This is a genomic window from Paraburkholderia sp. NPDC080076 (assembly GCF_050281145.1).
Taxonomy (GTDB): Bacteria; Pseudomonadota; Gammaproteobacteria; order Burkholderiales; family Burkholderiaceae; genus Paraburkholderia.
The window spans coordinates 170,291-227,058 of the sequence record NZ_JBNNWQ010000011.1 but is presented as its reverse complement, the minus strand read 5'-3'; the positions used below and the strand labels follow the sequence as shown (position 1 = coordinate 227,058).

Annotated in this window: 51 protein-coding genes and 1 riboswitch (2 of these 52 running past the window's edge); of the genes, 19 read left to right on the top strand and 32 right to left on the bottom strand. The window is 61.1% G+C overall.

The genetic code is table 11. The features are described 5' to 3' along the window. The 3 genes in view from ACQKRQ_RS34210 to ACQKRQ_RS34200 are tightly spaced (at most 11 nt apart) and all read left to right on the top strand, a layout consistent with a single transcriptional unit that may run on beyond the window. Positions 1 to 416 carry the 3' portion of a hypothetical protein gene (locus ACQKRQ_RS34210; RefSeq protein WP_427481868.1) on the top strand. It extends 106 nt beyond the left edge of the window, so 416 of the gene's 522 nt are visible here — the last part of the coding sequence; its start codon lies off the left edge, out of view; its stop codon occupies positions 414 to 416. Between the two features lie 4 nt (positions 417 to 420). Continuing rightward, positions 421 to 849, top strand: a complete 429-nt coding sequence (locus tag ACQKRQ_RS34205) for a hypothetical protein (protein WP_427481866.1) — start codon at positions 421 to 423, stop codon at positions 847 to 849. 11 nt (positions 850 to 860) lie between these two features. After that, a complete protein-coding gene (locus tag ACQKRQ_RS34200) occupies positions 861 to 1,601 on the top strand; it encodes a hypothetical protein (protein WP_427481865.1) in 741 nt (246 codons plus the stop codon). A 286-nt stretch (positions 1,602 to 1,887) separates the two neighbouring features. Here the strand turns inward: ACQKRQ_RS34200 and ACQKRQ_RS34195 are convergent, their stop codons facing one another. After that, positions 1,888 to 2,628 (bottom strand): CbtA family protein, encoded by a 741-nt coding sequence (locus tag ACQKRQ_RS34195; RefSeq protein WP_427481864.1) that lies wholly within the window; start codon positions 2,626 to 2,628, stop codon positions 1,888 to 1,890. 11 nt (positions 2,629 to 2,639) lie between these two features. Further along, positions 2,640 to 2,861, bottom strand: coding sequence for a CbtB domain-containing protein (locus ACQKRQ_RS34190; protein WP_132383921.1), 222 nt, complete (start codon positions 2,859 to 2,861; stop codon positions 2,640 to 2,642). Between the two features lie 2 nt (positions 2,862 to 2,863). After that, positions 2,864 to 3,017: riboswitch (adenosylcobalamin (AdoCbl) riboswitch) on the bottom strand. Between the two features lie 88 nt (positions 3,018 to 3,105). Between ACQKRQ_RS34190 and ACQKRQ_RS34185 the strand changes: the two genes are divergently transcribed. Further along, positions 3,106 to 3,693, top strand: coding sequence for a histidine phosphatase family protein (locus ACQKRQ_RS34185; protein WP_427481863.1), 588 nt, complete (start codon positions 3,106 to 3,108; stop codon positions 3,691 to 3,693). An 18-nt stretch (positions 3,694 to 3,711) separates the two neighbouring features. On the opposite strand, the gene ACQKRQ_RS34180 is transcribed toward ACQKRQ_RS34185, so the two are convergent. The 5 genes from ACQKRQ_RS34180 to ACQKRQ_RS34160 form a co-directional block, all read right to left on the bottom strand. Continuing rightward, the gene (locus ACQKRQ_RS34180) at positions 3,712 to 4,152 is read right to left on the bottom strand and encodes a hypothetical protein (protein WP_427481862.1); all 441 of its coding nucleotides are present in this window, start codon (positions 4,150 to 4,152) and stop codon (positions 3,712 to 3,714) included. Between the two features lie 66 nt (positions 4,153 to 4,218). Further along, positions 4,219 to 5,223: an alpha/beta hydrolase gene (locus tag ACQKRQ_RS34175; RefSeq protein ID WP_427481861.1), complete on the bottom strand. Its 1,005-nt coding sequence runs from the start codon at positions 5,221 to 5,223 to the stop codon at positions 4,219 to 4,221. Between the two features lie 19 nt (positions 5,224 to 5,242). Further along, positions 5,243 to 6,601 carry an MFS transporter gene (locus ACQKRQ_RS34170; protein ID WP_427481859.1) on the bottom strand — a complete coding sequence of 453 codons (1,359 nt, stop codon included), beginning with the start codon at positions 6,599 to 6,601 and terminating at the stop codon, positions 5,243 to 5,245. Next, positions 6,598 to 7,674 carry an alpha/beta hydrolase gene (locus ACQKRQ_RS34165; RefSeq protein ID WP_427481858.1) on the bottom strand — a complete coding sequence of 359 codons (1,077 nt, stop codon included), beginning with the start codon at positions 7,672 to 7,674 and terminating at the stop codon, positions 6,598 to 6,600. Before ACQKRQ_RS34165 ends, ACQKRQ_RS34170 begins: the two co-directional genes overlap by 4 nt. A 75-nt stretch (positions 7,675 to 7,749) precedes the next feature. Continuing rightward, on the bottom strand, positions 7,750 to 8,802 hold the full coding sequence (locus ACQKRQ_RS34160; RefSeq protein WP_427481856.1) for a porin: 1,053 nt from the start codon (positions 8,800 to 8,802) through the stop codon (positions 7,750 to 7,752). Positions 8,803 to 8,966: 164 nt separating this feature from the next. Between ACQKRQ_RS34160 and ACQKRQ_RS34155 the strand changes: the two genes are divergently transcribed. From ACQKRQ_RS34155 to ACQKRQ_RS34120, 8 genes are all read left to right on the top strand, one after another. Next, positions 8,967 to 9,869, top strand: a complete 903-nt coding sequence (locus ACQKRQ_RS34155) for a LysR family transcriptional regulator (RefSeq protein WP_427481854.1) — start codon at positions 8,967 to 8,969, stop codon at positions 9,867 to 9,869. A gap of 84 nt (positions 9,870 to 9,953) precedes the next feature. Then, complete coding sequence (locus tag ACQKRQ_RS34150; RefSeq protein ID WP_427481853.1) at positions 9,954 to 11,471, top strand: ATPase domain-containing protein; 1,518 nt, start codon at positions 9,954 to 9,956, stop codon at positions 11,469 to 11,471. Between the two features lie 3 nt (positions 11,472 to 11,474). Beyond that, on the top strand, positions 11,475 to 13,133 hold the full coding sequence (locus ACQKRQ_RS34145; RefSeq protein ID WP_132383903.1) for an ATP-binding protein: 1,659 nt from the start codon (positions 11,475 to 11,477) through the stop codon (positions 13,131 to 13,133). A gap of 117 nt (positions 13,134 to 13,250) precedes the next feature. After that, entirely contained in the window at positions 13,251 to 13,853 is a 603-nt protein-coding gene (locus tag ACQKRQ_RS34140) for a MarR family winged helix-turn-helix transcriptional regulator (RefSeq protein ID WP_427481851.1), read from the top strand. Positions 13,854 to 13,859: 6 nt separating this feature from the next. Further along, on the top strand, positions 13,860 to 15,962 hold the full coding sequence (locus ACQKRQ_RS34135) for an FUSC family protein (RefSeq protein ID WP_427481849.1): 2,103 nt from the start codon (positions 13,860 to 13,862) through the stop codon (positions 15,960 to 15,962). 55 nt (positions 15,963 to 16,017) lie between these two features. Then, positions 16,018 to 16,227 (top strand): DUF1656 domain-containing protein, encoded by a 210-nt coding sequence (locus ACQKRQ_RS34130; RefSeq protein ID WP_115778589.1) that lies wholly within the window; start codon positions 16,018 to 16,020, stop codon positions 16,225 to 16,227. After that, positions 16,224 to 17,222 (top strand): efflux RND transporter periplasmic adaptor subunit, encoded by a 999-nt coding sequence (locus ACQKRQ_RS34125; RefSeq protein WP_427481847.1) that lies wholly within the window; start codon positions 16,224 to 16,226, stop codon positions 17,220 to 17,222. The genes ACQKRQ_RS34130 and ACQKRQ_RS34125 overlap by 4 nt, the downstream gene beginning before the upstream one ends. Beyond that, positions 17,219 to 18,745, top strand: coding sequence for an efflux transporter outer membrane subunit (locus ACQKRQ_RS34120; RefSeq protein ID WP_427481846.1), 1,527 nt, complete (start codon positions 17,219 to 17,221; stop codon positions 18,743 to 18,745). The genes ACQKRQ_RS34125 and ACQKRQ_RS34120 overlap by 4 nt, the downstream gene beginning before the upstream one ends. Before the next feature lie 77 nt (positions 18,746 to 18,822). On the opposite strand, the gene speD is transcribed toward ACQKRQ_RS34120, so the two are convergent. From speD to ACQKRQ_RS34100, 4 genes are all read right to left on the bottom strand, one after another. Then, complete coding sequence (speD, locus tag ACQKRQ_RS34115) at positions 18,823 to 19,197, bottom strand: adenosylmethionine decarboxylase (RefSeq protein WP_427481844.1); 375 nt, start codon at positions 19,195 to 19,197, stop codon at positions 18,823 to 18,825. A gap of 157 nt (positions 19,198 to 19,354) precedes the next feature. After that, positions 19,355 to 20,881, bottom strand: a complete 1,527-nt coding sequence (locus ACQKRQ_RS34110) for a DUF4178 domain-containing protein (RefSeq protein ID WP_427481842.1) — start codon at positions 20,879 to 20,881, stop codon at positions 19,355 to 19,357. Between the two features lie 9 nt (positions 20,882 to 20,890). Then, positions 20,891 to 21,895, bottom strand: coding sequence for an SPFH domain-containing protein (locus ACQKRQ_RS34105; RefSeq protein ID WP_427481841.1), 1,005 nt, complete (start codon positions 21,893 to 21,895; stop codon positions 20,891 to 20,893). 64 nt (positions 21,896 to 21,959) lie between these two features. Further along, positions 21,960 to 22,346, bottom strand: a complete 387-nt coding sequence (locus tag ACQKRQ_RS34100) for a DUF350 domain-containing protein (protein WP_427481840.1) — start codon at positions 22,344 to 22,346, stop codon at positions 21,960 to 21,962. 142 nt (positions 22,347 to 22,488) lie between these two features. On the opposite strand from ACQKRQ_RS34100, the gene ACQKRQ_RS34095 reads away from it, so the two are divergent. Continuing rightward, positions 22,489 to 24,003 (top strand): polyamine aminopropyltransferase, encoded by a 1,515-nt coding sequence (locus tag ACQKRQ_RS34095; protein WP_427481978.1) that lies wholly within the window; start codon positions 22,489 to 22,491, stop codon positions 24,001 to 24,003. Beyond that, positions 24,003 to 25,625, top strand: a complete 1,623-nt coding sequence (locus tag ACQKRQ_RS34090) for an FAD-dependent oxidoreductase (protein ID WP_427481838.1) — start codon at positions 24,003 to 24,005, stop codon at positions 25,623 to 25,625. Before ACQKRQ_RS34095 ends, ACQKRQ_RS34090 begins: the two co-directional genes overlap by 1 nt. A gap of 234 nt (positions 25,626 to 25,859) precedes the next feature. Here the strand turns inward: ACQKRQ_RS34090 and ACQKRQ_RS34085 are convergent, their stop codons facing one another. The 6 genes from ACQKRQ_RS34085 to xylA all read right to left on the bottom strand — a co-directional run bounded on the left by ACQKRQ_RS34085 (position 25,860) and on the right by xylA (position 34,251). Beyond that, complete coding sequence (locus tag ACQKRQ_RS34085) at positions 25,860 to 26,321, bottom strand: (2Fe-2S)-binding protein (protein WP_427481837.1); 462 nt, start codon at positions 26,319 to 26,321, stop codon at positions 25,860 to 25,862. Positions 26,322 to 26,369: 48 nt separating this feature from the next. Then, positions 26,370 to 28,640, bottom strand: a complete 2,271-nt coding sequence (locus tag ACQKRQ_RS34080) for a molybdopterin cofactor-binding domain-containing protein (RefSeq protein ID WP_427481835.1) — start codon at positions 28,638 to 28,640, stop codon at positions 26,370 to 26,372. 254 nt (positions 28,641 to 28,894) lie between these two features. Continuing rightward, positions 28,895 to 30,094 (bottom strand): sugar ABC transporter permease, encoded by a 1,200-nt coding sequence (locus ACQKRQ_RS34075; RefSeq protein WP_132383886.1) that lies wholly within the window; start codon positions 30,092 to 30,094, stop codon positions 28,895 to 28,897. After that, positions 30,091 to 31,650 (bottom strand): D-xylose ABC transporter ATP-binding protein, encoded by a 1,560-nt coding sequence (gene xylG / locus ACQKRQ_RS34070; protein ID WP_132383884.1) that lies wholly within the window; start codon positions 31,648 to 31,650, stop codon positions 30,091 to 30,093. The genes ACQKRQ_RS34075 and xylG overlap by 4 nt, the downstream gene beginning before the upstream one ends. Before the next feature lie 79 nt (positions 31,651 to 31,729). Further along, the gene (gene xylF, locus ACQKRQ_RS34065; protein WP_132383882.1) at positions 31,730 to 32,758 is read right to left on the bottom strand and encodes a D-xylose ABC transporter substrate-binding protein; all 1,029 of its coding nucleotides are present in this window, start codon (positions 32,756 to 32,758) and stop codon (positions 31,730 to 31,732) included. A gap of 170 nt (positions 32,759 to 32,928) precedes the next feature. Then, positions 32,929 to 34,251, bottom strand: coding sequence for a xylose isomerase (gene xylA, locus ACQKRQ_RS34060; protein ID WP_427481833.1), 1,323 nt, complete (start codon positions 34,249 to 34,251; stop codon positions 32,929 to 32,931). Positions 34,252 to 34,522: 271 nt separating this feature from the next. Between xylA and ACQKRQ_RS34055 the strand changes: the two genes are divergently transcribed. The 3 genes from ACQKRQ_RS34055 (at position 34,523) to ACQKRQ_RS34045 (ending at position 37,332) form a co-directional block, all read left to right on the top strand. Beyond that, on the top strand, positions 34,523 to 35,740 hold the full coding sequence (locus ACQKRQ_RS34055; protein ID WP_427481976.1) for a XylR family transcriptional regulator: 1,218 nt from the start codon (positions 34,523 to 34,525) through the stop codon (positions 35,738 to 35,740). A 33-nt stretch (positions 35,741 to 35,773) separates the two neighbouring features. Next, complete coding sequence (locus ACQKRQ_RS34050) at positions 35,774 to 36,859, top strand: aldose epimerase family protein (RefSeq protein ID WP_427481832.1); 1,086 nt, start codon at positions 35,774 to 35,776, stop codon at positions 36,857 to 36,859. Between the two features lie 170 nt (positions 36,860 to 37,029). Continuing rightward, positions 37,030 to 37,332 (top strand): DUF4148 domain-containing protein, encoded by a 303-nt coding sequence (locus tag ACQKRQ_RS34045; protein ID WP_132383876.1) that lies wholly within the window; start codon positions 37,030 to 37,032, stop codon positions 37,330 to 37,332. A gap of 560 nt (positions 37,333 to 37,892) precedes the next feature. Here ACQKRQ_RS34045 and ACQKRQ_RS34040 read toward each other — a convergent pair. Beyond that, positions 37,893 to 38,636, bottom strand: coding sequence for a DUF4239 domain-containing protein (locus ACQKRQ_RS34040; RefSeq protein WP_427481829.1), 744 nt, complete (start codon positions 38,634 to 38,636; stop codon positions 37,893 to 37,895). 743 nt (positions 38,637 to 39,379) lie between these two features. Here ACQKRQ_RS34040 and ACQKRQ_RS34035 point away from each other — a divergent pair. Beyond that, a complete protein-coding gene (locus ACQKRQ_RS34035) occupies positions 39,380 to 41,059 on the top strand; it encodes an ABC-F family ATP-binding cassette domain-containing protein (RefSeq protein ID WP_427481827.1) in 1,680 nt (559 codons plus the stop codon). A gap of 517 nt (positions 41,060 to 41,576) precedes the next feature. Here the strand turns inward: ACQKRQ_RS34035 and ACQKRQ_RS34030 are convergent. The 6 genes from ACQKRQ_RS34030 to ACQKRQ_RS34005 form a co-directional block, all read right to left on the bottom strand. Beyond that, positions 41,577 to 42,152, bottom strand: a complete 576-nt coding sequence (locus ACQKRQ_RS34030) for a hypothetical protein (RefSeq protein WP_427481826.1) — start codon at positions 42,150 to 42,152, stop codon at positions 41,577 to 41,579. Continuing rightward, the gene (locus ACQKRQ_RS34025) at positions 42,149 to 42,892 is read right to left on the bottom strand and encodes a tetratricopeptide repeat protein (RefSeq protein WP_427481825.1); all 744 of its coding nucleotides are present in this window, start codon (positions 42,890 to 42,892) and stop codon (positions 42,149 to 42,151) included. The genes ACQKRQ_RS34030 and ACQKRQ_RS34025 overlap by 4 nt, the downstream gene beginning before the upstream one ends. A 32-nt stretch (positions 42,893 to 42,924) precedes the next feature. Beyond that, positions 42,925 to 45,930: a tubulin-like doman-containing protein gene (locus tag ACQKRQ_RS34020; RefSeq protein ID WP_427481824.1), complete on the bottom strand. Its 3,006-nt coding sequence runs from the start codon at positions 45,928 to 45,930 to the stop codon at positions 42,925 to 42,927. Positions 45,931 to 45,994: 64 nt separating this feature from the next. Continuing rightward, entirely contained in the window at positions 45,995 to 46,981 is a 987-nt protein-coding gene (locus ACQKRQ_RS34015; protein WP_427481822.1) for a DUF4384 domain-containing protein, read from the bottom strand. A 43-nt stretch (positions 46,982 to 47,024) separates the two neighbouring features. Further along, positions 47,025 to 48,350, bottom strand: coding sequence for a caspase family protein (locus ACQKRQ_RS34010; RefSeq protein ID WP_427481820.1), 1,326 nt, complete (start codon positions 48,348 to 48,350; stop codon positions 47,025 to 47,027). A gap of 116 nt (positions 48,351 to 48,466) precedes the next feature. After that, entirely contained in the window at positions 48,467 to 49,207 is a 741-nt protein-coding gene (locus ACQKRQ_RS34005) for a hypothetical protein (RefSeq protein ID WP_427481818.1), read from the bottom strand. Between the two features lie 568 nt (positions 49,208 to 49,775). Here ACQKRQ_RS34005 and ACQKRQ_RS34000 point away from each other — a divergent pair. Beyond that, entirely contained in the window at positions 49,776 to 49,988 is a 213-nt protein-coding gene (locus tag ACQKRQ_RS34000) for a hypothetical protein (RefSeq protein ID WP_427481817.1), read from the top strand. A 337-nt stretch (positions 49,989 to 50,325) separates the two neighbouring features. Here ACQKRQ_RS34000 and ACQKRQ_RS33995 read toward each other — a convergent pair whose 3' ends face one another. The 8 genes from ACQKRQ_RS33995 to ACQKRQ_RS33960 all read right to left on the bottom strand — a co-directional run. Continuing rightward, the gene (locus ACQKRQ_RS33995; protein ID WP_427481815.1) at positions 50,326 to 51,900 is read right to left on the bottom strand and encodes a hypothetical protein; all 1,575 of its coding nucleotides are present in this window, start codon (positions 51,898 to 51,900) and stop codon (positions 50,326 to 50,328) included. Between the two features lie 4 nt (positions 51,901 to 51,904). After that, positions 51,905 to 52,333: a sugar 3,4-ketoisomerase gene (locus ACQKRQ_RS33990; protein WP_132384001.1), complete on the bottom strand. Its 429-nt coding sequence runs from the start codon at positions 52,331 to 52,333 to the stop codon at positions 51,905 to 51,907. A 13-nt stretch (positions 52,334 to 52,346) separates the two neighbouring features. Beyond that, positions 52,347 to 52,700, bottom strand: a complete 354-nt coding sequence (locus ACQKRQ_RS33985; protein WP_427481974.1) for a GtrA family protein — start codon at positions 52,698 to 52,700, stop codon at positions 52,347 to 52,349. Between the two features lie 2 nt (positions 52,701 to 52,702). Continuing rightward, on the bottom strand, positions 52,703 to 53,632 hold the full coding sequence (locus ACQKRQ_RS33980) for a glycosyltransferase family 2 protein (protein ID WP_427481813.1): 930 nt from the start codon (positions 53,630 to 53,632) through the stop codon (positions 52,703 to 52,705). 4 nt (positions 53,633 to 53,636) lie between these two features. Further along, the gene (locus tag ACQKRQ_RS33975; RefSeq protein ID WP_427481812.1) at positions 53,637 to 54,311 is read right to left on the bottom strand and encodes a GNAT family N-acetyltransferase; all 675 of its coding nucleotides are present in this window, start codon (positions 54,309 to 54,311) and stop codon (positions 53,637 to 53,639) included. Positions 54,312 to 54,583: 272 nt separating this feature from the next. Continuing rightward, positions 54,584 to 55,504 carry a hypothetical protein gene (locus ACQKRQ_RS33970; RefSeq protein ID WP_427481810.1) on the bottom strand — a complete coding sequence of 307 codons (921 nt, stop codon included), beginning with the start codon at positions 55,502 to 55,504 and terminating at the stop codon, positions 54,584 to 54,586. A gap of 2 nt (positions 55,505 to 55,506) precedes the next feature. Further along, positions 55,507 to 56,187 (bottom strand): acetyltransferase, encoded by a 681-nt coding sequence (locus ACQKRQ_RS33965; protein ID WP_132383859.1) that lies wholly within the window; start codon positions 56,185 to 56,187, stop codon positions 55,507 to 55,509. Positions 56,188 to 56,198: 11 nt separating this feature from the next. Further along, positions 56,199 to 56,768, bottom strand: partial view of an SAM-dependent methyltransferase gene (locus tag ACQKRQ_RS33960; RefSeq protein ID WP_408178557.1) — the 3' portion only. 183 nt of this gene lie beyond the right edge of the window; 570 of the gene's 753 nt are visible here — the last part of the coding sequence; its start codon lies beyond the right edge, outside the window; the stop codon is at positions 56,199 to 56,201.

Sequence of the window (56,768 nt, the reverse complement as noted above, 5' to 3'; positions counted from 1 at the left end):
CGCACTCCGCAAGCCGTTACAGCGGCGTCTTCGTGGTTGATCCGGGTGCGGTGCTTGTGGTGTCTGCCTCCGATCTGGCCGGCGGCACGATGAATGTTTTCAAGGTCGCGCTTGCGTCAGGAGACATGCCGCAGGGCTATGCGTGTCCCACGCTGTGCGATGAAGGGTCGTCTGTCATTCCACCCGGCGCGCTTTTTCCGACGATCACGCATCAGAAGGCCGTCATCACCAATGGTGTCCCCTGGGTCATGAGCGATTCCGACGACACGAAGCTTATCAGCGTGCCTGGTGCGTACCGCTTTGAGCTGTCCGGAGATGCACTGGTGGGCGAAACCTATGTCGAAGCGCGACTCGTGCGCGGCGGCAGTGTGCCTGCCCTCCTGATCTTTGGTAGCGCCGGGGCAACCGGGGAATAGCACGATGATCCTGTTCGACAGCCGCAGCGCCAGCGTGACGAGTCCCACCTTCATGGTGCGTCCCGGCAACGGTGTTGTGCTCAGTGCCTTCGGCCTGGTACAGATGCTGGATGGCACGCCGCAGATGGCGGTAGTCGAGAAGGTACGGTACGAGGACGGCATCATGCCGCAGGGCGGCGCGTGCGAAGATCTGGAGCCGCCGCCCGCGATGGTGCTGCAGGCCGAGGACGTGACGCAGTGCGGCGTGTGGGGGCTGACCGCATGCCAGAACCTCGCGCTGCTGACCGTGCCGGGTTCGTACCGGCTGAACCTGAACGACGCCTCGGCTATTGGCACCGTGTATATCGAGGCCGTTCAGATCGATGCGCAGGCGGCGGCGCTCGTGCCGGATGACCTGTTCCTGGGCGCGGTGAGCTGCGCCTGCGGTTCATGAAGGAGTCGAACATGGGGAACAACTGCTGCCCGATGTCCACCATTCCGGTCACGTTGCCGCCGTCCGGTCCGGCCGGGGGCGACCTCACCGGCACCTATCCCGATCCGTTGGTTGATCCGCTGAAAGTGGCGGACAGAATGAGCGGGAATTCGAACGCGCTGCTGGTTCTCGCGAATGCACTCTGCGCGAAGCTGGATGAGTGTATTGCTTCGGTGTTCAAACGATGTGATGGGTCGGCTCATGTTGCAGGCGATCTGATTCCGACGTGTCAGGAAATGCAGGATGCGATTGCCAGGGTGTCGTCTTCGCTGGTTGATTGCAACGGCAACCCGTTTATGCCGGGCGCGCATGTGCCGACCTGTGACCAGGTCGACAGCAGGATCACGCAGGCGGTCGGCTCAATTCCGGCCGACAAGTTCCTCCAGAACGTGCAGGACGATCCCACAACCCACACGATTACCTTCAAGGTGGCGGACGGCGGCGGCACCTTCACTGTCAATCTCTCGGACCTGTTGCCGATTGTCGTAGGCCAGGGACTGAGCGGAAACGGGACCGTTGCCACACCTGCCGATATCAGGCTTGCGCCGTCCAGCGGACTGACTGTCAGTTCAACCGGTACAGCGGTAAAGCTGTCAGGCGACGCCGCCAATGCGCTGGCGCTCGGCAGTGACAAGGGTCTATATGTCCCGAATCTGTCGGGCGGCCAGACATCGCAGGTAACACAAAACAAGGACTATGGTCAGGCCGATTGACACAAAACACCTGCGGCGTCCTGATTCTACGGACAACCGAAGACTGTGTGCCAACAACTAAGTTGTTGAATTCAAACAGAATGGATGTTTGTGGACCTTGTGCGTTGCGAGATGAAATTATCCACAGATGCTGTTCGCAAGCCTGTGGATAACCACCCCACAACCGCCCCAACTCCTTGACGCAGAACCCTTCTTGACCACTGCGCGCAAAGCACGGAGAGCGAAGTGCGAGAGCAAGACGCGGAGCGCAACCACCAAACCGGTTGCGCTCACCAATTCCAAAACATCAAACCGACTTCACCGCCGACCTTCCCCCCACCCGCATAAACGCACTCCGCTCAACCAGCGCCCCAAACAGCAGCCCGATCGTCGCCCACATAATCGCCTGCATGCCCAGCGCCGCGACGCGGAATTTCCACAGCAGCACCGCCGGGAAAGCCTCCGGCACTTCGTTGATCGTGGGCATCGACAACTGCACCGCGGCGATGATCGCGATTAACACCACCGCCCCCACAATCGAGCCATTCCACGCGCCAAGCTTCATGGCTGCACGGCGCCGCACCTTGAGCGAAAACACCATCGCGGCCAGCGATATCGCAATCATCAGGAAGAACAAACCCGTCCGCGTCCCAATCGTTTCAGGGTCGCCGACCGAAGGCGGGTTCGCCGGATACTTCAGATTCGGCACCACCGCCAGCGCAATGAACGCGCCAAGCGCAAGCCACGCGGACAACGCGCGCGGGCTCAATGCGCCCACTCGTCCATAGGCGTACGCGAACACCAGCGAGAACAGCCCGCCGAATGCCGCGCCGTAAGTCACCACGCCAGTCAACAGGCCGATACCCCGCTGCGTATCGCGGCTCACAATCTCGGGTTCAGCGGCCTCGCCTTTCGCGGCGTCGGCCTTTTCTTCGAATGAAATCGCCTGATTCACCTGCGGCTCGCCCACCACCCGGGCAAAGCCGAACGTGAGGAGTCCCGCGGCGATGCCTGCAAGCATCCCGCGTACCAACAATTTACCAACCATGGTCGACTCCGTTAGTGGCAGGGAAAGCCGAGCAGATGGCGGCCGTCGTGCACGAACTCATGCACGTACATGCCCGGCACCAGCGAGGTGGCGCCCTGTTCCGCACCCACGAAGTAAAGCGCGAGCAACAACAGCAAACCGCCGAACACAACCCAGGGCAACAACTCGCGCAGCGGAATCGGCGTGGGTTGCGCAACGGGCTGGTTGGCGGGATCGAAAATAGCTTCGTTCATGATGGACATCTCCTGGGGTAACGCGCCCCGATAGTCATTGCAGAGGATTGGTGCGAAGCTCAGGTCTGGCTTTCGGCTTGTGCTGCCGATTACAGTGGCGCGACCGCGCCGGGCTCTCACCGGCTTCCGCGCTTCGCAGTCCCGCTATTCTACGCGCTAAACTTCGGCACCCGGCAACGCAAAACGTACGGTTCATCCCGCTCGCGTTCGCCTTCGGGGCGCGGCTTCACAGGACATGAACAGAATGGACACTCGGCTGTTACTGATCAGCCACGCATCGACCGCCGCCCAGCGCGCAGGCCGTTTTCCCGCTGACGACCCGCTCGACGCCCGCGGCCTCGCCGAAGCCCACGCCGCGCGCACACGTCTGGCGACAGCGAACGACGCGGCCGCTTTCGTCAGCCCGGCCGTCTGCGCGCGCGAGACGGCAGCCGCCCTGGGCCTCGCGGCATCGGTCGACGCCGGTCTGGCGGATATGAACTACGGCGCATGGCAGGGGCGGCGGCTGGCCGACCTCGCTGCCGAAGCGCCGCAAGACCTCGCCGCATGGGCGCGCGATCCCGACGCCGCGCCGCACGGCGGCGAGTCGTTCAGTCAGCTCGCGAAACGGGTAGGAGAATGGCTCGACGCGCAAAACGGCGCGAAGGATCGTGCACCGAACCATGCGCGCGACGTGATCGCCGTCACCCATGCGCCGGTGCTCCGGGCAGCGATCGTGCATGCGCTAGGGGCATCGCCCGCCGTGTTTCCGCGCATTGAAATCGCGCCGCTTTCGATAATCGAGTTGCGGCGCTCGTCGCGCGGCTGGACATGGTGGCCGGCCTCACGCTAGCCACCTTCGTGCGGCGGTTTACTTACCCGACACCACCAGACGCAGCTTGTTCGAACCGGTCGGCGTCAGCGTGATGTCGGTCCGCTTGCCCTTCGCACCCAGATAAAAGTGCTGATGTCCCGGCGAATTCTGATCGTGGGTGGCGTCCGGCAGACACGATGCGATGTCCGCCGCGACAGCTTGCAGCGCGTCTGCATTCGAACCGGCGTCGTGATGCGACGTCCAGTTGCATTGATACGCACCGCGACTCGCCGAACATTGCGCGTCGTCGCCATAAGGTTGCGCGACGCCCTTGCCGTCGTCCGGCGTCAATGAAGCGAGCCCGCCAGGGGCGGCCGCGACGATCCGTTTCAGCGAAGTACACGGGCTAGGCGCATCGTCGGCATATGCGCTGCCGGTCAGCAAGACGCCCAGCGATGCAGCGGCAAGCGCGGTGACAAGTAATCGGGTTCTGTTCATGTCGGCGCGGTCCTTGAAGTCACTCACAGGTATTAGCGCGGTAGCACGCTTCGTGCCCATGCGCACTCACAGCCCAGTACCAAACAAAGCCGCCAGCCCCTGCGCCGAAGCAAAAATCCCTTTGGCATCGTGCCCGACACCATCGATCACATACGTCTGATGCTTCGCCAATCCTTCCGGATGCCGCAACGCCATATAGCGCGCATAAGCCAGCCCGCGCCCGAGCCGGTGTTCCCCTTGCGTCAGCGCGGCGCATGAACGGTCGAGCGCCGGATGCTGCGGATCGCAATCCGCGCCGCCGAGCAGCACGGTGACGTCACGCTGCGCGTAACGCGCTTCGAGCGCTGCGGCAGAAGCCGCGTCGCCCGCATAGCCCGGCAAATCCTCGAGCCCATATTTCCAGCGATTGAACGACGGACACATCGCCCGATCGAACTCCGCGAATTCGCCGGACGCAACCGGCCGCATCGCATCGAAGTACACATATGACGAAGGATTCGCGACCACGTAGCGCAGCGCGATGCCGCGCGCCGCGAGCGGCGCCTCGTCGCGCGCCACCACCGCATAGCGCTGCACGACTTGCGCGCCGCCCGAGTGTCCCGCGATCACCACTTCGGCAAGCGACGCGAACTGCTCGCGCGAAGCAAGCGTATGCAGAATGGCGTCGAGCACATCGAACGAACTGATCGGCGCGGGACCTTCGGCGTTCTCGCCGCCCATCCAGCTCGTCCAGTCCCAATGCAACGTGGACGACGGCACCTCGTGCGCCTCGACATCCGCCGTCGCGAGAAACTGCGGCACGATCAGCAGCGTATCGGCCGCACTGCCGCCCGCGAGCGCGCACGAACGCTGCGCGAGTTCGAAATACGTGTCGCCGTTGCGCAAGCGGCCATGAATCAGAATCACGGCGCGTTGGACTTCGCGCGTCGGCGCTAGCCAGTCGCCGTTCGAAAACACGGGCACGGTGCCGCTGCCGGCTTGCGTCGTGACGCTCAGATGCCGGCTTGCGACGACCGTGACCGGATGCTCATTCGGCGCGCGTTCGTCGTCTGTGATGAAAGGCTGGGTCATGCAATAGGCTCGTGGTTGATCAATGGGTGACGGGCCTCGCCGCCGCGCCGCCCGACATGCGTCCGGCGCGCGTGAAGTACACCATCGCGAGCGACACGAAGCCGGCAAAAATCAGGTAGAACGCGGGCGTAAGGCTGCTGCCGGTCACGCGCGTCAAGCCGGTGATGGTGAGCGGCGCCATGCCGCCGAACAGCGTCACCGCGATGTTGTACGAGAGCGCCACACCCGCCGAACGGCTGCGCACCGGGAACAATGTCGCGAGCATGCCGGGATGCGCGCCGGACATCGCGGCGAGGAACACCGTGGCGATCATCTGCGCGATGAACAGATGCCCCGGCGTCGGATTCGTCACGACGAAGTGATACAGCGGATACACGCAGACCATCCACGCGATCACGATCGGATAGAACAGCCTGTATGCGCCATAACGATCGGCGAGCTTGCCCGACAGCGGAAACAGAAACAGATTCAGCACGCCGGACACGAACGCGCCGAGCAACGCGGTGGAGAGCGGCAAATGCAATTGCCGTTCGACATACACCGACAGATACGAGTGCCACACATAATTGGTCGCGGCCCCGATGATGATTACGCCCATCGCGCAGATCGCCGCATCGCCGTTGTCGCGGAAGAACTGGCGGATCGTGACGCGCGGCGGTTTGTCCTTGTGATCGAGCAGCCGCTCGAACTCCGGCGATTCGGCCACGCGATGCCGGATGTAGAAGCCAAACGGCCCGGCCAAAGCGCCGAACAGAAACGGCAATCGCCAGCCCCACGCCACCAGTTGCTCATGCGTGAGTTGCGTGGTCAGCAGATAGCCGACCCCGGACGACAACAGCAACGCGAACGCCTGCGCCGACATATTGAAGCTGCCGTAAAACATCTTCTTGTGCGGCGGCGCATACTCGACCAGCATCGCCGATGCCGTCGCGAACTGTCCGCCCACGGAGAGCCCTTGCAACAGGCGCGCGAGCACCACCAACAGCGGCGCCGCGATGCCAATGCGCGCATAGCCCGGCGTGAGACCCATCAGCAGCGTGCTGGCCGCCATCGAAATGATCAGCAGCGAAAGCGCTTTGCGGCGCCCCGCGCGGTCCGCGTAGATGCCGAGCAGAATGCCGCCGATCGGCCGCACGATGAAACCGACGGCGAACGTGGCGAGCGTCAGCATGATCGACACGAATCCACTGCCGCCGGGAAAGAACACTTGCGCGATGATCTTCGCGAAGTAGCCGTAGATCAGAAAGTCGAACCACTCTAAGCCGTTACCGAGGACGGAGGCGAAGATCGCGCGCCGCACCATCGACGGACTCAAGCCGTTCGACGTATCGGCTCCAGACGTGGCACCGTCGCGCTGATTGAAGGTCGCTTCGTTCATTGCTCGCATCCCGGAGTGTCGAACATCGCCGCCAGCGCGCACACCGACGTCAGCATGCGCGCGCCGTTGTGCCCCACGCCCGGCACGATATGAAAGCGCTGCTTCAAGCCGTCCGGATGACGCGCCTGGAGATACCGGTAGTACGCCTCGGCACGCGCGACGCGTTGCGGCCCTTGCGCTTCGGCGGCGCAGGTTCTGTCGAGCGCGCTTTGCTGCGGATCGTCATCCGCGCCGCCGACGAGGTAGTCGATCCGGCGCGCCGCATAGGTCGCTTCGAGTTGCGCGGGTGTTCGGTCGTCGAGATAGGGCGGCCGGTTGTCCATGCCGTATTTCCATTGATTGAAGTCGGGACATTGCGCGGCATCGAACGGCGCGGCAATGCCTTGCGCGTTGGGCCGTTGCGCATCGAAATAGGCATACGTGGACGGACTCGCCGCCACGTAACGCACGTCGATGCCCTCGCCGGTCAGCGCGGCGATGTTGCGCGCCGCGACGGCGTAGCGTTGCACGACTTGCCCGCCGCCCGAATGCCCGGCGAACACCACGTGCCGCAGATTGGGAAACAGCTTGCGATCGGCAAGACGCGCGACGATCGCGTCGAGCACCTCGTAGGAACTGATCGGCAGCGGCGCGCGCGCCGCTTCGCCGCCCATCCAGGCGTCGCCGGTCCAGCGCAGCAGATCGGCCGGTTCGTCATGCACGCGCGTGTCTAGCGTGGCGAGGAATTGCGGCGCGATCAACAGCGTGGCGTCGGGGTCCGCGTGCGCGGCATCGCGAGCATTCTGCGCGGTGCGAAAGTACACGTCCGCGTTGCGCAGCTTGCCATGAATCACGATCACCGCGCGCGTCACTTGCGGCTGCGCGACGTTCCAATCCTTCGACAGATACAGCGGAAATTCCGCGTGCCCTTGCGGCGTGTCGAGCGTGAAGCGCGTATCCGAGATCGTCGCCACCGGCTTCAGATGCGGCTCGTAAGCATGGACCGCGAGCGCGGGTTGCGCGAGCGTCGCTAGCAGGGCAGCGGCGGTTGACGCACACAGCACCCCAATACGTCGTGAAAGATTGAAAGTCATGCAGCTTGCTCCTGATCGCCGTGTACTGTCTTGAACGCGGCGCATCGTCGAATCCGTCGTTGAAAAACCGAGTATTCAGAACCGGTGGCGAATGCCGAGCGTCACGCCGGTCTGGTTCGGACCGAACGCGGTGTCGCTCGTCAGGCCGACGGGCGTGTACTGGTCGTTGGCGTAGTGCGTGGACGCGGCATACGCGACGGTTGCGTACACATCGGTTCGCTTCGACAGAATATAGTCCGCCCCCAGCACGCCCATCAACGAGTTCGACACGTTGCCCGCCTTGTTGCTCTGGTAGTACGCGGCGGCCGTCAGGCGGAAAGCAGGCGCGATCAGATAGCGCACGCCGCCGAACCACAATGCCGACGAAATCGACGTGCCCTTGGTCGGGTTAAACAAATAGTGCTCATAGCCGCCCATGAGCGTGACGTCGCCGAGCTGCTCGCGCGCCGAGGCGCTCCAGTTGCGCGACTTGGTCCACATGCCGGTCGAGTTGATCGCGCCGTTGCGGTAGTCGTAGGCCACCGCGGCGGCAAAGCTGCCCATGTCGTAATCGAGCGCGCCGCCGTAGGCCGCGCTGCTCTGAAACGAATCCGCGGAGCCGCCGAAGCTGTAATCCGCCGTCGCCGTCAAACCGCCGAAGCGGCCCACATACTTGACCGAGTTGTTCACGCGCGCCTTGAACGAAAAGCCGTCGACGGAACCGGTGGTCGGCATCCACGTGTATTGCTGGCCGAACACCATCGGGTCGTATTTGATGAGCGTGTCGTACATCGCCGTGTACTGCAAGCCCGCCGACAGTGCGCCGTAGGCATTCGAAAGCCCCACTGCGGCCGTGCGGTTGAACAGCACGCCGGCGCTCGCGTTAGTGCCGTCGTTGCCGTTGAAGCCCGCTTCGAGAATGAAGAACGCTTTATTGCCGCCGCCGAGATCTTCGGCGCCGCGAAAGCCGAAGCGCGAATTACTCAAGCCGCCGGAATTCTCGCGAACCAGCGAGCCGCCGCTGGCGCCGGCATGGTTGAGAAATTCGAGGTTGGTGTCGATCACACCGTATAAGGTGACCGATGCTTGCGCATGCGCGCCGGCGCAACTCATGACGGCCAGGGTGGCCACCGCACATTGTTTTTTCATTGACGTCTCCACGTTTTGTTTTATTTCGCGTTCATTTCCTATGCGATGGACGAGATCGTAGGATCGGCCGTGGTAAATGTAAAATACCTGTTTTAAGCACAACCCATACTTATTCGATATGGCAGCGAGCCGACCTTCGAGCGCTGTCCGGGAGACGAAACACCATGGAGCTGCGGCATCTGCGTTACTTTCTGGCGGTCGCCGAAGAAGGCCAATTCACGCGCGCGGCAGAGCGGCTGGCCATGCAACAGCCGCCGCTCTCGCAGCAGATTCGAACGCTGGAAGAAGAGATCGGCTTCGAACTGTTCGTGCGCATGCCGCGTGGCGTCACCTTGACGCCGGCCGGCCAGGCCTTTGCGGAAGACGCGCAACGCTTGCTGCAGAATCTGCAGCAGTCGGTCGAAAAGGCGAGCCGGATTGCACGCGGCGAGCTCGGCACGATTTCGATCGGGCTGACGAGTTCCGCGGCCTTTCATCCGTTCACGACCGAGGCGATCCGCGCGTTTCGCGCGGTGTGCCCCGAGGTCGCCGTCGAGCTTGCCGAACTCAACGCGGCGGAGATCATCGAGCGTCTGGCCGTGGGCCAGATTCAGACGGCGTTTCTACGCAAGCCGGTCGACGCGCGCGAAGGCGTGGCGTTCGAGTTGCTGCTCGACGAGCCGATGGTCGTGGTGTTGCCGGTCGGTCATCCGTTGCTCAAGGGCAAGAAGCGGCCGCAAGTGTCGCTGAAAGCGCTGGCGCACGAAGACTTCATTCTGGTCCGCCGCCCAGGCGCACCCGGCATGTACGCCGATATCCTTGCCGCGTGCCGGCAGGCAGGCTTCGTCCCGCGCATTGCCCGTGAAGTGCCGCGCATGGTGTCGGGCATCAACCTCGTTGCGGCAGGTCTGGGTGTGACGCTGGTGCCCGCTTCCATGCAGCGTTACGAACAGGTGGGCACGGTGTATTGCACGCTCGCGAACCCCTCAAAACTCAGCGCGCCGCTGCACCTCGCCTATCCGACGGCGTTGCATAACAGCGCAGCCACGCGCTTCATTCAACTGGTGAAGGAGCGCGCTGCTGGATGATCGCGTCGATGGGCACAGATATTGCGTTCTCGCCGTACCGGCTGAACAACCACCAGCCACTCATCGACGCCAAAACGCTACGCCATGTCAAACAGACAAGCCGCCGCCAAGCCGGCCCGCCTTTCCTCGGGAATCGAAGGAATCGACGACATCCTGGGAGGCGGTCTCACGCCGCACCGCATGTACCTCGTGGAAGGTGCGCCCGGTACAGGTAAAACTACCCTGGCCTTGCAATTCTTACTCAAGGGTGTCGAAGAAGGACAGGGAGGCTTGTACATCACCTTGTCCGAAACCCGCTCCGAACTGATCTCGGTAGCTGAAAGCCACGGCTGGAACATCGGCGGCTTCAGCATTCTCGAGCTGGTGTCGGACGAGGGTCTCGACCCGCAGTACGAGCAGACCGTGCTGCACCCGGCCGAGGTCGAACTCGGCGAGACGGTGCGCAACGTCATCCAGCAGGTCGACGAACTCAAACCCGCGCGCATCGTGCTCGACAGCCTTTCCGAGTTGCGTCTGCTGTCGCAGAACCCGTTGCGTTACCGGCGGCAGATTCTCGCGCTCAAGCGCTATTTCGCCACCCGTGAATGCACGGTGCTGCTGCTCGACGACAATTCGGCCGATCCCGGCGACGTGCAGCTGCACAGCATCGCGCACGGCGTGGTCAGCCTCGACAATCTCGTGCACGACTACGGCGGCAACCGGCGGCGCGCGCGCATCGCCAAGATGCGCGGCATCAAATTCCGCGAGGGGTACCACGACTTCACGCTCGACACCGGCGGCATCCACGTGTATCCGCGCCTCGTCGCGGCGGAACATCATGCGACGTTCGACACCGAGCCGGTCAGCACCGGCACACCGGGCCTCGACGCGTTGCTCGGCGGCGGTCTGATCCCGGGCACCAATGCGCTGATGATCGGCCCTTCGGGCGTCGGCAAAACCACCACGGTGGTGTCGTGCCTGGTCGCGGCGCTCGAACGCGGCGAGCGCTGCGTCTACTACGTGTTCGACGAGACCCTCGTCACGCTGATGATCCGCTGCGCGACGCTCGGCATGCATCTGGCGCCGCACGTGGAGAGCGGCCTGCTGACGCTGCGCCAGATCGATCCGGCGGAAATCTCGCCCGGCGAATTCGCCAGCGACGTGCGCCAGTCGGTCGAGAAGAGAGACGTCAAGTACGTCGCGATCGACAGCCTGAACGCCTATCTCCAGGCCATGCCCGGCGAGCGCTATCTGCTGCTGCAAATGCATGAACTGCTCGGCTATCTGAACCAGCAAGGCATCATCACGATGCTCGTGCTGGGACAGCACGGCATTATCGGCGAGGTGCAGAACGATATCGACATCAGCTATCTGAGCGACGTGGTCGTGCTGTTCCGCTATTTCGAACACCACGGCGAAGTGCTCACCGCCGTGACGGCCGTGAAGAGCCGCGCCAATGCCCACGAGCGTTCGATCCGCCAGTTCCGGCTCGGCGGCAACGGCGTGGAAGTGGGCGAGGCGCTGCGCGACTTCGAGGGTGTGCTCTCCGGCCTGCCGGCTTATCGCGGCAGCACCGCGCTGCTCGGTGCGACGAATCGCGTCATCGACACGTCTGGGCAGTAGGTCATGGAGCAACGCGTCCTCATCCTGGCGCCGTTTGGCCGCGACGCCGATGTGATTGCCGAAGTGCTGCACAAAGATAAGCGCCTGTGCGTGGCCTGCCGCGATGCCGACACGCTCACCGCGGCGCTGGACGCCGGTGCGGGCGCCGCGTTGATCGCTGAAGAAGCGCTCGCGGGCAACCATGCGATCCGGCTTTTCACCTGGCTCGAACAACAGCCAGCATGGTCCGATTTCCCGTTCATTCTGCTCGCCGCCTCACGCCTCGGACATCGTTCCGAACGTGGCCTGGAAGTGCTCGAACGGCTCGGCAACGTGGTCGTGCTCGAGCGCCCGCTGAATTCGGAAACGTTGCGGCGCGCGGTAGCGTCGTCGTTGCGGGCACGCGCGCGGCAATACGAATCGCGCCGCCATCTGGCCGAGCGGATCGAAGCGCAAGAGGCGCTGGTGCAATTGAACGACTCGCTGGAAAGCCGCATCGCTGAACGCACTCACGAACTCGCCTCCGCCAACAACCGGCTGATGATGGAAATTCACGAGCGCGCCAAAGTGCAGGCCGTGCTGGTGCAATCACAGAAGATGGAAGCACTCGGGCAACTCACCGGCGGCATCGCGCACGACTTCAACAATCTGCTGAACGTCATCATGGTCAACGCGGAGCTGATTGCCCGCGTGAGCAGCGACGAGCGCCTTCGCGGCATGGCCGCCACCGTCAAACGCGCGACCGAACGCGGCGCGAAACTGACGGGACAGTTGCTCACTTTCTCGCGCAACAGCAACCTCGATCTGAAAGCCGTGGACGTGGTGGCGTTGCTGCAAGGCATGCGCGACATCATCACGGTGTCGCTCGGTTCAAGCATCCGCTATACCAACGAGTTCGATGGCGAAGAGATGTGGACTCAGGCCGACGCCAATCAGCTCGAACTGGCCGTTCTCAATCTCGCCATCAACGCGCGCGATGCCATGCCGGGCGGCGGCCAGCTCAGCATTTGCGTGAAGGTGCGCGAAGCGCCCGATCAGACACTCGATGAAGGCCGCTACGTAGTGGTCGAAGTCGCCGATACCGGCTCGGGTGTGCCGGCCGATGTGGTGTCGCGCGTCTTCGATCCGTTCTTCACCACCAAGCCGATCGGCAAGGGCACCGGGCTCGGCTTGAGTCAGGTCTACGGCATTGCGAGGCAAGCTGGCGGCACGGCGCGTCTGTTCAGCGAGGAAGGCGTGGGCACCACGGTCGAGATCTGGCTGCCGCTGCGCGAACGCGTGGCGCCGCAGGCCGAAGCGGCGTCCGATGCGGAAGCGAACGTGGTCGGCGAAAAGCGCGTCCTGGTGGTCGAAGACGACGGCGAGGTGCGCGCCATGCTGGTCGAGTCGCTGAGAATGCTCGGCTACACCGTGACCGAAGCCGCCGACGGACGCGCGGGCCTGAATCGTTTGCAGGACGACAACCCGGACCTGCTGATGGTGGACTTCGCGATGCCCGGCATGAACGGGATCGACGTGATCGCCGAGGCACGCAAGATGCGCGAGGATTTGCCGGTGATCCTCGCAACGGGTTATGCGGACGTGGACATTTCCGGGCTGGCCGTAAAGCGCTGCACGATTTTGCGCAAGCCTTTTCAACTCGATGATCTGGCGCGTACGGTAAGGCTCGGACTCGCGGCTTGAGCGACGTTTGCATGGCGAACCCCGGCGCCTGTCCACGCACGCGGCCGCATCGCAACGTCACAAAAAATTCCGATTCAATAGTTTGCTAACGAATTTTTTGGAAATACAATACCGGCCATGTCGAATCTCGATACCTTGCGCCGGACAGTCAGCAGCACGCTGGTCGTCGCCGCCCGAAAATGGCGGCGCACGAGCCACGGCGTGCTGGCGGCCTTCAATGTCTCCGAGGCGTGCGCCACGCCGCTCCTGACCGCCAGCCGCCTCGGCGCGGCGGTGCGCCAGGTCACGCTCGCCGATCACATTGGTATCGAAGGGCCGTCGCTCGTGCGGCTGCTCGATCAACTGTGCGCCGCGGGTCTGATGCGTCGCGACGAAGACCCCGAAGACCGGCGTGCGAAAACCGTGGTGCTCACCGAAGAAGGCCGCGCCGTCACCGCGAAAATGGAAGAAGAACTGGTCACGTTGCGGGCGCTGGCGTTGAAAGACGTCTCGCGCAGCGATCTCGAAGCGACCTTGCGCGTGCTGGCCGCGTTCACGGCCGACGCCAGCGAACGTGCCGATCAGAACAACGATCCTAGCAGCGATCCGGACCGCGATGAAGGCGTTCAACGCGCCTCGGTCAAACCAACGCAGCACGCCAGCCAACCCCTCAAAGCTACCAAAGCGAACAAAGGCAAAGCAGACACCGCCGCGCCGCACAGCGCCAGCGATCCGGCGTAACGGTTTATGGTCTACCCTTCCCTTCGCGACTGGCTGTTCTCCGTCAAGACGTTTGCCGCGGCGATGATCGCGCTCTACATCGGCCTCGCGCTCGAACTACCGCGGCCGTATTGGGCGATGGCGACCGTCTACATCGTGTCGAACCCATTTGTCGGCGCGACGCGTTCCAAGGCGCTTTATCGCGCGCTCGGCACCATGCTCGGCGCCTCGGCCGCGGTGCTGCTGGTGCCGCCCTTCGTCGAATCGCCGTATCTATTCAGCGTGATCGTGGCGCTCTGGACCGGCACGCTCCTGTATCTGGCGGTGTTCGACCGCACCGCGCGCAGCTACGTATTCCTGCTGGCCGGCTATACGATGCCGATCATCGCGCTGCCCTCGGTGACCAATCCTGGCGGCGTGTTCGATCTCGCGGTCAGCCGTACCGAAGAGATCACGCTCGGCATCGTTTGCGCGAGCATTGTCGGCGGCGCGCTGTTTCCGAGCCGGCTTGCGCCGACCATCATCGAGCGAACCGACGCATGGTTTCGCGACGCCGCCTTCTATGCGACCGAAACGCTCTCCGGGCGCATTGCCGGCTCGGCGATTTCGGGTGCCCGGCAGCGCATCGCGGCCACCATCAATGGTCTGGAATTGCTGCTGAGCCAGCTTGCCTACGATCACACGCGACCCGACGTGCTGGCGCGCACGCATGAACTGCGCGGACGCATGCAGTTGCTGCTGCCGATCATGTCGTCGCTCGCCGATCCGCTGATCGCGCTCTACAACAGCGGCCGGCAGACGTGGCCCGAGGGTCTGGAAAGCCTGCTCGCCGATGTCATCAAATGGTTCGAGGAGCCGATGCCGACCGTGAGCGAAGGCGATCACCCCGACCCGACCGCCGACGCGCTGCGCGAGCGCATCGCGGCGATGCAGCCACCGCCGTCCGCACTCGCGGGCTGGGACGGCGCGCTGCTCTCGAACGCACTGTGGCGCATGAAACAGGTGATCGACGTCTGGCAGGACTGCCGCTCGCTGCGCATCATCATCACGCGGGAAGAAGGCTCGTGGCGCCCGCGCTTCCGTCATTGGCGGCTGGGCGGCACCGAGCGCTTCTACGATCACGGCATCATGCTGTTCTCCACCGGCTCGGCGGCGGCGGCCGTGATTCTCGCGTGCAGTTTGTGGATCAGCTCAGGCTGGAACGACGGCGCGAGCGCGGTCACACTCGCGGCCGTGGCGTGCTGCTTCTTCGCCGCGCTCGACGAACCCGCGCCGTTCGTGTTCCGCTTCTTCGTGGCGACCGCGATCAGCGTGGTGGCGGCGGGCGTCTATCTGTTCGTCGTGCTGCCGCACGTGCACGACTTTCCCATGCTGGTGATCATGTTCGCCGCGCCGTTCATCTTCGTCGGCACGCTGATCCCGCGCCCGCAGTTCAACCTGGCCACGGTGCTGGTCGCCGTGAACACGGCGACCTTCATCAGCATTCAGGACGCGTACGACGCCAACTTCCTGGTGTTCATGAACAGCAATCTCGCGGGCCTCGCCGGCCTGCTCTACGCGTATCTGTGGACGCGCGTGACGCGCCCGTTCGGCGCCGAACTCGCGGCGGCCCGTCTGCTGCGTTCGAGCTGGGCCGACGTGGCGCTCACGGCATCGACGCGGCCGATCCACGATCCGCGCAATCTCGCCGCGCGCATGCTCGACCGCCTGATGCAGTTGATCCCGCGCCTTGCCGCGACCGACGACCATCGCCATCCGTCGATCGAAAGCTTTCGCGATCTGCGCATCGCCTTCAACGCACTCGATCTGCGCCGCCTGACCCACAAGCTGGGCGGCGAAGCGCCCGCCGCGATCGATCACGTGCTCGACGACGTGCGTCGGTACTATGAAAGCTGTGTCAATCGCCGCAAGCGCGAGCCGGTGCCCGACAGCCTGATGTCGTCGATCGACGCCGCCGTGGCGCGCGTGACGGCACAAGGGCTCGCCAACGCCGATGCGCCGAGCGCGACCTCGCAAACCTCGGCACGCCGGTTGCGCGAAGCGTTGCACGCGCTGGTCGGCTTGCGTCTTTCGCTGTTTCCGGCCACGCTGATCACGCCGACGCCACCCGAACCGGAGGCCGCTGCGTGATGCGCCCAACTCGTCGCGACTTTCCAGCCCTCTCCACCCTTTTCCACTCCCCGCGATGATCGGTGAAATCGATATCTTCGGCGTGTTCGTGCCGGCCGTGCTCGTGCTGATGTTGGTCGCGTATCTGATCAACCTGGCCATTCGCACGGTGCTCGCGCGCGTCGGCTTTTACCGTTTCGTCTGGCATCGCTCCATCTTCGATCTCGGCATCTATGTGCTGGTGCTGGGCCTTGTCGTTGTCGTTTCGCACAGACTAATAACGTGAAAAAAACCTGGTTCTCCGTTGGTCAAATTCTGCTGACTTTGATCGTCGTCGTCGTCGCCGCCTTCGTGCTATGGAAACTGGTCGGCTACTACATGTTCGCGCCCTGGACCCGCGACGGACACGTGCGCGCCGATGTGATCCAGGTCGCACCGGACATCTCGGGGCTGATCTCGTCGGTCGAGGTAGTGGACAACCAGCAGGTCAAGCAAGGCCAGGTGCTGTTCGTGATCGATCAGGCCCGCTATACGCTCGCGCTGCGCCAGGCGCAGGCCACCGCGCAACAACGCCGCGCCACGCTCGATCAGGCGCGCCGCGAAGATGCGCGCAACCGCAAGCTCGGCAACCTGGTCGCAGCGGAGGTGTCGGAAGAAAGCCGCTCGCGCGTCGAACAGGGCGAGGCCGCGCTCGCTGATGCGAATGTGGCTATCGACACGGCGAAGCTGAATTTGCAGCGCGCCACGATCGCGAGTCCGGTCGACGGTTATCTGAACGACCGCGCGCCGCGCGTCGGCGAATATGTCGCGGCGGGACGGGCGGTGGTTTCGGTGGTGGACATGCATTCGTTCCGTGTCGATGGCTATTTCGAGGAAACCAAGCTGGGTGGCATCGACATCGGTCAGCCGGTCGATATCACGGTGATGGGCGAGCCGGCCGTGTTGCGTGGACACGTGCAAAGCATCGTCGCCGCGATCGAGGATCGCGACCGCACGCAAGGCTCGAATCTGCTGCCGAATGTGAACCCGGCTTTCAGTTGGGTGCGGCTCGCGCAGCGGATTCCGGTGCGTGTGGCGCTCGATGAAGTGCCTGCGGATTTCCGCATGATTGCCGGGCGCACGGCGACTGTGTCGGTGCGTGATCTGTCGCCTGGCGGCAAGAAGCATCCGGATGCGGGGGCGTCGGGCGCGGTAGCGGCTTCGGCTACGTCTGCTGTTCCGGCGGGCTCGGATGCACAGCCGGCGTCGGCGGCGGTCGCATCATCGGGCGCCTCGCAATGAAGCTGTCGCGCGCCCTGCCCTTATTGCCGTTGCTGCCGCTGTTGCCGCTGGCTGTTGCGCTGAACGGCTGCATCAACGTCGGTCCCAACTACTCGTTGCCGCAACAGGCGCTCGTCAACGCGCCGCTCGCCAATGCGCCGATCGAAGGCGCCGACACGTCCCTGACGACGCGTCAGAACGTGCCGCCCGTGTGGTGGAAGCTATACGAGGATCCAGTGCTGAACGGACTCGTCGACCAGGCGCTGCAATCGAACACCGACTTGCGCGTCGCTGCCGCGAATCTGGCGCGCTCGCGTGAAGCGCTAGGCGTCGCGCAAGCACAAGGCGGATTTTCCGGCAAGACGTCGGCGCTGATCGAACGCGCGCAGGAGTCCGCCGAACAATACCTGCTCACCGAGAAACTGCCGGTCGTGAATGAAGGCGACATCGGCATCAGCGTCTCGTATGAAATCGATCTGTTCGGCAAGCTGCGGCGCGGCGTGGAAGCGGCGCAAGCGGACACCGAATCCGTGCAGGCCGCGGGCGAACTCGCGCGGATCACCGTGGTGGCGGACGTGGTGCGCTCTTACGTCGAGCAGTGTTCGGCCGCCGAGGAACTCAGGATCGCGCAACAGTCGCTGGCCTTGCAGAAACAGCGGGTGGACGTATCGCGCCGCCTGCGCGACGCGGGCCGCGGCAATCAGCCTGACGTGACGCGCGGGCAGACCCAGGTCGATACGTTGTCGGCCGATATTCCGCGGTATACAGCGCGCCGCAAGATCGCGCAGTACCGCCTGGCGGCGCTGCTTGCCCGCGCGCCGTCCGACCTGCCGCCGGCCGTGCTCGCTTGCGACAGGCTGCCGCAAATCCGTCAGCCGATTCCAGTCGGCGACGGCGCCGCGCTGCTCAAGCGCCGACCGGATGTGCGCGAGGCGGAACGTCAACTGGCGGCGTCCACCGCGCGTATCGGCGTCGCTACCGGGGCGTTGTATCCGACGGTGAGCATCGGTGCGTCGGCGGGTTTGACAGGCATTCTGGAAGACCTCGGCACGTCGCCCACGGCGCGCTGGGGCTTCGGTCCGCTGATCAGTTGGACGTTCCCGGCGAACGGCGCGCGTGGCCGCGTGCGTGAAGCACAGGCGTCGAGCCAGGTCGCGTTGGCGAAGTTCGACGGCGTGGTCCTCACCGCGCTGCGCGAGACCGAAACCAGTCTCGCGACCTACGCGTCGGACTACGCCCGCGCCGACGCGCTGCGTGCCGCGGTGAAGTCGGCCACCGAGTCGGCGGATGAAACGCACCGGCTGTATCGCGCGGGACGTGAGTCATTTATTTCGGATCTGGATGCGACGCGCACACTGACGTCGACGAAGTCACAGGCGGCGGCTGCGGATGGCCAGGTGGCGATCGATCAGGTCAATCTGTTCCTCGCGCTTGGCGGAGGATGGGAAGTTGATCCGCAGAACGCGTCCGGCAGTTCGACACCGGCGGCTGCGGTGCCGGTTAAGGCAACGCCGGTGCCGACGGCTGCAGCGAAAGCGCCTTAAAGCCGCTTTTCATTTGTGATTGTCTAACGCGGCCAGCCTATCAAGGTTCGCTTTAGACAATCCGCTTGCCGACCGATCTACCGCGGCGGCACAACTCCACGCTCACACGTGCGCACATTCCGCGCTTCCGCCTTTAACTCGCGAGCGATCTGCGCGACCGCATCCTCAGCACGCGCCTTGCCGCACATGAAAATATCGAGCGCGGCGAAGCGATGCTCCGGCCACGTATGAATCGTGACGTGCGATTCCGCGAGCAGCACGACACCCGTCACACCATGCTCGCCGCCAAAGTGATGAAAGTGCGCGGAGAGTACCGTAGCGCCCGCAGCCTTAGCCGCGTTTAACAGAATCGCCTCGAGCGCTGCGGGATCCCGCAGCATGTCCGCCGCGATACCGCCGAGATCGGCCAACACATGCGTGCCATAGGCATCACGCGGCGCAGGCGCGGACATGGCCGTCGCCGCCCTCACTTGTGCGACCCATACGACGAATAACCGCTGCGCGCGGACGTCCCGCCATAACCACCACCGCCGCTTCCGGTCATCGACGTGCAACTGAACATGACAATCACAACGAGCGCGTAAAGCACATATAAGATTTGCCTCACGCTCACCTCGACTCTTCGTGGAAGGCGCGCCAGATCCAATCCGGCGCCCACAAAGCCACCATGCCGACGATCACCAGCACCGTCGAACCGTCGAATTCGAATAGCTTGCCGAAGTTGATGAAGACCATCGCGAAGGTAGCGATCCACGGCCAGGGACCGAAGCCGGCCGTCGTGATTCCTTCTCGCGCCGGTTTTGCTTCGCTGCTGGCGGATTTGGCCGCAAGCCGGCTCGCTGTTTCCGCCGCCAGCGCCGGCACACCGAATCGTTCCGCAACCTTACTATTGCTCAACGGCTTGGCGCGCGACCAGACGATTTCATCGGCCGTCGTCTCGCGCGTCATCTTGAAGTCGCGCCACGTGAAATCGGTGATCGACGTCTTATCGCCCACTTGCACCCGCCAGTTGAATGCGCCGGCCACGTAAGCGACCACCGCGTCGTAGCGCTCGCGTTCGCGATAGGTCTTGCCGCCTTCGAGCACCTGGCCGTCTTTGCTAATCATTGGCCAGTTGTTCAGCACGTCCACACGTTCCCATCGGCCTTCGCCATGCACGAGCCACAGAAAGCCGCGTTCGAGGTTGTGCAGCAGATATTCTTCCCAACTCGATTCGCCGTCCGGCGTGCGGCAGCGCATGAAGCCGAGTGCCGTATATTTCGCGCCGTCGAAGGTCGCGCTCGCGCCGAGTTGCAGCGGCGTTTCGATCGACTCGACCTCACGCTTCTTCGAAAACAGCGTGACCTGTTCGGCGCTGCAATCGACGCCCGCATGACACGAGTCGCAGATCACATAGTTCGCCACACCGACCGGACATTCGAGCGACGCGCCACAACTCGGGCACGTAAACGCACTCAGTTCGCCACGATAACGGCCCGCCGACTCGCGAATCTCGGCTTCGTCACGTAAGCCCTGACAGGCGAGCGTGTCCAGTTCCACCGACGCGCCCGCATAGACCACCGGCTTGCCCGACTGTTGATCGGCGTCGGAGTAATCCAGTGTGATGAATTTGTCTTCGTAGCGGAAGTCGGCGACGCGCGCCTGCCAGCCGTCGCCCACGCGAAACGGCAACTCGCCCTCGCCGCCGACGCATTGCGCCGTGCGGATATCCGACGCGAGATAACGCCTGCCGCCGAAGTGAAAGCCGACGCCCGGGCGCAGCGAATCGAACTGCGGCGGCTCGTCGGCGCTGCCGTCGAGATTCTGTTGCGTGGTGACCGCGTATTGCCCTGAGGCATCGGAAAGCCAGCCGAACGTGCCGTCGTCGAAAGCGGCGTACCACTCGGTCCAGTAGCCCGCGTCGTAACGCAATTGAATGCGGCCGAGCAGCGTGAACACACGTGACTCATGGCGGCCCGTGACACCGAGTTGCAATGGCGAATAGTCCTCGAATACCGAGGCCATTTCGCCGATCCGTTCGACCGCCTCGCCGCGTTTGAGCAAGGTGCTGCGGCACGATCCGCACACGGCCATGACGGCCGCGGCGGAGCGGAATTCGAGCGGCGCGCCGCATTGAGGACACGAAGTACTGAACATCGAATGCGTTTATTTTGTCAGCTTCGCGAGGATCTCGGCTTTCGCCTTCGCATAGTCGTCTTCGGTGACGAGGCCCTTGTCCAGCAGGGTCTTGAGTTGCTGCAGACGCTCGACGTAATCGTTCGAGGCCGGGGCTTGCGCAGGTTGCGTTTGACCAGGTTGATTCAGCGCGCCCGTCATGGTTTGCGCGATCGCCGCGCCCGCTGCGATACCCGCGCCCACACCGGCCACGCCGCCTGGATTCTGAGCGGCGAGCGGGATCGATTGCGCGGCCTGATACTGCGCGAACTTGTTCAGATCGCCGCTCACGCCCACGCTGATACGCGCGTCCAGTGCCTTTTGCAGCGCCTCCGGCAACGACACGCTTTGCACCGTGAACGAATCGAGCGCCACGCCGTAACGCGCGAACACCGGCGCGAGCGCCTGGCCGATCCGCTGCGAGAGCACTTCCTGATTCGCCGCCATATCCACGAACGCGACGTCCGCCGAACCGAACGCCACGCTCATAGCCGTGACGACGAGGTTGCGCAACTGCTGTTCGAGATCGTCGACGGTATAGACCGCGCGCGTGCCGCTGATCTCGCGATGAAGCGACGGCACATCCACCACGCGGTACGAATAAATGCCGAACGCCCGCACCTGCACGAGGCCGAATTCGCTATCGCGAATCGTGACCGGTTGCGGCGTACCCCAGCGCCGCCCGAGTTGCAGACGCGTGCTGAAGAAGTACACGTCGGACTTGAAGGGCGATTGGAACAGCTTGTCCCAATTGCGCAGACTGGTCAGCACCGGCAGCGTGCGCGTGGTCAACGTGTAGAGGCCGGGGCCGAACACATCGGCAATGCGCCCTTCGTTGACGAACAGCGCCATTTGCGATTCGCGCACCGTCAATTGCGCGCCGTACTGGATTTCCTGGTCTTCCATTGGATAACGCCAGGCCAATACGCCGTCGCCATCTTCCGTCCATTGCAGGACGTCGACAAATTGCTTGCGAATAAACGAACCGAAACTCATCGTGTACTCCTCGCGCGAGGCGCCCGCTTATCAGGCATTAACGTGGAAATGTGTTAAACGCAAATCAGGTCAGACAGGCTGCATTAATAATGCCGACCACCAGCGAAGCCGCGCCCATCAACCCGCCCATTGCCGTATTACGCGTTTCAATGCCGTCATTCATGCCGGGCAAAAGGCGTGTGAGCAATGCGTAAGTCGCGACCTGCACGACCATGGCGCCGATGGCCCAGATTAGCACCAACATCAGCGTGGAGTTATGCGCAATGCTCGAGGCGAGCGTCAGGCAGAAGCCGATCAGCGCGCCGGCAAAGGAAAGGAGCGCGGCAACGTTGCCATCGCGGATCAGGGCCAGTTCGTCGAACGGTGTGACCTTGAGGTAAACTGCCGCGAATCCGAGGATCAGCGCAAACGCCGACAGTAAATGAATCCCATAAGAAAAGGCATCACCCATTTATTCCCCCGGATTGTGTATGCCGAGCATGCCAACATGCATGCCGATTCTGCCGGCCATGATTATGCGGGCAGCGCCGTTCGAAGGCTCGCCGAAATCGCCGCCAGTATATCCACATCGGACCGGAGTGCCCAGCGCGATGATTAAACATAATCGCATGCTGATACTCTCCGTACTGGTTCTGGCTTCATGCGGATTGGGTTATGAACTGATCAGCAGTACGCTGTCGAGCTATTTGCTCGGCGACTCGGTATTGCAATTCTCGTCGGTGATCGGCTGTTATCTGTTTGCGATGGGTGTTGGCTCGTGGCTCGCCAAGTTTATCGACGACGATGACGTTCTCGATCGCTTCGTCGATATCGAATTGCTGGTTGGGCTGATTGGCGGTTTGTCGGCGGCCATGCTGTTCGGCGTATTCGCGTGGCTGTCCACGCCGTTTCGCGCCGCGCTCTACGCGGTGGTGCTGGTGCTCGGCGCATTGATCGGCATGGAGATTCCGCTGGTGATGCGCGCCTTCCAGCAACGCCGCCAGGCGTTTCGCCATACCGTCAGCGACGTGTTGAGCTTCGACTATCTCGGTTCTCTCGCGGTCTCACTGTTGTTTCCGCTCGTACTCGCGCCGCGCCTCGGCCTGCTGCGCACCGGCTTTCTGTTCGGCATTCTCAATGCCTTGGTCGCGTTGTGGACCACGCACACGTTTCGCGCAGAAATCAGCAACGTGCCGGCCAAGCTGGCGCGCGCCGCGCTGGTGATCAGTCTGCTCGGCGCCGGTTTCGCGCTGTCCGATCGCCTCACGCATTGGGCCGAACACGGCCTCTACGGCGACGAGACGATCTTTTCCGAAACCACGCCTTATCAGCGCATCGTGCTCACGCAATGGCACGACGACATGCGTCTGTACCTGAACGGCAATCTGCAATTCTCTTCGCGCGACGAGCATCGTTATCACGAAGCGCTGATTCATCCCACGCTCGAAGCGTTGCCGTGGGCCAGGCACGTGCTGGTGCTCGGCGGCGGCGATGGCCTCGCGGTGCGTGAAATCCTCAAGCATCGCAACATCGAAACCGTCACGCTGGTCGATCTCGATCCGGCCATGACGCGGCTCTTTTCGAATTCCGCGCCGCTCGTCAAACTCAATCAAGGCTCGCTGAAAAACCCGCGCGTACATGTGATCAACGACGACGCCGTGCGCTGGCTCGAATCCAACGCCGACGTGTTCGACGCGATCGTGGTGGACTTTCCCGATCCGACCAACTTCGGTTTGGGCCGTTTGTACTCGGTGCCGGTGTATCGCATGCTCGCACGGCATCTGTCGGAGAACGGCTATGCGGTGATTCAATCGACCTCGCCGTATTTCGCGCCGCACGCGTACTGGACCATTGTCGACACGCTGCGCGAAGCGGGCTTCAACACGTGGCCCTATCACTGCTACGTGCCCTCGTTTGGCGACTGGGGTTTCGTGATCGCCGGCAAACGCCGCGACTATACGATCCCGACGTATTACTCGGAGCCCATGCGCTGGCTCGACGCGCAAACCGCCGTCGAAATGTTTCACTTCCCCGCCGACATGCCCGCGTTACCGATGGCGCCGAACCAGTTGAACGACCAGCCGCTCGTCCGTCTTTTCGACGAGGACTGGAAGCACGTGCTCCGCTGATGGACCGCCGCACTTTTCTGCTGGCCGGCGCGGCGGCAACGCTCACCGGTTGCGGCCGCACCGGCTGGATCGAGACGACGCCGGTGGTGGACAGCCCCGGCATGCGCGAGGGCCACGCGTTGCGCGACCATCGCAGCTTGCCGCCGCCGTCCGGCACGATCGAAACCGACATCGCGATTCTCGGCGCGGGCGCCGCGGGTTTGTCGTGCGCGTGGCAACTCGCGCGCGCGGGACACAAGAATTTCGTCGTACTTGCCGGGCCCGAATTCGGCGGCAATGCGGCGGGTGGTCAGTATGGCGATCTCGGTTATCCGAAGGGCGCGCACTATCTGCCCTTGCCGTCGATGGAATCGACGCACTTGCGCGACATGCTCGCCGACCTCGGCGTGATCGAGGCCGATCCGTTCACCGCGCGGCCCGTGTTCGATGAGCGCGTGCTGGTCCATGCGCCGGACGAACGTTTGCTGATCGACGGCCAATGGCAGGACGGACTCGTGCCGACGCTCGGCGTGAGTCACGCGGAACTCGCGCAGCAGCAGCGGTTTTTCGCCTATACCGATGCGTTGCGCACCGCCCTCGGCAATGACGGCCGCAAGGTGTTCTGCATTCCGCTGGCGCAGTCGTCGCAGGATCCGAGTTGGCGTGCGCTGGACAAGCGCTCGTTCAAACAGTGGCTCGTCGACGAAGGCTATAGCGCGCCCTCGTTGCACTGGTATCTAAACTACGCCTGCCGCGACGATTTCGGCGCGGGCTATGAACGCGTCTCCGCGTGGGCCGGTTTGCATTACTTCTCGTCGCGTGGCGGCCATGCGCGCAATGCCGAAGATGGCGCGGTGCTGACCTGGCCCGACGGGCTGCACAGCATGGTGACCAAACTGAGCGCGTCGATTACGAGTCGCGTGGGCAAAGAACATACGTGGTCGCTGCCGGGCTTCGCCGCACGCGTCGATGAAAAAACCAGCGGCATTGAAGTGCTGTGCGTTCGCATCGACAACCAGAACGTACCCAGCACGTTCGTACTGAAAGCGCGCCGCGTGGTGTGCGCGATGCCGCTTTTCGTCGCGCAACACGTGATACCGAATCTGGCCGCTAGTGGCTTCGAAGCGTCGCGCGATCTGCCACCGCGCGCGCCATGGCTCGTCTCCAACTTCCTGATGGACGGCATGCCGCGCGAAGCGCAGGGTGTGCCGCTCGCGTGGGACAACGTCGTGTATCGCGGCGAAGGTCTCGGCTACGTGGTCTCGACGCATCAACTGATTCGTCTGTCGCCGCCGCAGCGGTCGGTGTTCTCGGCGTATCAGGCGCTCGACCTCAAGACGCCCGACGACACGCGCCGCTGGCTGGCCGCCGCGCATCCCGACGACCTGCGCACGCAGGCCGCGATCGATCTGGTGCCCGCCTACGGCCGCGATCTGTGGCGGCATGCCGCGGCCCTCGAAATCACCGTTCGCGGCCACGCCATGGCCACGCCGGATGTCGGCTTCCTGAGCCGTCCGGGGTTGCTCGCCTTGCGCGACCTGGACGGCCCGATCCTGTTCGCGCATGCCGATTTGTCCGGCATGTCGCTATTCGAGGAGGCGTCTTATTGGGGCGTGCTTGCGGCAAACCGTGTTCTGCGGTGACGCGCCACAAGCTTACGAATTATTTTTATTAGCTTTCTTTTAGCTTTCATTTCGGGTTAAATACATATCACCAACCACTCAATACGGGGACATGTATGTCGCAATTCATGAAAAGCGCAGCCACGCTGGGCGGCTGCATCGGTATTTTTGCGGCGGTCGTCGCCGTGGTGGAATTGCTGGCAGGTTGAGCACGCGCGGCGGGCTCGTTCGATAACGCGAAACACGTCGGCGGCATTACGCGGGGCGGCGGTTTGCCGCCGCCTGGTGGATTGCCGCCCGTACCCGTGGATAGGTGCCGCAACGGCATACGATGTGCGACATCGCCGTGTCGATGTCGGCGTCGGTCGGTTTGGGATTGTGCTTGAGCAACGCGCAGGCCGCCATGAGTTGCGCGCTCTGGCAGTAGCCGCACTGCACCACGTCGAGATCGATCCACGCGGTCTTCAATGCCTGTGCTTCAGGACCCTGCAAGCCTTCGATGGTCGTGATCTTCTGCGTGTGCAGGCTCGACATGAGCGTCTGACACGCGAAGCTCGGCTCGCCATCCACATGGATCGTGCACGCGCCGCAAATTCCCAGGCCACAGCCGAACTTGGTGCCGGTCATGCCGAGTTCGCAACGCAGCACCCATAGAAGCGGCATGTCCGGCTCGGCTTGTACCGCCACCGCCCGGCCGTTGATGTTCAGCGATCCCATCGGCTGTCTCCTTCGTCCTAGTCCCCAGGTGTTTGAATCCGGGGTGCTTCACGCGAGCTTCAACGGCAGCGAGCGCAAACGCTGGCCGGTTAGCTTGAACACCGCATTGGCCACCGCCGGCGCGACCGGCGGCACACCCGCTTCGCCCACGCCTTGCGGATGCATCTGGCTCGGCATGATGTCCGTGTCGATTACTGGGCAATCGTCGATCCGCACCACCGGAAAATCCGTAAAGTTTTTCTGCTGCACCTGGCCGTTGACGAGCGTGATCTCGTCCTGCAACGCGGTGGACAGACCGAAGACGACCGCGCTCTCCATCTGCTGACGAATCAGATTCGGATTCACCGGCACGCCGCAATCGATCACGCAGACCACCCGATGCACGCGAATCTTCTTGCCAGGCCCGACCGACACTTCCGCGACCTGCGCGACCACGCTGCCGAACGCCTCGTGCAACGCGACCCCACGCGCGCGCGGCCCGCCGTCGGCGGCACGCGTCAACGGACGTTCCCAGTCCGACAACGCCGCGACGCGCTTTAACACCGCCAGATGCCGCGGATGCTGCTCGAGCAGCGCGGCGCGAAACGCAATCGGGTCTTTGCCGGTCGCCACGGCGAGTTCGTCGGTGAAGCCCTCGGTGAAGAACGCCTGATGCGAGTGGCCGACCGAGCGCCAGAACCCGACCGGCACCGGCAATTCGACGATCTTGTGCGCGACACGCGCGGCGGGCCATTCGTAGGGCTGATCGAACGCGCCTTCGCAGGTGGTCTTGTCGATGGGAAGGCGCGGGGCGCCGTAGTAGCGCGCGAGCGCTTCCGGCACGATCGCCTGACTCGCCGACGTGGCCTGCCACGCCACCAGCTTGCCGTCGTTGTCGAAACCGGCCTTCAGCCGCGACAGGCATGCCGGACGATAGAAGTCGTGCGTGAAATCCTGGGCCCGCGACCAGAGGGTCTGCACCGGACGGCCACCGCCCTCGCGCGCAATCGCCGCGGCCTGAGCGATGAAATCCAGCTCCAGACGCCGCCCGAATGCGCCGCCGATCAGAAGCGTTTGCACGTCGACCTTGTCAGCATCGAGGTCCAGCACTTTCGCCACATGATGCCGCGCGAGGCCGGGCATTTGCGTGGAGACCCAAACCGTGGCCGCGCCGTCGGCGACCTGCACGGTGCAGTTGAGCGGTTCGACCGCGCCATGCGCGAGATACGGCGCGCGATATTCGGCGCTGACGGTGCGCGCCGCCCGGCTCAACGCGGCATCGACGTCGCCCAGGTGGTAGTACGCGTGGCCGTCGCTGTCGTCGAGTGCTTGCGCGAGCCGGCGGTCCACGTCCGCGTTCGAGAGCTTCGCTGCCGGGCCGTCATGCCAGCTCACGTCGATGGCGGCGACCGCGTTTGTCGCGCGAAACGGGTTGTCGGCGATCACCGCGACGCCGCCGGTTCCACCGCTGTACGGCGCGACGGCGAACGCCTTGATGAAGCCCGGCATTTTCCCGGCGGCCGTTGCGTCGAACTTTGCCACCGAGCCGCCCAGTGTTGGACACATCTCGACGCTTGCGTAGAGCAGGCCGTCCGGCAGCACGTCGATGCCGAAGCGCGCCGTGCCGTTGATCTTCGATGCCGCTTCGATACGGCGTAGTGGTTTGCCGATCAGCTTGAAGTCGGCGGGATCTTTCAGCGCCACCTTGCGCGGCAGCGCCTGCTGCGCGGCCATCGACGACAATTCGCCGAAGCTCGCCTTGTGGCCCGACGGGTGCAGCACCTGGCCGCCTTCAGCGCGGCATTCGCCGGCCGGCACTTTCCATTGCGCGGCCGCTGCGCTGATCAGCATGGCGCGCGCCGAGGCGCCGGCTTCGCGCATCGGCGTCCATAGGTCGTTGATGCTCGACGAACCGCCCGTCATCATCGTGCCAGCTTCGCGCACCAGCTTGCGGGTCATCCAGACGGTGGTGCGTTTGACGGTGCTGTCGTCGTCGGGGCGAAACGGCAGGTCGTCGATGATGGCTTGGACGCTGTTGTAGATCTTGTCGATGGGCGAGTCTTCGACGCGCACGTGCGACCAGTCGGCGTCCAGTTCTTCGGCAAGCAGCATCGCGAGGCCGGTGTGGATGCCCTGCCCCATTTCCGCCTTGCACATCATGATCGTTACGCTGTTGTCGGCGGCGATCTTGACCCAGCCGTTCAGCGGCACCTGCGTGCCTTGCGCCGGCAGCGGCATGGAGGCGGTCAAACGCTGCCCCGGCGGCAGCACCGACCAGCCGACCAGCAACGCGCCGACAGCGCCGGCGCCGCCGAGCAGAAAGGTTCTGCGTTTCAACATGGCATGGTTCGATCAGCTTGCACGATGGCTGGGAAGCTGTGAAAGCGCGGGTCGGCGCCTGGCGTTGTTCCTCGGAATAGTAATAAGACGGGAGAGTGGATGTGGGACTTAAATGCGTGGGTTCAGGTCAAGAGGCGCGGGGCGGGGGGTGAGGAGGATGGCGGAGATTGAGGGAAGTCGTGGGGTGTTTCATTAAATGGGGTGCGGAATGGGATGCGCCGGCCTCGCGCCGGCGCACCTCCCCTTCTTCAACCTCACCGCCGGTTCGACCCCGACACCACATCGATCCACACGGCCAGCACGAGAATGCTGCCCTTCACGATCATCTGCCAATAGGCGTCGACGTCGAGCATCGACATGCCGTTGTCGAGGCTGGCCATCACCAGTGCGCCGATCAGCGCGCCGTAGACCGTGCCGGAACCGCCGCGCATCGACGTCCCGCCGATGAAGCACGCGGCAATCGCATCGAGTTCGCCCATCGATCCCGCCGAAGGCGAACCCGCGGCCAGCCGCGCCGTATTGACGATGCCGCCGAACGCGCACATCAACCCCATCAACGCGAAGATCGCCAGCTTCACTCGATTGGTGTTGACGCCCGAAAGCCGAGTCGCTTCGAGGTTCGAGCCGACCGCATAGATGCGTCGCCCGAACACGGTCTGCGTGGCGATCCACGTGAAAATACCCAGCAGCGCGAGCAGCAATAGGACCGGCACCGGAATGCCGCCGTAACGATCGAGCGTCGCAACGAAGCCGGCGAGAATCACACCCGCGCCGACCACCTTCACCACGTCTTGCCAGAACGGCACCACACGCAACTGATAGCGCTCGCGGTTGCGACGCTGCCGTATCGTCAGAAACGCCAACAGCAGAAACAGCACCACCGCGAGCGTATCGCCCGCGAGCCGCGGCAAATAACCTTGGCCGACGAACACGAAACTGTCCGACACCGGCGCGATCGTCGAACCGCCTGTCACGCCGAGCAGAATGCCCCGATAGGCGAGCATGCCGCCGAGCCCGACAATGAACGAGGGCACGCGCCGATAGGTCGACCACCATCCGTTGAACATGCCGACCAGCACGCCGAGCAGCATGACCACCGGCAACGTGACGCCGATTGGCCAATGGCGGTTGACGTCGAGTATCGCCGCCACGCCGCCGAGCAAACCGAGCAACGACCCAACCGACAGGTCGATCTCGCCGGCGATGATCACGAACACCATGCCGCACGCGAGCATGCCGGTAATCGACATCTGCCGCAGCAGGTTCGACAGATTGCGCGGCGTGACGAACGCGCCGTGCGTGAGCACCGAAAAGAAAATCCAGATCGCGGCCACGGCGATCAGCAGCGCGAGAATCTTGTAGCGCGCGAACAGTTGCTGAATGCGCTGCGGACCGCCGAATGCGCCTCGCGGCACGGCTTCGTCGGCGCGTTGGGAAGTAACGTCGGGCGTCATGCGGCACTCGCTGCGGTTGGGTTCGGGGATCGCTGCACGGGACGGATCGCGGCGCTGAGAATGTCCTCCTGCGTGAGGCCGTCGTTGACGAAATCGCCTCGCAACTCGCCTTCACCGATCACCAGCACGCGATCGCTGATGCCGAGCACTTCGGGTAATTCGGAGGACACCATCACGATCGACATGCCGCGCTGCGCCAGTTGAAAAATCAGCTTGTAGATTTCGTATTTCGCGCCGACGTCGACGCCGCGGGTGGGTTCGTCGAGAATCAGCACCTTCGGATTGGTCAGCAACATGCGGGTCAGCACGGCCTTTTGCTGATTGCCGCCGGACAGACTCGCAATCGACAACATGGGATGTGCGGCACGCACCGAAAGCCGCTTCATCTCCGTATGAATCGTATCGAGTTCGGCAGCGGAGTCGATTCGCCCACCCGATGCAAAGCGCTCCAGCACAGCCAGCGTGATGTTGTGGCCGACGCTCAGCCCCGGCACGATGCCGTGGCGTTTGCGATCTTCCGGCACCATGCCGATGCCCGCGCGAATCGCATCGACGGGTGCGCGAATCTTGAGCGGCTTGCCGTCCATCACCACGGTCGCCTCGCTCACGCCGGGATACGCGCCGAAGATCGCCTGCATCAACTCCGTGCGCCCCGCGCCGACCAGCCCGGCCACGCCGAGAATCTCGCCGTGCCGCAGCGCGAACGAAACATCGTTCACACGCTTGCGACGCGGATTGGTCACATCGAAACAGGTAACGTGGCGCGCTTCGAAGATTACATCGCCGATCGGATGCGGCTCGCGTGGAAACAGGTTCTTGATTTCGCGGCCCACCATCAGCGAAATGATGCGGTCGGTGGTGAGCGCGCGCATCGGCTCCGTTGCGACATGACGGCCGTCGCGAATCACGCTGATCGTGTCGCACACGGCCGCCACTTCATCGAGCTTGTGCGAGATGTACACGCAGGCCACGCCGCGCCGCTTCAGATCGCGCACGATGTCGAGCAGAATGCGGATCTCGGAGGAAGTCAGCGAAGACGACGGTTCATCGAGAATCAGCAGCTTGGCGCGCTTGTTCAGCGCCTTCGCGATCTCGATCAACTGCTGATGGCCGCCGCCATAGTTCATCACCGGCTGTGCGGCATTGATACCGCTAATGCCGAGTTCGCGCAGCAGTTCGTCGGCGCGCTGGTACATCGCGGCGTAGTTCATGCGGCCGCCGGGCAGCGTGATCTCATTGCCGAGAAAGATGTTCTCCGCCACCGACAACTCCGGCACCAGCATCAACTCCTGGTGAATGATGATGATGCCGGCGCGTTCAGTGTCGCGCACACTGGCGGCTTTCAGCGGCTCACCTTCCCAGATGATTTCGCCGTCCCACGTGCCCCACGGATACACGCCGGAGAGCACTTTCATCAGCGTCGACTTACCCGCGCCGTTCTCGCCGCACAGGCCCACGCACTCGCCGGGCGCGACCGTGAGGTCGATGCCGTCGAGCGCCTTCACGCCGGAAAACGCCTTGACGATGCCGCGCATCGTCATAAGAGCTTGCGTCATTCGCTATGCCTCGCTGCAAGGCGCGCGACGGCGCCGATACGCATGACACGCATCGAGGTCCGCCGCGCACACGTTACGCTCATTGGCTCGCGAGCTGGGCCTGAGTATAGAAGCCGTCCTTGACGACTACATCGACATTGCTCTTGGTGAGCAACGTGGGTTGCAGGAGCACCGTGTCGACTTTCTTCTTGCCGTTGTCGTATTGCGAGTTATACGCGGGCTTCTCGCCCTTCGCCAACGCCACGGAGAGCTTGGCCGCTTCGCCGGCAATCAGTTTCAACGGTTTGTAGACGGTCATGGTTTGCGTGCCGGCAATCACACGCTTCACGGCCGCGAGGTCCGCGTCCTGCCCCGACACTGGCACCTTGCCCGCCATGTGTTGCGCGGCGAGCGCCTGGATCGCGCCACCCGCGGTCCCGTCGTTCGATGCGACGATCGCGTCGATCTTGTTGTTGTTCGCCGTCAGCGCATCTTCGACAATACGCAGCGCCGTGGAAGCGCTCCATTCCGGCACCCACTGCTGACCGACCACTTTGATGTCGCCCTTATCCATGGCGGGCTTCAGTATCTTGAGCTGGCCTTCGCGGAGCATCTTGGCGTTGTTGTCGGTGGGCGCGCCGCCGAGCAGGAAGTAGTTGCCCTTCGGCTGCGCGTTGTAGACGCCTTGCGCCTGCAATTCGCCGACCTTTTCGTTATCGAACGAGATGTATGCGTCTACATCGGCATCGAGAATCAGACGGTCATATGAAACGACCTTGATGCCCGCTTTCTTCGCTTCGGCGACCACATTCCCGAGCGTCTTCGAATTGAACGGCACGATCACGATGACATCCACGCCGCGCGAGATCAGGTTTTCGATCTGCGAGATCTGCCGCTCTTCGCTCGCATCGGCGGATTGCACCGACACTTTCGCGCCGAGTTTTTCCGCTGCGGCGACGAAATAGTCGCGATCGCGCGACCACCGCTCGACGCGCAGATCGTCGATACAGAAGCCAATTTCCGGATGATCCTTGCTTGCATGCGCGAGCGGCGCGGCAAGCGACAGGCTGGCGAGCACCGCTCCACACACGAGCGAACTCAATACGGTACGACGCGTTGCGAATTTCATCTCTGTCTCCTTCTTCTGATAGCCGGAATACCGGATTGGACGGTTTGCGCTGCGAGCCGCAGACCGGACAAGCGACAACCCAAAGCTTCCTATTTCGCGCGGTCGGCGTGGCCGCGCGATTTTTTTAGTGGTGTGACTACTTTCTGATGCGTTGCTTCTTGAGACGCGGATCAACGTCCGCTGTAAATCGCCTGATTCACGATGTTTTCCATCAACTCCTGATGGCCGCTCGCGTGCTGCGGGTTCAGACCGCGCGCCAGTGCATCCGCCGCCAGTGTGGAGAGCGAATAGTCGCCGGAAAGAATCTTGCAGCCGAATTCCGCTTCCCAGCCCGCGTAACGTTGACGTTTGAATTGTTCGAGACGGTCGTTTTCGATCAGCACCGCCGCGCGCTCGACGGCGAGCGCGAGGTTGTCGATCGCCCCGATGTGGCCGTAGAACAGATCTTCCGGATCGACACTTTGGCGCCGCACTTTCGAATCGAAGTTCATGCCGCCGGTTGTAAAGCCGCCGTGTTTGAGGATTTCGTAGAAGGCGAGCGTCAGTTCTTCCACACTATTTGGGAATTGATCCGTATCCCAGCCGTTTTGCGGATCGCCGCGATTCGCATCGACGCTGCCGAAAATACCCAGCGCGTAAGCCGTGGCGATCTCGTGATGGAACGAGTGGCCCGCGAGCGTCGCATGATTGGCCTCGATGTTCACGCGAATCTCTTTGTCGAGCCCGTGTTGCAGCAAAAAGCCATGCACGGTCGCGACGTCGTAATCGTATTGATGCTTGGTCGGTTCCTGCGGTTTCGGTTCGATCAGCAGCGAGCCTTTGAAGCCGATCTTGTGCGCATGGTCGACGACCATATGCAGAAAGCGGGCGAGTTGATCGCGTTCACGCACGAGGTCGGTATTGAGCAAGGTGTCGTAACCTTCGCGTCCGCCCCACAGTACATAGTTATCGCCGCCGAGCCGTTGCGTCGCATCGAGCGCGTGGCGCACCTGGGTTGCCGCAAACGCGAACACTTCCGGATCGGGACTGGTCGCGGCACCGGCCGCATAACGGGGATGCGAGAACAGATTGGCCGTGCCCCACAGCAGCTTGATGCCTGTGCTCTCCTGCTTGCGCGCCAGATAGTCGGTGATGCGCAAGAAGTTTTCGCTGTACTCCTTCAGGCTCGACCCTTCGGGCGAGACGTCGGTATCGTGGAACGTGTAGTACGGCGTGCCGAGCTTCGAGAAGAACTCGAATGCGGAATCCGCCTTTTGCTGCGCCCGCTCCATCGCGTCGCCGGGTTGCTGCCAAGGACGCCGGAACGTTCCCTGCCCAAAAATATCCACGCCCGGCCAGACGAACGTGTGCCAGTAGCACACGGCAATGCGCAGATGTTCTTCGAGTGTCTTGCCGAGCACCTTCTTGCTTTTATCGTAGTGGCGGTACGCAAGCGGGTTATCCGATTGAGAGCCTTCGTAGCGGATCTCGGGAATGTGTTCGAAGTAAGACATCAGCGTCTCCAGTTTATGGTGCACCGCAACCCGTGCGACGTCGCCGCGCCGGTTGACAAGGTGACGCCATGCTGCCGCTTGCACGATGCATCGGCAATTGCGAAATTGCGCAGCGTGCTTGATGTTTCTTACCGCCCTCGTTTTTGTTTCGCACCGGCGCGCGATTCGAGGCCTAGAATAACCAGACGCTTAAAACCGATGCCGTTCAAATTAAGCATCCAACAGGAGACAAAGGCGTGACGGGTCATTGACCCGCACACCGCTCACCGCCATGACCCGTCCGCAAACACCACAGACGACCCATCGGATCGCGCTGCTGTTCAACGCGAACAAGGTCTACGACCGCGAGATCATCACCGGCATCGGCAACTACCTGCTGTCCACGCGCGTGGCGTGGGATCTGTTTCTCGAAGAGGATTTTCGCTGCCGGCTGACGGGCATCGAACGCTTCGACGGCGACGGCATCATCGCGGATTTCGACGATCCGGCTGTGGGCGAAGCGCTGCGCGATTGTCCGTTGCCGGTGGTCGCCGTGGGATCGTCGTTCGAAGATCCGGCGCACTATCCTCCGGATTTACCCTATATCGCCACCGACAACAGCAAGCTTGTTTCGCTCGCTTATACGCATCTGATCGGCGCGGGCCTCGAGCACTTCGCGCTATATAGCCTGCCGCAAGCGCAGGAGAACCGCTGGGCCCAACAGCGCGAACTCGCGTTCGCTCATTTGCGCCGCGCGGACGGACATAGCGCGGAGCAGATCGACAGCGAGATGTATCGCGGCCTCTCGACCAGCGCGCCGTCATGGAACCAGGCGACCGAACAGCTCACTGCGTGGCTGCGGGATTTGCCGAAGCCGGTTGGTGTAATCGCAGTGACCGATGCGCGTGCGCGGCATCTGCTTCAGGCGTGTTTGATCGCCGGCATTCCTGTGCCCGAAGAAGTCGCGATCATCGGCATCGACAATGATCCGTTGACGCGCACGTTGACGCGTATTCCGCTCTCTTCAGTGATTCAGGGTACTGAGGAAATGGGCCGCACCGCTGCTCATCTTTTGCATCAGATGCTGCATGGCGCGCGGTTTCCGGGGCGGCGCATTCTGGTACCGCCGGTCGGCATCAACGTGCTCGAATCGACGAAGCACCAACCGCTGGCGAGTCCGTATGTGATGCGGGCGCGGCACTTCATTCGACAGTACGCGTGTCAAGGCATTCGCACCGAACAGGTTGCCGACTATGTGGGCGTGTCGCGCTCATCGCTCGAAGAGTACTTTCGGCGCGAACGGCAGTGCACCGTGCATCAGGAAATCCTGCGCCATAAACTCGATGTCGCAAAAGCACTGCTGGCGAAGCGCGATGCGTCGAGTGCGGAAGTGGCGATCCGTTGCGGCTTCACGTCGCTGCAATACATGTACGCGGTGTTTCGCCGTGAACTCGGCTGTACGCCGCGCGAATACCAGGAGCAGGCGAATTCGACGTCCGCGCCAGGCTGAGCATGCCTATTCTCTTTTCTTCTCACTGACGACATGATCAGCATCGCACAACTTTCTTCCGAGCCGTGGGGCACATTGCGCGGCGGCGATTCCGTCCGACTCTTCACGCTGCGCAACGCGCACGGTATGAAAGTCGCCATTAGCGATCTGGGCGCGACGCTGGTCTCGTGGCATGCACCGGATCGCGCCGGCGTGCTCGGCGATATCCTGCTCGGCCACGACACGCCGGCTGAATACGTAGCGGCCACCACTTACATGGGCGGCCTGATAGGCCGCTGGGCGAACCGCATTGCCGATGCGCGTTTCACGCTCGACGGCATCGAGTACACGCTCGACCGCAACGAAGGCGCGAACCTGCTGCATGGCGGCACGGTGGGGTTTCATCGCGCGCTGTGGGACGTGAGCGAGGACAACGGTGCGTTGCTCATGCGACTGGAGTCGCCCGAAGGCGATGCCGGTTTTCCTGGCAACGTGACCACGCAAGTGCGCTACTCGCTCGACGACGACGGCACGCTGACCATCGCCTATGAAGCGATCACCGACGCCGCGACGCCGCTCAATCTGACGAGCCATCCGTACTTCAACCTCACGGGCCGGCCGGGTGCCGACATTCGCGGCCACGTGTTGTCGATCGATGCGGACCGCTTCTTTGAGGTCGACGCCGCTATGATTCCGTCCAAGCTGGCAGAAGTGGCAGGCAATGCCTTCGATTTTCGGCAGAGCGCGCCGATCGGCGCGCGGCTCGACTGGCCGCACGCGCAGTTGGCGACGGCCGGTGGCTTCGATCACTGCTACGTGCTGCGCGATGCCCCCGACGCCGGCACGAACGGTGCCACCCCGCCGATACGTCGGGTCGCCTGCGCCTACGATCCCGCCAGTGGACGCGAATTGACCGTCTCGACCGATCAACGCGGCTTACAGTTTTACAGCGGCAACTGGTTAAAGGGCGACTCAGGACGCGGCGGCATTGCGTATCAAGCGCACGCCGGTTTGTGCCTCGAAGCGGGGGGCTTTCCAAACCAGGTCAATATGGCTGAGCAGGACGAGGTGATCGTGCGAGCCGGCAGCACGTATCGGCAGGTGACCGCGTATCGAGTCGATGTTCGCCAAGGCGTGTAGCGCGATTCTTCATATATTACGGACCACATTACATCAGGCCGACTTATTGTTTGTAGCAACACTGAATTACCGTATCAGTGGTTTCCCCTAGACGACTACCTTCCTAGAATCCGTGGATGGTGCCAAAGATTGCTGCGGCGCCCCATAAAATATTCTCGGAGGGAAGCATCATGAAATCGCTCGTCAAAGCCGTGGCGCTAGTTGCAGTGTTCGCAGCGCCGGTGGCATCGTTCGCGCAATCCGAGCAACCGCTCACGCGCGCCGAAGTCAAGGCGCAATTGAAGCAGATCGAACAGGCCGGCTATAACCCCGCGGTCGCAACCGACTCCACCTACCCCGCTGACATTCAGGCGGCCGAAGCTCGCGTCGCCGCACAGAACAATGCAGCGACGGGATATGGTCCATCCACCGCTGGCTCGTCGGAAACCGGCTCTGACGTTCCTGCCGGCAATCCGAATCTGCAAGGTCAGTAGTACGCACTCTGTTTTGGGCAATTCGATGCGAGCGCATGGTTCAGGCATGCGCTCGTATTCGTGCTTCGAATGCCTGGCCATGACAGCGCAATGTCAGAAAGTCCTTTGACGAAAATAGTGGCTCGGCTGTTCTCGGGCGGCAGTTCGATGGTTCTCAGCATGCATTCATGTGCATCGCGAGAACTTCTACTCAACGTTGCTTCGGGTTCTTATCCCGCTGCATGCGCAAAATATGCTGACACCGAACGTTGTTGCCCGCGCGCTTGACGGCGTGCGCCGACGATTGATCTCGCCCTGGGATACAACAATGCGAATACAAATCCATTGCTCCTTCGGCTTTTATCGTGCCGACGAGTTGGTCGCAAACGTTCAAGACCAGAGCATCATCCGATACGCCGTCCAGGTAATGGGCGCGCGCTCGTTGCCCCCGCATGTTGTGCGGTAAGAGCCGTCGTCAACCATGCTCGCCTCGAGATCGAATGGCCGCTTTGCCGGACTGCGCCGCCGTCTGAATGTCAGAGTGGCACAAAACACGAGTGACCCTTCCTGGCCGACAACGCTCAGCGATCCTCAGGTATCACCTGCAACAGCGGCTCGGGCGTCAGCGCGATTTCTCCTGTAAAGGGCCGATCGTGGGAGAGGATGAGCAAAACGGTTGTAGCGAGTGCCGCCGAAAACAGACCGATTGCCACGGCGGATGTCAGCCGGTTGTCGCAATGAACGAACGCGATGGCGAACAGCAGGCACACCGCCAGAAAGGCCAAGCATAACCACTTGATACCATTCACTTCGCTGCGACTGATCAGGATACGCTCGCGACGCACTTCGAGAGCATGCTGCAGGGACGCCGCGACCTCGCGCTGCGCCGTCTGCTGTCCGGGCGTAACGACTGGTAAGGATAGCGTGAACTTCAGTGCGTTGTTCAGCGTGGGAGGACTAATGTTAAGTGTAACGGCTCCCTTCGCCACCAGCGGCCATTCAGTCGTCGCGGTGTACTGGATGTAGTCTCGGACCATCCTTCGCAGTTCGGTCTGGGCTTCATTTGGCAAAACGGCAGACATGACAACGACCGATCGCAACGCACTCGCTTCAGTGGCGACCGCGATATTGGCGCGCGCCGTATCGTTCCAGACCTGCGAGGCCGTGAAGACGATAAATAAGCCGAATATGATACCGAGTGGAGAAAGCAGACCGGGAGAAATTGCCTTGAATGATCGCCCATATCGACCGGCAGCAAGCCATCCGGTGACGACATGGATGGTCGCGCCCGCGAGAAATATCGCACCGAAAGTGACCAGTGCCATCAACCATAACGGCAGCTCGTGTACCCATGTACTCATGATTGTGGTTGCGCAATGCGCGGTCTGAACGGGATATTCCTGGTGGGTCGGGGAGTCCAAACCCCTCAACCAGACCACGAAGCTCCATCGGTAGTCTGTGCGCTCGACCACGTTGCGTCGTGATGGCCGAATTGCCGCTCCGGTCACGCTCTGGTTGTCTTTTATTCTGCCGCTGGTAGATTGCCGCCGATTTGCTTATGGCCGTCGAAGGGCTGCTTCTGGCTGATAGTACTCGCACGACATCAGGCGAGATAGCGGCCGGTTACGGCGCGCTAGATCTCGGACTGCTCTGAGATCTCGAGTGCATCGTCGACCTCTATGCCAAGGTATCGCACGGTACTTTTCAGCTTGGAATAACCAACACCTGACTACCGTGCATGACATCGCGCACACAGAAATTGACGAGATCACAGCCGCGCAGCTTGCTATCATTGCGACGTCGAACAGCGCCAGATCGCGAACCGAATGGGCCAAGGCTCCCGAGTTTGCCTGGTTGCACGTCGGATGCGTGCTACAAGCCAGGAGCCGTCACGCACCGTTTGTTCGCTGGCCCAGCAGCCGGAACACCCGGCGCGCCAGTGCCCGCCTCGCTTTGCGGCCGGTGGGCGCCGCAAAGAGCAAGCGGCTCTTCACTCGTGCGGCCAGAAAAGAGACAGCCCTGTGCGTCCGGTGGGCTATCATGCCTATCCTCTCCGAAGTAGCCCCTTATGATTTCCGTCCGTAATGTCACGCTGCGCCGTGGCGTCAATGTCGTACTCGACGGCGCGTCCGTCACCTTCACCCCTGGCGAAAAGATTGGCCTTGTCGGCCGCAATGGCGCCGGCAAGTCATCCTTCTTCGGCCTTCTCAACGGCACGCTGCACGAAGACGGCGGCGAGTTCTCGATTCCCGCCGCATGGAAGATGGGCCAGGTCGCGCAGGAGATGCCGGAGACCGAGCAGAGCGCGACCGACTTCGTAATCGAGGGTGACACCGTACTGCTGGCCGCGCAGGCCGAAGTAGCCGCCGCTGAGGCCAGCGACGACGGCATGCGCATGGCGCACGCCTACATGGCCCTGCACGACGCCGGTGCACATGATGCCCCCGCACGTGCCCAGGCGCTGATCCTTGGCCTTGGCTTCAGTGCCGCGCAGCTTAGCCAGCCGGTCAACAGTTTCTCCGGCGGCTGGCGCATGCGACTGCAGCTGGCGCGCGCGCTCATGTGCCCGTCCGACTTGCTGTTGCTCGACGAGCCGACCAATCACCTCGACCTCGACGCGCTGGTCTGGCTGGAAGCGTGGCTCAAGCGCTATCCAGGAACCTTGGTAGTGATCAGCCACGATCGCGAATTCCTCGACGCGGTGACGCAGGTGACGGTGCACGTCGACAACGCCAAGCTGGTGCGTTATGGCGGCAACTACAGCAAGTTCGAAGACATGCGCGCTGAGCAACTGGTGTTGCAGCAGGCCGCGATGGCCAGGCAGGTGGACAAGATCGCCCACCTGCAGAAATTCATCGACCGTTTCAAGGCCAAGGCCTCGAAGGCGAAGCAGGCGCAGAGCCGGGTCAAGGCGCTCGAACGCATGGAGAAGATCGCACCGGTGCTTGCCGACGCGGAGTTCAACTTCGAGTTCAAGGAGCCGCTCAACGTCCCGAACCCGCTGCTGTCGATGCTGGACGCGAGCTTTGGCTACGCGGCGCCGACCGGCGCACCGCCGGGCACGCCGCCGACGGTCATCGTGCGGGGCATCAACCGATCCGTGCTGGCCGGGCAGCGCATCGGCATTCTCGGTGCCAACGGCCAGGGCAAGTCCACTCTGGTGAAAACGGTGGCGCACGAACTGGCGCCGATTGCCGGCGAAATCAGCGAGGGCAAAGGCCTGAACATCGGCTACTTTGCACAGCAGGAGCTCGACGTGCTGCGTCCCCTCGATACGCCGATGGAACACATGATCCGCCTTGCCAAGGACACACCGGCGCACATGCGTGCCCCCGGCCAGAGTGGCACCGAACAATCGCTTCGCACTTTCCTCGGCACCTTCAACTTCAGTGGGGACATGGTCCATCAGGCGGTGAGCACGATGAGCGGCGGCGAAAAGGCGCGGCTCGTGCTGTGCATGATCGTGTGGCAGCGCCCCAACCTGCTGCTGCTCGACGAGCCTACCAACCACCTCGACCTGGCCACACGCGAAGCGCTAGGCATGGCACTCAACGAATTCGAAGGCACGGTGATGCTGGTCAGTCACGACCGGTCCCTGCTGCGCGCGGTATGCGACGAGTTCTGGCTCGTTACCAAGGGTGGCGTCGAGCCCTTCGACGGCGATCTGGACGATTACCAGCAGTTCCTGCGCGACGAAGCCCGTCGCACGCGCGAGCAGGCTGCCGGGGAGCAGAAGATCATCGCCTGAGTTTTAACAATCCCATGGCAGTTCCAGTTTGGAAGCTGCCATAGTCCTCGCATCGAGTCGAAGGACCGCTTAAGGTCGGGCGTGTGAGCTCATTGATGCAGGATGATGCAACCGGGTTGCTCGATGCCTCGATCGTCGGCAATCGGCCACATTGCTGACGTAGAACCCAGCCCGTCCCAATGATGGCTTCCGCCCCGATAACTTGTTCCTCGAATCAAGCGTCGACAACAGGCTCATGATCTGTGCGACTCCAGCCCCTGCGTCACCACCTTCATAGCCGTTACGTCCTCTACGCCAGCTTGTCGAAACGTGCCACTCCTATTTCAGCGATACCGAGCAACCAAAGCACGGTAACGTACATCATCCCTCAAGCCGCTCAACTCCGGGGCGCTGTCGAGAAAAGCAAAGCCTCGATAACCTGACTTGAACGCATCGCTAAGCCGACTAATGGCGGCATCGTAGTCCCCGTCGTGTGCTGCGGCGAACGCGAGCCTGGCCTGCGCGACCCCGCCTCCAGTCACGACTTTCCCATGCCCACAGAAGCCGAAACAGTCGGCTCAACGCGATAACGCTGAGCAGCGGATATAACTTCAGGAGGTTCGGCGTTCACGTTCTTCGGTTCACTCCTTCTTACTTCCACGTCTGCCGACTGCTTACTCAACACCGGAGCTTGCGTCGCGGAGCCGAGCCCATTTGCCGAAGTCTCTGCAGCGTTAGTCGGTAACGCGGATGCGTGAACGTCCTCGACGACGCGACGATAGTATACGGGCCCAACGAGAGGTATCTTCAGATACATCCGGTCAGGGCCATCGAAGTAAAACGTAAATCCGACCCCATACGACAAATCGATCGTCACAGCATCCTTCTTTCCCTCAATACCTTTGATCGGAAGGCTTGCCCCCGTGTCGGGACTGACGATCTGCGTGTTCGACACTACGATATCAAGGCCAACCGGCAACTGCACGCTATCGAAAGCAACGCGTTCAGCATGCCAGTGGCCGATGATCGACGGCCCAACGGATTTCGAACATCCGCAGACAATCGCTAACGCCGCGCACAGCGCGGCGGCTCGCCGATAACTAGAGATGTTCACGTCGTCGTACGATACTTTTTGATCAACGCCGTGAAGCGCGGGTCGTTCCGGATAGCGTCGAGATCAGGGTCCTTCTGCATCTCGTCGAAGTACGAGAACCCGTTCAGAAAACTGGCTTCCAGTTCCTTGAACGCGTCGTCTGTACGGCCCTGCTTCAGCCTCAGCACCGCCATGTTGTAGTAGACCAGCGACTGCTTCGGATCGCGAGCCGCGGCATCGCTCAGTTCTTTCTCGGCATCATCGAGCTTTCCCTGAGACATCTGTGCAATGGCGACCTTGACCATCTCCTTGGCAGCCACCTGGTTGCTGGCCGACTCGGCGCCCGACGCGTCTCCGTTCGAGAGCTTTGCATCACTATCTTTGCGTTGGGCAGTGATATCCGCATCGGACGGGGAGATTCCAACGGATGCCGACGGTGGCGGTGTGCTCGCAGGCGCTGCCGCGGCCACGACAGCCGAAGCCGGAGCAGCCTGAGCTGACACAACTGCATCGCGGCTTTCGGAGTGCGACTTTTTGTAATACAAGCCACCGCTGACAGCGCCGATAATCACGACGACCGCCGCGCCAACACCAGCGGCGACCAATTTCTTATTGGGTCCCGTTTTCGTTCCTGCAATCTCCGACACCAGCAGAGTCGAACATTCCGGGCACTTCAAGTCTTCACCGGGCAAACGAACAAACACTTCACGTGCATTCGCTCGGTCGCAGTCGCCGACGGTCGGACATTTATAGTTTGGCATGGTTAAACCTACGATTCAGTTAATGCAGACGGTTACTCAGCGACTGCAGGCAGGCCAATGATTTCCCGCACCGGCTTCTGCATCGCGCTAATTGCCAGATATTCGGGGTCCTGGTCGTCCTCGCCCGCTTCGTTGAAGCGCGCAGTCGCGAACTCGACGTACTCATCGAAGAGCTTCTGCTTGTCATCCTTATGTTTCAACTCAGCGTCGACCTTTCGGCTTACCTCGCGCTCGATCATGCCCTGCAACTCAGCAGAGTGATCCTCGTCGATAACCGACTGCCAGGTAGAACCACGCAGGACCTTGGACGCGGGAAGTCCATTGGCCTTATAGATGAAAGCCCACTCCTGCTCGCCCGTCGTCTTGTTCTGACGCTCCTTGATCAGGTTCATCAGACGCGCAACCAGCAGGACCGGTTTGCGTTTCGCTTGCGCGCTGACTTCAGCCGCAGACCTCGCATAAAGCGGAGGAAGCTTCTTTCCGTCGCCCTGGCTGTGCAGAAGATGGGACTCGTTGAAGTCCGCGAGCAAGCCGTCGTAGTGTCGCTTCATCATCGCCAACGGTTCGATGAACCGTACCGGCATCAACGAGGCGATTTTGAGTATCACAATCTCGTTCGACAGCTTTCCGGGTGCCACAACAGTATCGGACGCCGGATCTTTCTGTTCCTCGAACAGCTTCGTCAACGCCGCGTGGAAGTCTTTCTGGCTCTCGCACTCCGGCAGGAACACCGCAACCGTGTTCGATGTGCCGCGAGTCCCACCCGCATTGTTGGCGACCGACCGGTCAACCTCCGTCTTGTTGTACTGGATCATCGTCCCCGACTTCTCGTACAACTCTGACACGAACGCTTTCAAGGCATTCGGGTTGGCATCGTATTGCTTCTGGAGTCGCTCAACGATATTGACCTGCAACACGGGCGTCAGATTCTTGGAAATTTCTGCGTGCGCCATCTCCACGATGGTTGCCGATGTCTGCGAAATCGTTGAAATGATCGCACCAAGAGAAATTCCGCGGACCAGCCTGTCAAACGAATCCACCTCAGTTCCCGCAAGGTCGATCACCGACTGCCGGACCTTCTGCGTACGTGTGACCTGACTCTGCTCGTCAACGATCACAGCCTTCATGATGCTGGCGATGGCGCCACGGTCAAAAATCCGCTGCTGATAGGTGGAATCCGCTCCCGCCAGCCTTGCCGCCTGCTCTTCGTGCACCTTTTCGGTTGCCGCGGCGAGGGTCTGATGCATGCCGTCGATGTGACCGCGCAGCGTCGTCAGTTCGTCCTTGATGAAGGGAATCAGGCTTACAGCGAACTTCTGACCTTCGTGGAGCGTGCGGAGCGTGTAAAGGTCCTGGTGTCTTGCAGCAATATCGGCGAACAACGCACCACGTTTATCCGTCAAGTGTTGACCAAAGAACCCCACCTTGTTGAACTGCGTCAGCAGTTCTTCAACGTTTTGCTGGACGACTGCCAGAGCTGCAGGCGCTTTCGTGATTTCTTCAGCGAGCACCGAGAGACGCTCATCGAGCAATGCAATGATCGCGTCAGTAAACTGACGCAACTGCATCAACGAATGCGTACCAATCTTCCACCGTGCGAAGAGGTCCTTCTCGACCTGCCGCGCGATGTGGCGGGCCATCTCGAGGCGAGCGTTACCCTTGATCTCATAGAACTTGCGCACGCCGCCGAGCTTTCGGTACGTCTCGTCGAATACCTTGGCCAGCCGGGTATTCAATGCAGCGGCCCAGGTCGTCTGTTCAAGCGTCGGATCGTTGCGCACTTCGGGAGCCACGACGCTTACCACCTGCTTCCAGAATTCCTTTGCAGGTTTCCATCCGGCGTTCTTCGCATCGTCTTCGAGAATGCCAACCTCGAGCGTCAGGTGCTGGTCGCTGAGTAGCATGCTCTGCAAGGCATCGGGCTTCCTTGCCTCGCTGTTCCAGTCCTTCTGAACCGGTTCGTTTGCGTAACCCTCACCCTGACGGAAGTTATTGAACATCAACTGACGAGTTGCCTGTTCGGCGAAACCGTACGCCAGATACTCCTTGATCTCCTGCTCCGGAACAACGATCCGCTCGACGCCGAACGACAGGAATAGCTTGGCACGCGCTTTTCCGTCTTCCTCACTTTCGAAGTTCTTGATGTCGTTCTCGCCCTTTTCGGCGCGCCCGAGACCTTCCCATTCCTTATTCAAGGTCTTCTGGAAAATGAACTCGCCAACGATACGAGGAAGCTCGCTATCGACATCGAACTGGATGTTGTTCTGATTGAGATTGCTTACCAGATAGCAGCCGTTGAAATAGACGTCATGCGCCATCGGCGATCCGTCGAGCAGATTCGCCGGATGATATTTGCCCACAGCCATTGCATTCAACTCGGCCAAGGCCGCGTATCCGTTCGCGTAGTACGGCGATACGCCAGCCACATCACGCACACGTCGCGAATCCTTCTCGGGTAGCAGTGCGTATACGAGAATCCGATGCTGCTCGGGATTGGGATACTTGTTGCGGAGGAGAGCGATTGCGTCTACCACCGAACCACTTCCCGTTCCGCCTGCAAGGCCGCAGACTACGTGGATGATCGCACCAGCACGTCCGGGACCTTGTTGCAACACGCGCATCCGGTCTTCAACGGCCTTCACGAAGTGCGGTGCATTCTGTGCAAAGACAACACGGCCGAGCTTGCGTCGTTGCGCCGCGCCAGCGGTTGTAGCCTGCAATACGTCGAAAATGCCACGCGGCTCGATCCAGTCTCGCAGTCCCGGAAACGACGCAGGATCATCAAGGACAGCACGAACGCTGCTCGCCGTGTTGATGATGTATTGGCTGCGTGCGAGGTCGATCTCCTTGCCCAAGACCTTCCACTCGTCGTGCTTGTCGATTTCGTCGCTTGACGTATCGACATACAGGTATTCAAACTGCGCGGCCGACGGGCTGTTCCCCTGCGCGTCCTTGTTTCGCTCGATCGTCTTGCGCAGATGGCGGATAATTTTGCCGCCCGATCCGCCCAGGCCGATAATCAGATGGTTATGTTCCATGTCTTTCGTCTCTCAGTATCTCAATGCAATTCGCAGAGGCATATTCCTCGAGCAAATCCGGGTGTTACTGGTGCGCGAGGTTGATTTTCAGAAACAGCGCCGAATCAGTCTTGGTGGTGTTCTTCACAACATATGAAGCGACCTGCTGGCCGGGTGCCGGAGACTGGTCATCGCTAAAGACGATTCCCTTCGATGCATAGGCGGACGAATCTGCCTGCGCGACTTTCGGAGCGCAGCCGGCAGGCGAGTCGGGAGCGAAATTGATACCCTTCGAGGCAAAATCCGACGACACACTGGCCAACTGCATCGGAGCTGCATCCGAAGCGGCAGGCGCGGCCAATGCTGTGAGCGATGTATCCGTAGTAGCCGGTGAGTCCGACGTGGACGCAGCCGTTACTACCGGAGCAGCGGGACAAGATCCGGAATCTGCCGTTTTCAGCATTGGGCTCGTCACCAGGTCGGGGGCCACTGTCCGCACGCGACGCGTGACGTCGTCGTGCGCGCGCTCAGGCGACAGATACACCATCAGCTTTTCCATCCCTGGCTTGTCGTCAAACTGGAACGCGCCTTTCGCAGGGAAGAAGACCACTCCCATGGCATCCACGAAGTTATCCTGGGAAGGTTGCGGATAGATTTGCGTAATCGTGCCGTCCGGCGCTTCGTTAAGGATATATACGTACGAAGGACGGTTCACCTTCACGCCGAGCTGAAATTTTTCGCCGCTGTGAAAAACGCGACGGGTCAAGACATCATGCGTCGTCCCATCCTGATCTTTCAGCCTGACGAAGTAGCTGGCGCCCAGTTGCGAAGACGGGCGTTTCTTCTTTTGCGCCACCTTCATGACCGCCGTTGCCGGGGTCGTCGCTGCGGTCGAGGAAGCGTTAGCCGAGGCGACTGCTGTGTCAAGCGTGCTCTCACCAGCCTTCGCCGTGCTGACCGCTACGACTGAGTCGTTCGCTGAGAAGAAAAGAGACTTGGCGGTGTAGGCTTCCTCTGCAAACGCATGCGTGGCCATCGCAGCGACGGTCAGTGCGATCAACGGATATCGCATGTTTTCTCTCCTGTATCTTGAATTTTTAAACCGGTGTCGCCTGTCAGTTGACGGCGTTCTGGTCATCCGGGATTGTTGAGAACTGGCGAGGATTCTGGCTCTCCGTGCCCTTCGATGCCTCGAGTGCCTTGCGAGACGTAAAGTCCTGCGCTTGACGGAAGGCGGGCCCCAAATTGCCGCCATCCGTTTTGAGGTAGGCAAACAGTGACTGGGTGAAGAAAGAACCGTTGAGAGGCTGCCCGCCGACCGGATTGGCGAACGTGTGACCCGCTGACGGCCCCCAAGAGCGTTGGTTTGGGCTCGTTGCAGTAATAATGGTGTAGCCGTTACGATTTCTGTCGATAACGGTTCGTACCGGTTTGCTTTGGCTGCCACCAGCATGTTCGCCGGAGTCACCAGCAAACTGAATTCCTTTGGAAGTGAAAGCCGATGTCGTCCACGATGCGAGTGAAATGCCCGCTTTCTCAGCCGTTCCCCCGTTTGTCTTGACGATGTACTCCGTGCTCTCGTCTTTGACATCGTCGAGCATGTCGCCGCTGTAGCAAGTGTCAATAACGACACGCGTTATATGGCTTGGTCGACGCGCCACGTTCTGTACCAGCGTATCGGGCACTGAATGGCTTTGCACATAGAGTTTGATTTCCGTCGCGTCCCCCATCGCCATCGTCTTTTGATTGACTGAATCGTATGCAATGATGGACATCTTGCGCTGGTCTGCACCTCCCGGAGTCGGCACGGGCTCGGTCCCGTGACTGGAGATGTAGATGAAAACGTCATCGTTCGGCCCCACCGTGCGGTCGAGCGTGTTGAGCGCATTCTCTATGTTCGCCTTTGTCGCATGCTCGTCTAGCAGTGTCGTGACGTTGTAGCCTGCGCGTTTAAGGTAATCCTGAACGACGATGGCATCGTCTCGCCCCTGAATCTCCGGGATGTAGGGATCGGCAAAACGATTCAGGCCAATGACGATCGCTCGCTTGACGGGCACTTGCGAACGCACTCCACCGTCGCGCGCATACGCTTCGAGCGCCTTTCCGGCCGCGGCTTCCCAGCGCTTCTGCTTGATGTTCTGCGGGTAAAAAGGCGATGTCGACTTCATGCCAACGATCGACTGCACGATCGTGAATGCCGTGTCGACGTCGTCCTCGTTCTGGTAGCTTCCGACAAGCTGGATTCTGCCCGTGCTGTCCCGCACGACCGAGGCCTGGTTAAGACCGTGCGCGTGGAACTTGTCCTTGATGCGGTCAACCAGACTCTGCGGAACGCTATACGAGTGATAGGTGTTCTGATAGCCTGGCAAACTGCTTGCCGCGCATGCGGATAGCAAAGCAGCCCCCACTACGATCATGGTGCGCTGGACGTACATTTTCATCGGTTAGGAACGATTGGTTGACCTGCAGGGTGCTGTGGTCGGAATGAAGACAGAGTTGGCACTGGCGGCCCGTACACTCTTGCCCGGTGCCCAAAGGACCTCCGGGCTCCATGCCATTATTGTGAGACCTGGAATTTTTCGGACACCACCGAGGCCGGCTTGTTATCGGCGGCAACACTGAATTCGACGCGATAGAGACTACCGGGCTTCGCATCGTGGGGAATGGGGATGCGGACAGTGTCCATCACCTCACCGGGTTCGAAGGTGTGGTCTTCGGCGGTAGGGTGGCCAGGGAACAGAACTAGGGTTTCCTTGCCGTCGTCACCAATCACGTACAGCTTGCGGTCAATCGCGACCGACCGCTCTGCGCCGTCCGGGGTCATCAGTGCAAAAGTGCTGTTGACGACAGCTTGTCCATCCGCCTTCACCGGCCCGTCAATCGTGACCGAGTTGGCATGCACAACGACGCCCTGATTAGCTTTGTACTTGAGGTCTTTCTTGACCTTCTCGAACGACTTGGTGTGCTGAATACTGGATTCAGGAACCCAGGAAGGATTCTTCTTGTAGCACGTATCAATCGCCGTGTAGTACGCAGTGGCGAATCCGGCCATGCCGCCGACCGCGGCGCCGATGACAGCGCCCTTCGCTGCGTCGTTCTTCTTGTTCGACACAAGCATCGCTGCGAAGCCGGTCAATGCTCCGATGCCTGCTCCCTTTGCCGTCGCGAGGAGCTGTTCTTTTCGAACGCATGAGTTGAGGTCGTCGGTCGCCGATTCCTGAGCATTCGCCCCGATAGACAGGATCAGCAGGCCCGTTGATACAGCAGCAGCGACTGCCTTTTGCATGTTTTTGGTCATCTATCTGATTGTTCTAGTGTTTTATTGCAGCGACGTCACGATACTTCTCAATTTACCGCGTCATCGCTACGCCCGATTTTTTTACTGGCCGGCGCTTCCCTCTCAAGTAGCGCATCCAACCACTCTCTAATTTCGGCAAAGGGCGCAGGAACTTTAGCAATTCAGTCGCTTTTGTAGGCGTCGGCTTAAAATAATATTTTCTGGAGTTGCCCGGCCTGCTACTTGACAAATGCGAATCCACACACAGAAATAGCACGCAAACGTTTGGCGCAGTTTAGGGCGATACAGCGCATCAATTCTTGCGCCATGGCGAGCTTGCATCCGCTTCGATAGTAGCGCCGCGTGCTGACGCGAGCGGCAAGGTAGTCGCCCACGTCAGCGAGCCCCTGAGCGAAGGCCTGCAGGGCCTCTCCGGCGGCGGTAGTCTTTCTGTTGATGCGTCTCGACGTCGTGCTGATCGGTCGTAGTCATCCACTCGTATGGGTCTCACCACTGAGAGCCGACACGTTTCTGTTCGGGATATTCACGGGCGTCGGCACTTCAGTAGGCGCATTCAGTAGGCGTATCTATGGATTTGCAGGCGCGCAAGTCATTGCTTCCTGCTGCTGCCGCTTTGCTGACACTCTCGGCGCTCGTATGGATGGGGCCGCCCGGTATCTCGCGAGTCTGCGAGGTGATTGGTTATCCCGTCATGGCGTTCGCGTGCTGCCTGATTGTCTATGCGGTCTCGATGTCATCGAACTGCGGGCAGCGTTCGGCTGTCGCCCCACGCGGCACCTAGGAAAGATTTCGTACAGGATCTATGTGTTCATTTGTGCACTGACAGAGACCGCTAAAGTCCTGGATCAGTTCGAAGTGCACAACCGGTTCTCGAGATTCGCTGTCGCCGCCGTGGCCAACGTCTTACTAGCGGACGTTTCGTATAGGCTTCTCGAGCGTCCTTTCCTGCTCTTGAAGAACCGTTTCACATCGGTACAGAGCCGCTCCGCCTGAAGTCGCAGGATAGACACCCGCCTGCATACGCTGACTCAGGCAAACGGGCGTAATGGTTGGCATGGTGGGCGGCTTAGGCTGAAACACTAGCGTTCCCTTGCGTGGCCCTAGCACATTCATTCGTGTCAACGCTGGCGCAAAAACAACTCTGCGGTGGAGCTTCCGTAATCCCGTGCAGTGGACGCGTCCACTCTGCCAGCGGGCCGATACTGAGGGAGCTCCCGCATTGCTTGCGCGACGGCCGAGCTGCCAGGCAAGTCTCTCTGAGTCGCTACGACCACATCCGCAGGACAATTTTCGATGGCTCGTTTAACTGCTTTCTCGTCGAAGTGCAGCGTGACAGCCGTAACGGTCAGATTACTGACGCCGTAGCACGGTGGGCGAAGACCCGTGAGGGGATACAGAACCAGCATCGCAGCGCTGGAACTCAGAGTAGCGTAGGCGGGAGCAATGCGTCTGATCTGATCGGCCATGAGCAGATAATTGCTACGCTGAATCGACTCGTCGGCCCAATATTTGCCGTGCGTTTCCTTGAAAGCGGGGTAGGTGAGTCCCCAAAACAGGTTGCGTTGATAGTCAAGCTGCGGCCATACGAGCAGTAAGGAGACACCAATGCACAAACAGCTATAAATGAGCTTTTGCGCCCGGCCAGTGAATTGGCAAGTGCTCCAACCCAAGCTCGCGATACCGCACAGGCCGATCAGCGACCACGAGAAGTGATAAGGCAAACCCAGCTTCGCGAGCGGTTCAACGAAGGGGATTAAGGTAACAGCGGCCCAAAAAGCAAAAGGCTTAAGATATTCCGTCGTTCTGCCGCGAATCGACGCGATGACGAGGCATGCCGTTGCCGCGAAACTTATAACCAGCCCCGCGGCAGCTGCCTGCGCAGCGAGTTGCCCGCTCGACGTGAAGAGTTTCCATCGCATATCGCCGAACGCTACATAAACGGCGCCACTGTCAACGTAACCCGCTATAAAGCTGGATACGCCGCCGGTGCCTCGCAGGGCAATTGCCAGGATGAGTATGAGTGATCCAGCCGCCAGCCCGCCTGCAACGTAGTACGTCAACCCGCGAGTACCCCGCTCCGCGAAAATGGAAACCGCCCCTAACACGGCGAAGAGAAGTAGCGTTTCTCGCAAAAGTACGCCGAGCGCGACGAGTACGCCCATGGCAAAGAACCTTGACGGACTGGCTTGCTGTTCGGACAAGAACAGGATCACCGCATAGAGCAATGGGCACAGCGCTATGAAGAAGCTGTTCTTGAACCCATACTGGATGAAACTCGGGTGGTTCAGCAGCACAAAGAACAGCGCGGTGATGAGCGCGCTCGCTGTCAGGCTTCCACTCAAGCGTGCTGATATTCGTAGCATCAAGACAGCGGCTAGCGCGTCCGGAACGACATCAATCAGTCGTAAAGCAAAAATGGGATTGACCTTCAGCGAGTAGACGAAAGACGTCATTAACGGGTAGAGCATCAACATGCCGTCATTCGGAAGACGTAGGTCTTGCGATAGCCGGTCATGGATAATCAGCGCGTAGTACGCGTAGATGCCTTCGTCCGTGGATGGATAGCCACCGACTACCGCCAGCCGCAGCACAACAACGACGAGCACGACGAACAAAGCGGCGGCGATTAGCCCTATGCGGTGGCTGTGCGCGCCTGACGTTGGCTCTGATCTCAGTGTTACGCTGCGGTACATTCAGTCAATCCTGCTTTGACGCTAGATCTTTCATCAGGGCGAGATAGTCATCGTAGTCCCGGATATAGTCCGCTTCATTGTACATATCGGACGCAAGAATCAGCGCTACCGAACCAGGATCGAAATTGACCTCCGCTGCCCAAATCAACGGGGGAACGTGCAAGCCCTTCCACGGCCGATTCAAATGGATGCGCGTGCGGTTTTTGCCATCGTCGACCTCGACGTCGAAGCTCCCCGAGAGGCAGATGATTAACTGATTCAGCGTATGGTGCGCGTGTGCGCCCCGGCTTTCTTCAGTGGGAACGTCGTATAGGTAGAAAACACGTTGGATCGCGAATGGAACATGTTTATCGCTTTCAATAAACGTGAGATTACCTCGCGGATCGGTGATCTTCGGCAACTCGTAGAGCTTGCAGTCGGAAATGGCGGGCATAGTATTCACGGGCCTATTCACGGAAGATTGCGCGGGTGAGAATGAACATCGCAGGAATGGTCACACAAACGACGATGAGTGGCGCGACCTGCGCCGGAACGTGCAGTACATGTACGCATAGCCTCAATACGCCTAGTCCGATCGCATAGTTGATCAGATAAGCCACCGGATATGACGCTGCGGTCCGCACGCTCAGATCTTTTTTGAATACCCATTTAGCACTTAGTAGGTAACCCAGCGCGATACCAACCACGTACGTGACTGTGTAGGCCCATGTATAGGGAAGGAACTTCAGCAACAGCAGGTAAAGGAGGTAGGTGGCAAGCGTGTTGACAGCGCCCGAAACCAGGAATCGCTTGAACCTCATCTTCACCAGACCTGCTCGATGACCGTCTCCGGGCGCCGGTTCGTTTCTTCGAAGATCCGCCACAAGTACTCACCGATCAAGCCGAGCATGACAATCACGAGTCCCAGCATGAAAGAAATCAGAGAGACAATCGTTGCAAATCCGGGAACGGAAATGTTGTGAAGGAATGCGTTGATCACGACGATGAGCCCGTAAACGAAACTGCACACTGAGATCACAGCGCCGACGCCCGATATCACCCGGATTGGCGTGATTGAGAAACCCAGCATGATGTCGAGAAATGCTGAAAATTTCTTGGCAAACGTCCAACCGGACTTCCCGTGGCGACGCGCCGGACGATGATAGGTGATCACGCTCGGCTCGTAGCCCAGCCAATAAGCGAGGAGCGGCGTGAAAACTGATTTCGAACTGTTCAGAAGGTGGGGCAACAGCGCTTTGTCCATGAGCGCCATGTCGTACCCGCCGTAGGGGTAGTCGCGAATGACCAGCGCCCGCAGCAATTTATAGTGAATACGCGAGAAGAACTTAGACACGACCGGATCATCTCGGGTTACGCGCTCGCAAATAACAAATTTGGAACCAGCCAGCCATCGGTCGACCATCTCATTGATCAGCCCGGGCGGATCCTGCAGATCGGCGGCAACAATGATGAATGCGTCACCCGTCACGAAGCGGAAACCCGTCTTCGAACAGTGCACCGCTCCGAAGTTACGAGTTAGCTTGACGACGGTGGTGGCGGGCCGGGTGTTCTTGAATTCCAGCAACAGTTCGAGGGAATTATCCTTTGAGCCGTCATCGACGAAGATAAGCTCAAGCAGGATATCGCGGGCGAGCAGACCCTGTTCAAGCGCGACGAGCTGCGCAAATAGGTCGGGCAGGCTTCCGGCATTGAAATACACCGGAACGATCAAGGATATTTTTTTCTGACTCACAGTCTCAAATCGCCAATTCGTAATATTCGTGGGCTACACCGCCGCCGCCAAATTCGGACTTGAACCGGAACAGTCCGTCGTTCAGTACCTGGCCTGCAGATTCATTACTCGTGCCAAAGTCGAAATACCGTGCTCCACTAGCGCGGGCTTCTTCTATCGCGGCGCCAAACACCGCGTCGAGCGCGCTAACCTGATTGCCGCTCTCATTGGACGCGATGTATTGAGCGTGCCACACATTCCTCGAGCAGAACAAAAGGACGCCCGCGATCAATTTTTCATCCATAACCGCACATCGAAGCTGAATCTCGTCGGGAAAGCGCGAGGCCAGCAGAGCGATTTCGTCGACCGAATGAACCGGAACAGCCTCGTGGCGGCGCGCGAGCGTTTCGGTCAGAATCGCCCAGAATGCGGGCAGGTCGTCGATAGCCGCGCGCAGCGTGACGGTCTTGCACGCCTTGCGCCTCGCACGCTTTCGACGCTCGCTGACGGGCCGCTGGTGCTGTAGATCGATCGTGCAGGACAGATCGCATCGAACGCGCTGCGCATCATGACGGAAAAGCGCATACACGTCGTCTTGCGAGGGAACCCGCGCGTAGATAAACGGGACCACTTTGTAGACCAGTTTGCGGATACCACGGTTGCGATAGTGATCCTTCAACGCGCCGATCGCGTCGATCATTCGCTGACCGTGAAGCCATCCGGCGTGTGCAATGCCACCGTATGTTGCGCCCGGATGACTCACTACGATGTCCGGATCGCCGGCCGCCTTTGCCGCTGGAAACAGACCCACCAAACGCCCCTCGTTCATTAGCAGGACGGAAGCGTCTTCGAAGCGTGCACCGTGGTATGACAGAAAGCGTCGCGTGTGCAATAGCGTTGCATTGTCGCATTCGCGACACCAGTCGTCCCATGCTTGCGCGTGTTCAGCGCTGTAGTCGACGATATTGATGTTCACTTGATCAGTTCCGCGACACCGAAGCCCGTCCCGCCGAAGTCGTTGCCGTTGTAAAAGCAGAAAGTTTTGTCGCCGGCATTGACCACCGCTGAGTATTCAACCGTCTCGTTGTCCCAGCCGGACCCGGAAACGTCCAGTCCCAGCTGTTTGTCCAGCCGCGTCCAGTGCCGGCCATCGGGCGATTCTGCATAGCCCATCCGATAACCCAATGGCTGCTTCTTCCTGATGCTATAGAACATCTGGTAGCCGTCATGCTTCCTGACAACGTAGGGCCGACCAATCCCATGTTCGACATCGCGATTCAGTTCAAAGACGCGACTGCCCTCGTCGGGCCAAATGATCCCGTCCGCGGACTCCAGATAGTGGAGGTTGTAGACCGGCATGGCTTTTCCTTCCAGCGTCTCCCATTCGCTTCCTGCGATGTACCACATCCGGTAGACGCCGCCGTCAGCCATGACAAAGGGACCACATCGAAAATGCAGCTCATGTGGCGATCTTTCCAGAATCGGCGTAGCTCGAAGACGTTGGAACGTCTCGCCGCCATCGTGACTGATGGCAAGTCCAGTCAACAAGCGGTAGCGGATTTGATGACAAATCTCAAAGCCGACGTAGTACATCGCCAACGTGCCGTCCGGAAGCGCGAGCACGCATGTCTGGAATACACCATTGTCGTCAAAGGCACCCGGTACACCAACGTCGAGGACAGGGTCTGGCGATACACGGAGCACGCGCGTTGGATCGCCGGCATCAACGTCGACGAAGCCAATGCGGCCAATACCTTTTTCGTCACGCCCCTGCACGTAGATGCGCAACGTGCCGTCGTCAAGAAACAGCGGCGTCGGACACGACGCATGGGACCGCGCCCACCAAAGGTCACCGGTCGGGCACCAGACGACGCCCAGCTTTCTCCATTCCATTTTTAGTCCGCGCGTACTTTGAAGAAGCGGCGAGCGCTTACTCTTGCGGGTTCGCTTTTGACACCGCCGTAGAGCTTGTCAGGTTCCGTGTCACTCGAGATCGAAACGCCGGGTCCGATCCAATTGCTTTCGCCAATGTTGACGTTATTGCTGACCGTCGAGTTGACACCCATGAAGGTATGGCGCCCTATCGTACAAAACCCGGAAATCACGACTTGCGACGAGATGAAGCAGTGACTGTCCACCTTCGTATGATGCCCGATGTGATTGCCGCTCCAGAGCACGACATTGTCCTCAATACGGACAAACGGCTGCACGGTATTGTTCTCGAAGATAAAGCAATGTTCGCCGATCGACGCGTTTGGCCACACGAACGCTTTCGAACTGATGTAGCTTGCGGGCTTGTAGCCTTTCGCCTTGCACGTTTCATAAAGGCGCGCACGCAGCCGGTTCAGTTGCGAATAGACAATTGCCGCGTAGAAGTCGACCCGCTCGGGCGGATAAAGCTCTTCGAGCCGCTCCAGCGGCACCACCGGCAAATCGAACAGGCGGTCGCGCGTCATGAATTCCGATTCGACGGCGAAAGCGACCACGTTGTACGCCGAGTCGTGCGTGAAGTACTCGTACGCAACTTCGGCGAATGCACTGTCGCCAACGATAACCAGGTCTCGGGTCTTTTCCATTTGCGTCGCTTTTACGGTCGTTGGATCAAGATGTCTTCGCGGCGATTCGCCATGGGCAACGCTCGCCCTTGCGGCAGCACGTAGGCATCGAACCCAGCGGATCGCGCCCGCTCGAGAATCGAGAAGACGACGGAGTCATCGATCTGGTCATGCTCGATCTGATTGAAGCTCACGACCGGATCGTCGGCGGTGCGCATGAACTCCTTGTGGAAACGGACGCCCGTTTCGCTGGAGAAGAAACGTTTGCGCTTGGATACATTCGGTATGTCGCCAATCAACATCTGACCTCCCGGCGCCAACAAGGACAGCGAATCGTCGAGGAAACGAAAGAACGGCGCCTCCAGCACGATGTATTGCAGAACGCTATAGCAGAGAATGACATTTGCCGTCTCTCTGAGTCCGTCGATGACGCCAGGGCAATCGGGGTAGCGCGCTGCAACCTTCGTGATGAATGGCCGATCGTCCAGTTGCTGCAACATTTCCTCGCTATCCACCAAAGTGAGCAAATGGCCGTTCTTCTCGCAAAGACCTATCAGCATGCCCGGAAGATCGCTGCATCCAGGGCCGATGTCGAGCACGTT

Excerpts from the sequence above, each read along its gene's own strand:
- ACQKRQ_RS34205 (WP_427481866.1), top strand. The coding sequence starts at position 421 with ATGATCCTGTTCGACAGCCGCAGCGCCAGCGTGACGAGTCCCACCTTC.
- ACQKRQ_RS34200 (WP_427481865.1), top strand. The coding sequence starts at position 861 with ATGGGGAACAACTGCTGCCCGATGTCCACCATTCCGGTCACGTTGCCG.
- ACQKRQ_RS34195 (WP_427481864.1), bottom strand. The coding sequence starts at position 2,628 with ATGGTTGGTAAATTGTTGGTACGCGGGATGCTTGCAGGCATCGCCGCG.
- ACQKRQ_RS34190 (WP_132383921.1), bottom strand. The coding sequence starts at position 2,861 with ATGAACGAAGCTATTTTCGATCCCGCCAACCAGCCCGTTGCGCAACCC.
- ACQKRQ_RS34185 (WP_427481863.1), top strand. The coding sequence starts at position 3,106 with ATGGACACTCGGCTGTTACTGATCAGCCACGCATCGACCGCCGCCCAG.
- ACQKRQ_RS34180 (WP_427481862.1), bottom strand. The coding sequence starts at position 4,152 with ATGAACAGAACCCGATTACTTGTCACCGCGCTTGCCGCTGCATCGCTG.
- ACQKRQ_RS34175 (WP_427481861.1), bottom strand. The coding sequence starts at position 5,223 with ATGACCCAGCCTTTCATCACAGACGACGAACGCGCGCCGAATGAGCAT.
- ACQKRQ_RS34170 (WP_427481859.1), bottom strand. The coding sequence starts at position 6,601 with ATGAACGAAGCGACCTTCAATCAGCGCGACGGTGCCACGTCTGGAGCC.
- ACQKRQ_RS34165 (WP_427481858.1), bottom strand. The coding sequence starts at position 7,674 with ATGACTTTCAATCTTTCACGACGTATTGGGGTGCTGTGTGCGTCAACC.
- ACQKRQ_RS34160 (WP_427481856.1), bottom strand. The coding sequence starts at position 8,802 with ATGAAAAAACAATGTGCGGTGGCCACCCTGGCCGTCATGAGTTGCGCC.
- ACQKRQ_RS34155 (WP_427481854.1), top strand. The coding sequence starts at position 8,967 with ATGGAGCTGCGGCATCTGCGTTACTTTCTGGCGGTCGCCGAAGAAGGC.
- ACQKRQ_RS34150 (WP_427481853.1), top strand. The coding sequence starts at position 9,954 with ATGTCAAACAGACAAGCCGCCGCCAAGCCGGCCCGCCTTTCCTCGGGA.
- ACQKRQ_RS34145 (WP_132383903.1), top strand. The coding sequence starts at position 11,475 with ATGGAGCAACGCGTCCTCATCCTGGCGCCGTTTGGCCGCGACGCCGAT.
- ACQKRQ_RS34140 (WP_427481851.1), top strand. The coding sequence starts at position 13,251 with ATGTCGAATCTCGATACCTTGCGCCGGACAGTCAGCAGCACGCTGGTC.
- ACQKRQ_RS34135 (WP_427481849.1), top strand. The coding sequence starts at position 13,860 with ATGGTCTACCCTTCCCTTCGCGACTGGCTGTTCTCCGTCAAGACGTTT.
- ACQKRQ_RS34130 (WP_115778589.1), top strand. The coding sequence starts at position 16,018 with ATGATCGGTGAAATCGATATCTTCGGCGTGTTCGTGCCGGCCGTGCTC.
- ACQKRQ_RS34120 (WP_427481846.1), top strand. The coding sequence starts at position 17,219 with ATGAAGCTGTCGCGCGCCCTGCCCTTATTGCCGTTGCTGCCGCTGTTG.
- speD (WP_427481844.1), bottom strand. The coding sequence starts at position 19,197 with ATGTCCGCGCCTGCGCCGCGTGATGCCTATGGCACGCATGTGTTGGCC.
- ACQKRQ_RS34110 (WP_427481842.1), bottom strand. The coding sequence starts at position 20,881 with ATGTTCAGTACTTCGTGTCCTCAATGCGGCGCGCCGCTCGAATTCCGC.
- ACQKRQ_RS34105 (WP_427481841.1), bottom strand. The coding sequence starts at position 21,895 with ATGAGTTTCGGTTCGTTTATTCGCAAGCAATTTGTCGACGTCCTGCAA.
- ACQKRQ_RS34100 (WP_427481840.1), bottom strand. The coding sequence starts at position 22,346 with ATGGGTGATGCCTTTTCTTATGGGATTCATTTACTGTCGGCGTTTGCG.
- ACQKRQ_RS34090 (WP_427481838.1), top strand. The coding sequence starts at position 24,003 with ATGGACCGCCGCACTTTTCTGCTGGCCGGCGCGGCGGCAACGCTCACC.
- ACQKRQ_RS34085 (WP_427481837.1), bottom strand. The coding sequence starts at position 26,321 with ATGGGATCGCTGAACATCAACGGCCGGGCGGTGGCGGTACAAGCCGAG.
- ACQKRQ_RS34080 (WP_427481835.1), bottom strand. The coding sequence starts at position 28,640 with ATGTTGAAACGCAGAACCTTTCTGCTCGGCGGCGCCGGCGCTGTCGGC.
- ACQKRQ_RS34075 (WP_132383886.1), bottom strand. The coding sequence starts at position 30,094 with ATGACGCCCGACGTTACTTCCCAACGCGCCGACGAAGCCGTGCCGCGA.
- xylG (WP_132383884.1), bottom strand. The coding sequence starts at position 31,650 with ATGACGCAAGCTCTTATGACGATGCGCGGCATCGTCAAGGCGTTTTCC.
- xylF (WP_132383882.1), bottom strand. The coding sequence starts at position 32,758 with ATGAAATTCGCAACGCGTCGTACCGTATTGAGTTCGCTCGTGTGTGGA.
- xylA (WP_427481833.1), bottom strand. The coding sequence starts at position 34,251 with ATGTCTTACTTCGAACACATTCCCGAGATCCGCTACGAAGGCTCTCAA.
- ACQKRQ_RS34055 (WP_427481976.1), top strand. The coding sequence starts at position 34,523 with ATGACCCGTCCGCAAACACCACAGACGACCCATCGGATCGCGCTGCTG.
- ACQKRQ_RS34050 (WP_427481832.1), top strand. The coding sequence starts at position 35,774 with ATGATCAGCATCGCACAACTTTCTTCCGAGCCGTGGGGCACATTGCGC.
- ACQKRQ_RS34045 (WP_132383876.1), top strand. The coding sequence starts at position 37,030 with ATGAAATCGCTCGTCAAAGCCGTGGCGCTAGTTGCAGTGTTCGCAGCG.
- ACQKRQ_RS34040 (WP_427481829.1), bottom strand. The coding sequence starts at position 38,636 with ATGGCACTGGTCACTTTCGGTGCGATATTTCTCGCGGGCGCGACCATC.
- ACQKRQ_RS34035 (WP_427481827.1), top strand. The coding sequence starts at position 39,380 with ATGATTTCCGTCCGTAATGTCACGCTGCGCCGTGGCGTCAATGTCGTA.
- ACQKRQ_RS34025 (WP_427481825.1), bottom strand. The coding sequence starts at position 42,892 with ATGCCAAACTATAAATGTCCGACCGTCGGCGACTGCGACCGAGCGAAT.
- ACQKRQ_RS34020 (WP_427481824.1), bottom strand. The coding sequence starts at position 45,930 with ATGGAACATAACCATCTGATTATCGGCCTGGGCGGATCGGGCGGCAAA.
- ACQKRQ_RS34015 (WP_427481822.1), bottom strand. The coding sequence starts at position 46,981 with ATGCGATATCCGTTGATCGCACTGACCGTCGCTGCGATGGCCACGCAT.
- ACQKRQ_RS34010 (WP_427481820.1), bottom strand. The coding sequence starts at position 48,350 with ATGAAAATGTACGTCCAGCGCACCATGATCGTAGTGGGGGCTGCTTTG.
- ACQKRQ_RS34005 (WP_427481818.1), bottom strand. The coding sequence starts at position 49,207 with ATGACCAAAAACATGCAAAAGGCAGTCGCTGCTGCTGTATCAACGGGC.
- ACQKRQ_RS34000 (WP_427481817.1), top strand. The coding sequence starts at position 49,776 with ATGGATTTGCAGGCGCGCAAGTCATTGCTTCCTGCTGCTGCCGCTTTG.
- ACQKRQ_RS33995 (WP_427481815.1), bottom strand. The coding sequence starts at position 51,900 with ATGTACCGCAGCGTAACACTGAGATCAGAGCCAACGTCAGGCGCGCAC.
- ACQKRQ_RS33990 (WP_132384001.1), bottom strand. The coding sequence starts at position 52,333 with ATGCCCGCCATTTCCGACTGCAAGCTCTACGAGTTGCCGAAGATCACC.
- ACQKRQ_RS33985 (WP_427481974.1), bottom strand. The coding sequence starts at position 52,700 with ATGAGGTTCAAGCGATTCCTGGTTTCGGGCGCTGTCAACACGCTTGCC.
- ACQKRQ_RS33975 (WP_427481812.1), bottom strand. The coding sequence starts at position 54,311 with ATGATCGACGCGATCGGCGCGTTGAAGGATCACTATCGCAACCGTGGT.
- ACQKRQ_RS33970 (WP_427481810.1), bottom strand. The coding sequence starts at position 55,504 with ATGGAATGGAGAAAGCTGGGCGTCGTCTGGTGCCCGACCGGTGACCTT.
- ACQKRQ_RS33965 (WP_132383859.1), bottom strand. The coding sequence starts at position 56,187 with ATGGAAAAGACCCGAGACCTGGTTATCGTTGGCGACAGTGCATTCGCC.